The organism is Streptomyces zhaozhouensis, from assembly GCF_900230195.1.
GTDB classification, from domain to species: Bacteria; Actinomycetota; Actinomycetes; order Streptomycetales; family Streptomycetaceae; genus Streptomyces; species Streptomyces zhaozhouensis.
This window is the reverse complement of the sequence record NZ_OCNE01000001.1, coordinates 396531-453544: the sequence shown is the minus strand read 5'-3', so window position 1 is coordinate 453544 and position 57014 is coordinate 396531. Positions and strand designations below refer to the sequence as shown.

The following is a 57014-nucleotide window of genomic DNA, read 5'->3' as shown; positions in this document are numbered from 1 at the left end:
GCCGGGCGGGCGGACCGTGGAGAAGCTGCCGCCCGCGTAGACCACGCCGTCCGCCTCGGCGAGGGCGTGGACGATGCCGTTGGTCTGCCACGTGGGCAGGTCCTCGGCCGTCATCGTCACCGGCGGCGTCACCGCGCCCGCCCCGCCGGAGACCGCGCCCTGCCCCAACAGGCCGGCGCCCAGGGCCAGTACGGCCGCGAGGCCGACGGCGCGCCGGGAGCGGCGCCTGGCGTGCCGCGCCGGGCCGCCGCGCGGCCGCGTGGTCCGCGCGAACCACGCCACCCGCGAGGGCCGCGAGCGGCTGGTGAGCCGGGACCACCCTCCCCCGAGTCCCCTGAGCCTCATGGCGCCTCCCCTTCGACAGCCGTGCCCACGGCCCTGTCCATCCGACGGCCCCCATACTCCTTCACGCCACTGACACTCCGCATCCCCATCGCTGACGCACCGTGATGCTGGACCGTCGCGGCGGGGCGCACGTTGTCGGCGCACGGTGGTGGGAAGGGCGCACGGTTCCCGCCCGCGCGCCCGTCCAGGGGGGCGGTCCCGCTCATCGGTCGACCCGCACCGTGGCGCCGCTCAACTCGGCCTCCAACGCCTCGATGTCGGCCGCCACCATCAGCGCGGCCAGCTCCCGCCAGTGGGTCCTGGGCCGCCAGCCCAGCAGCCGTTCGGCCTTGGCGGGGTCCCCGACCAGGGCGTCCACCTCGCTGGGGCGCTCGTACTTGGGGTCGAACCTGACGTGGCGCTCCCACTCCAGCCCGCCGGCGGCGAACGCGGCGGCCAGGAAGTCCCGCACGGTCGCCGGCACCCCGGTGGCCACCACGAAGTCCTCGGGCACGTCGCGCTGGAGCATCAGCCACATGGCCTCGACGTACTCGGGCGCGTAGCCCCAGTCGCGGACGGCGTCCAGGTTGCCGAGGTAGAGACGGTCCTGGAGGCCCGCCCTGATGCGGGCGACGGCGCGGGTGATCTTCCGGGTCACGAAGGTCTCGCCCCGGCGCGGCGACTCGTGGTTGAAGAGGATGCCGTTGACCGCGTACATGCCGTACGCCTCGCGGTAGTTGACGGTCGACCAGTAGCCGTAGAGCTTGGCGCAGCCGTACGGGCTGCGCGGGTGGAAGGGCGTCCGCTCGTTCTGCGGCGGGGGCGTCGAGCCGAACATCTCGGAGGAGGACGCCTGGTAGATGCGGGTGTCCACGCCGCTGGCGCGGATCGCCTCCAGCAGCCGCAGGGTGCCGAGTCCCGTGGTGTCCGCGGTGTAGAGCGGGGTGTCGAACGAGACCCGCACATGGGACTGCGCGCCCAGGTTGTACACCTCGTCCGGGGCGGTCTCACGCAGCAGGTTGACGAGGGCGACGCCGTCGCTGAGGTCGGCGTGGTGCAGCACCAGGGTCCGCCCGGGGTCCTGCGGGCCCTGGTAGACGTGGTCGATCCGCTCGGTGTTGAACGAGGAGGAACGGCGCAACAGCCCGTGCACGGTGTACCCCTTGGCGAGCAGTAACTCGGCCAGATACGAGCCGTCCTGCCCGGTGATGCCGCTGATCAGCGCGGTCTTTCCGGTCTGGCTCATCGGGACTCCTTCGGCGGTGTGGCCGGGGCCCGGAGGTCGCCGGGCCCGGTGGCGGGATCGGTGGACGGTCGGTCGCTGTGGTCACGCGGAGTCGACTCCGGTGTCGCTGTCAGTCGCCCCTGGCACAATCCGGGTTCATGACGACGCTGTTGCCGCCGCACGCGCGGATCTTCGTGGCCGGCCACCGGGGGCTCGCCGGCTCCGCCCTCGCGGCGGAGCTGGCCGGGGCCGGGCACGAGGTGATCACCAGGACCAGGGAGCGGCTCGACCTGCGGGACGCGGAGGCCACGGCCGCGTTCCTGCGGGACACCCGCCCGGACGCCGTGGTGCTGGCCGCCGCCCGGGTCGGCGGGATCATGGCCAACGCGAGCGAGCCCGTGGCCTTTCTCGAGGAGAACCTCCGCATCCAGCTGAGCGTGATCGCCGGGGCGCACGCGGCGGACGTGGACCGGCTGCTCTTCCTCGGCTCCTCCTGCATCTACCCGCGCGAGGCGCCGCAGCCGATCGCGGAGGAGGCGCTGGGGACCGGCCCGCTGGAGCCGACCAACGAGCCCTACGCGCTGGCCAAGATCGCCGGGATATCCCAGGTCCGGTCGTACCGGCGGCAGTTCGGCCGGTCGTATGTCGCGGCGATGCCGACCAACCTCTACGGCCCGGGGGACAACTTCGACCCGCGGACCGCCCATGTCCTGCCGGCCCTGATCCGCAGGTTCCACGAGGCGCGCGTGGAGGGGCGCGCCGAGGTGACGCTGTGGGGGAGCGGCCGACCGCGCCGCGAGTTCCTGCACAGCGCGGACCTGGCGCGCGCCTGCCGGCTGCTGCTGGAGTCCTACGACGGGGAGTTGGCGCTCAACGTCGGCTGCGGCGAGGACCTGTCGGTGGCCGAGCTGGCCGGACGGATCGCCGGGGTCGTCGGCTTCGAGGGGCGGATCGCCTGGGACACCGCCAAGCCGGACGGCGCCCCGCGCAAGCTGCTGGACATCTCCCGGCTGCGGGCGCTCGGCTTCGCGCCCTCGGTGCCGCTGGACGAGGGCCTGGCCGCCACCTATGCCTGGTGGCGGGAGCGAGCCGGGTCCGAGGAGGCGGCCCCTGGGTGAACGTTCCGTCATGGCCGTCCCTAGTAGGCGCCCCGGCCGCTGACCACCGCGCGCACGGTCCTGGCCAGCACGTCCAGGTCGCCGGTGAGCGTCCAGTTGTCGGCGTAGGCGAGGTCGAGGGCGACCCCCTCGTCCCAGGACAGCTCGGATCGGCCGCTCACCTGCCAGAGGCCGGTCAGCCCCGGCCGCACGCGGAGCCGGCGCAGCTCCACCGGGCTGTAGCGGGCCACCTCGTCCGGCAGCGGCGGGCGCGGTCCCACCAGGGCCATCTCGCCGCGCACCACGTTGACCAGCTGGGGGAGTTCGTCGAGCGAGGTGCGGCGCAGCCAGCGGCCGAGCCGGGTGATCCTCGGGTCGTAGCGGATCTTGAACAGCGGCGTGGCGCGGTGCTCGTTGGCGCACTCCAGGGTGGGCCGGCGGCGTTCGGCGTCGGGCACCATCGTGCGGAACTTCCACAGGGTGAACGGCGCGCCCCGGTGGCCGATGCGGGTCTGCCGGTAGAGCACGGGCCCGCGCGAGTCCAGCCGGACGGCCAGGGCCAGCAGCGCGAGCAGCGGGGCGAGCGCCACCAGGGCGAGGGCGGCGAGCAGCCGGTCGGTGACGGACTTCCAGACCAGCGGGGCGCCCCGGCGCGGGGGCGGGGTGACGTGCAGGAGGTTGAGCCCGGCGACGCTGGCCACGGTGACCCGATGGCGCGCCACCTCGGTCAGTCCCGAGGCGACGCAGAGCGCCAGGCCGGAGTCCTGCACCGACCAGCACAGCCGCCGCAGCCGCTCGCCGCCCAGCCGCGCGCCCGGCACCAGGAGCACCAGGTCGGCGCTCTGCCGGCGGGCGGCGGCCAGCACGCCGGAGCCGTCGGTGCCGACGGGCACCAGGTCGGGCACCTCGGGGGAGTGGTCCCGGCGCTCCAGCGGCAGCCGGCCCAACGGCGGGACGCCGCTGGTGAGATGGCCGGGCCCCAGGAGGACGGCGCCGACCGCCACATAGGCGTGGTCGGTGCCGGCGGCCAGCCGGGCGGTGACCGTGTCCACGGCCTCCGGCTCGCCCACCACCAGCACCCGGCGCACGGCCTCCGCCCGGTGGCGGCGCCGGGTGAGGTGGTGGTGGAGCGCCATGGCGGTCGCGCCGGCCGCCAGCGGCGCGGGCGCCAGCGCGAGGGCGGCGGCCGAGACCTGCGAGCCCTCGCCGGTGACCGCCCGCAGCCCGGCCAGCAGCCCGAGCAGCAGCAGCCAGTCGTGGACGGAGGCCAGCAGCCCCCGGCTCTCGCCCAACCGCCCGCGCCGGTACCGCCGGTGCCAGGAGCGCACTGCGAGCCAGCAGACCGTCGCCACCACGGCACAGGCCAACGGGCTCGGCTGGCCGGTCAGTTGGTAGACGGCTAAGACCGGGGCGAACACCCCGGTGACGTCGGCGGCGACGGCCGTCGGCGCGTACCAGCGCGCCCCGTGCGGCGGCGGTGCCGGCCGGCGGCCGGTGACCCGCGGTCTTCGGACGCTTCCCGAACGTGAGATGTCTGGGTGACGCATGTTCCCCCCGAGTGGTGGATGCGAGTGACGCCGGAAGGACCGGCGGGCGGGCCGCACACAGGCAGAGCCGACAGGACCGAGAGCGAAGGGCGGGCCGGGGCGCCGGGCCGCCGCGGCGCGGGGCGCCGGAGACCGACACGACAGGTGGAACGGCGACGGATCGACGACGGGGGTGCGGAAGGGGACGGGACGGCGGGACCGGGGACGGTGAACAGCGGTGAACAGCGGTGAACGACAGCCAACAGCAACCAACGCGGCCCGCGACAAAGCGGAAGGCGCGTCCTCATCTCCCCGTGAGTGCGCGCCGTTGCCGCAGAAAAGGCTAGGGCATCACTCGGTCGTTTGCCCGCCGTTCGCGGTAACTTTCCGCTTCCGAACGGACGCCGCGGGTGCGGTTCACCCCCGGGCGGCCCCGCGTTCAGCCGTCGGCGCCCGCCGCCTCCCCGCGCCGGGGACGGCGCGGGACGATCAGCGGCGCCCCCGTCTCCGGGTCGGCCAGCACCCGCACCGGATGCCCGTACACCTCGCCCAACAGCCCCTCGGTGAACACCTCTTCCGGCGCGCCCACCGCCGCCAGCCGCCCCCCGCGCAGCACGGCGGCCCGGTCGGCCCAGGCGGCGGCCAGCCCCAGGTCGTGCAGGACCACCACCACGCCCCGCCCGGCCTCCGCCAACTCCCGGCAGATCCGCATCACCTGCTCCTGATGGCGCAGGTCGAGCGCCGCCGTCGGCTCGTCCAGCAGCAGCAGCCCGGTGCGCTGCGCCAGCACCCGCGCGAGGGCCACCCTGGCGCGTTCCCCGCCGGAGAGGGCGCCGAACGGGCGGTCGGCGAACCCCGCCACCTCGGTGGCCGCCATCGCCTCGGCGACCCGGACGTCGTCCTCGTCCTCCGCCGCCGTGCCGGCCCACGGCGCCCGCCCCATGGCGACGACCTCCGCGACCGTGAACGGGAAGGAGACCGTCGCGGCCTGCGGCAACACGGCGCGGCGAAAGGCGAGTTCGCGCGCCGTCCAGTCGGCCGCCGGCCGGCCGTCCACCAGCAGCCGGCCCTCGGCGGGCGCGACGTCGGCGGCCAGCGCGGCCAGCAGCGTCGACTTGCCCGCGCCGTTCGGCCCGACCAGCGTCAGCACCTCACCGGCCCGCACCGTCAGGTCGATCCCCGTCAGCACCGGCCGCCCGCCCAGCCGCACCGCCAGCCCGGCCGCCTCGGCCAGCTCCGCCCCCGCCGCGGGCGCCGAAGGCGGCTCGGCCGCCCTCGTCCGAAAGCCGATCACGCCCAACCCCCCTGCCGCCGACGGGTCCTGCGCAACAGCCAGAAGAAGAACGGGCTGCCGATCAACGCCGTCAGCACCCCCAGCGGCAGCTCCGCCGGCTGCGCCGCCGTCCGCGCCACGAGGTCGGCCGAGACCAGCACCAGCGCGCCGCCCAACGCGCTGCCCGGCAGCAGGAACCGGTGTCCGGGGCCCGCCACCATCCGCAGCAGGTGCGGCACCAGTAGCCCGACGAAGGTGATGATCCCCGCCATCGCCACGGCCGACGCCGTCAGCAGCGCCGTGACGAGGATCAGCACCACCCGCAGCCGCTCCACGTCGACGCCCAGGTGGCGGGCCGGGCGTTCGCCGAGCGCCAGCAGGTCGAGCCGGCGGGCGAACCAGGGGGCGACCAGCAGCCCGACCGCCGCGCAGGGCAGCACCGCCAGCACCTTCGGCCAGGTGGCCTGGGCCAGCGAGCCCAACTGCCAGAACGTGATGCCGGAGATCTGCGCGTTGTCGGCGAAGAAGACGCACAGCCCGATCAGGGCGCCGGCGAAGGCGTTCACCGCGATCCCCGTGAGGATCAACGTGACCACTTCCGTGCGCCCCTCCGAACGCGAGAGGACATAGACCAGCAGCACCGTGCCGAGCCCGGCCACGAAGGCGAAGACCGTGATCGTCCAGTCGCCCAGGAAGTCCAGCCCGAACGCGATCGCGGCGACGGCGCCGACCGCCGCGCCCGAGGAGATCCCGATCACCCCCGGCTCCGCCAGCGGATTGCCGAAGACGCCCTGCATCAACGCGCCGGCGCAGCCCAGCGCGGCCCCCACCAGCACCGCCAGCACCACACGCGGCAGCCGCGCGTCCCACAGCACGCTCTCGCCCACCCGGTCCAGCGGTTCGCCGCCGAGCCGCGCCCGGTGCAGCACGGAGTCGACCACGTCGCCCAGCGGGATGGCGTAGGCGCCGGTGGCGGCCGACACCAGGGCGACGGCCACCAGCGCCGCCACCAACCCCGACGTCAGCAGCGCGATCCGGCCGGAACCTGGCCCCCGCATCCCCCGTTCACGCGCGGCCGGCGGCCCGGCCGGGTCCGGCTCGGCGGCGGCCCTCCGGCCGGTCGCGGTGGGCGCCGTCATGGCGCGGACCCCTCGGCGTGGATCTGCTCCGCCAGCGAGGCCAGCACCTGGTCGGTGCGCGGGCCGTAGTTGAGCAGCACCCCGTCGTCCACGCTGGCGACCCGGCGCTCCATCCCGGCCGGCGTCTGCGCGATGCCCGGGATCTCGACCAGGCCGTCGACGCCGCCCACCGACGCGAGCCCCTTGGTCATCACCAGGATCACGTCGGGCGCCGCGGCCGCCAGCGCCTCGCTGGTGATCGGCGTGAAGTCCTTGTCCAACCCCGACTCGGAGCCCGCGTCCACCCCGCCGGCCGCCTCGATCAGCGAGACCGCGCCCGACTCCGCGCCGCCCAGCAGATAGACCGAGGCGCCGCCCCGCAGATAGAGAAAGGCGACCCGGGGCCGGTCCCCCTCGGTCGGAAGCTCGGCGCGGACCGCGTCCATCCGTTCCGCCGTGCGCTCCGCCAGCGCCGCGCCCGCCTCCGGCACGCCCAGGACCTCGGCGACGGCGGTGATCCGCCGTTCGACGTCGGCCAGTTCGTGTGCGGCGTCCACGACCACCAGCGGCACGCCGGCCGCCCGGATCTGGTCGAGCGCCTCGTCCGGCCCGGTGGTCGACTCCGCCAGCACCAGGTCGGGCCTGAGGGAGAGCACCCCCTCGGCGGAGACGTCGTGACCCCGGGTCACCACCGGGAGCTCCGCGGCCTGTTCGAAGGTGGCGGAGACGTCCCGGGCGACCACGCGGTCGCCGAGCCCGAGCCCGAAGACCAGCTCGGAGAGTGAGCCGGTCAACGGGACGACCTTCTCCACCGCCTCCACCGTCACCTCCTCGCCGTCGGCCGAGGTCACTGTCGTCGGCAACACCGGTTCCGGCGCGGGGCCCTCCAACGGCTCCACCCGGTCGACGATCCCGCCGCCCGCCGCGTCCGCGCCACCGTCGTCCGAGGAGCCGGCGCCGTCCTCCGAGGAGCCGCAGCCGCCCAACGCCAGCGCGAGCGCCAGCGCCAGCGCGGCGGTCAGTCGCGGGAACGGTCGTCCGAAACGAGAAGCCACCGCGCTTCCACCTTTCTGGCGAGGGGTACCACCCGGGTTCGAGTTAGCTTAGGTTAGCCTAACCTTGCTTAGCGATCCCCGGTGCCGTGGGAGGACCTTCATGCTGCCCAGAGTGCCGTCCGAGGGGCCCGCCGCGATGCGCCGCGGCGCCCTCTCGACACTGCTCTTCGTGCTGGCCCTGACCCTGCTCACCTGCCCGTTCGGCAGCGCGGGCACCGCGCGCGCCGCGCACCCGGAACGGCTGCCGGCCACCGAACGCCAGGTCGCCGGCGGCAGGTTGGACTGGGGCGTCAAAACTTCCTTCCAGACCTATGTCACCGGCCCGATAGCCAACGGCGGTTGGAGCCTGACGGGCGGCGCCTCCACCGTCGGGGAGAGCCAGTTCCGTTTCCACTCCGCCACCGGCGACTACGACCCGGACACCGGGACGCTGAACGCCGGCTACAGCGGCGGCGTGCACTTCGTCGGTCACCGGAAGGACGACGGCAGCCATGAACTCGACCTCGTCATCAGCAATCCCTCGCTGTCGATATCGGGCGGAACGGGCACCCTCCACGCGGACATGCGCTCCAGGGAACGCGGCACCGGCCGCGTCAGCGAGGGCAGCCAGGTGCCGCTGGCCACGGTCGACCTGAGCGGCGTCGACCTGCGCGGCGGCACCCAGATCGCCGTCACCGGCGCCCCGACCACCCTCACCGAGCGGGGCGCGACCGCGTTCGCCGGCTACTACCAGGCCGGCGACCCGCTCGACCCGCTCTCCTTCACCGCCGACAGCCAGGCTCCCGCCGACCCCGGCGACGGGCGGGAGGAGGAGCCGGAACGCGACCCGGCGGACGACCCGGAGGAGAACGAGGCCGACCGGCCCGAGGAGGCCGGCGCGCTCGTCGACGCCGCCGTCGACTGGGGCGTGCGCCGCACCTTCCGCGAGTACGTCACCGGGCCCGTCGCCGAGGGCGCCTGGGAGCTGACCGACGGCGCCCAGGACGGCGGCGCGCTCTTCCGCTTCCCGCTCGCCGAGGGCGTGCTCGACCCGGAGAACGGTACGGCCGAGGCCGAGTTCGAGGGCGCCGTCCACTTCGCCGGCAACGACCTCGATCTCACGCTGAGCGCGGTGCGCGTCGAGGTCGCCGACGGCACCGGCACCCTCCGCGCCAACGTCGACGACGGCGTGGCGGGGACGCGTGCGGAGGACCAGCCGCTGGTCACCTTCCCCGCCGGGAAACTCGCCCCCGAGGACGGGCTGCTCGTGCTGGCCGAGGTGCCGGCCGCGCTGACCGAGGAGGGCGCGAGCGCCTTCGCCGGCCTCTACCCCGAGGGAACGGAGATGGACCCGCTGACCCTCGCGCTGGCCGTCACCGGGGACGCGGAACTGCCGCCCCTGCCCGACCTGGGCGCCGAGCCCACCGCCCCCGCCGCGCCGGCGGCCGACGAGGAACCGACCGCCGACCCCGAGCCCGAGGCCGCGCCCGACGGCGGCGGCGTGGGCTTCCCCACCTCCCTGGCGATCGGCGCCGGCGCCCTGCTGGCGCTCGCCGCCGCCGCGTACCCGCTCATCCGCCGGCGCCGCGCCACCCCCACCGCGGAGCCGGCGGAACCGACAGAACCACCCGTCCCGACCGCGTCGTCGACGCCACCCGCGAACGAAGAGGAGACACCCCGCTCATGACCACCGGAACCCGCCCCGCCCGCGCCCCTCGCCGCGCCGCCCCGCTGCTCGCCGTCGCGTGCGCGACCGTGCTGAGCGTCACCGCGTTCGCCGGCCAGGCCGCCGCCGAGGACACCGCGCCCGCCCAGGTCATCGAGATCGCCGACGGGCAACTCGACTGGGGCGTCAAGGAGTCCTTCCGCCGCTACCTCACCGGCCCGATCGCCGGCGGCAGCGCCGAGGTCTCCGCCGGCGCCGAGGCCACGGAGAACGGCTACCGCTTCACCGGCGGCAGCGGCAGCTACGACCTGACCACCCACGGTGTGAGCACCGCGTTCGACGGCGCGGTGCACTTCACCGGCCACCACGGGGAGTTGGACCTCGAACTCGCCGACCTCCGGGTGGTCACCGCGGGCACCGGGGGACACATCCTGGCCGACGTCACCGTCGCCGGCGCCACCACCGAGGACGTCGCGTTCGCCACCCTCGACCTGACGGGGGTGGCGCCCGGTCAGGGCGAGGGCGGCGCGATGGTCTTCGCCGACATCCCGGCGACCCTGACGGCCGACGGCGCCACCGCGTTCGAGTACCAGGGCACCCCGATGTACGACGAGGGCACCGAGCTGGACCCGGCCACCCTCACCGTCACCCCCGCGGCCGGCGGGGAGGACCCGGACACCGAGAACCCCGGCGACACCGGGGGACCGGGCGGGACCGGCGGCTCGGAGGGAACGGGCGGGACCGGCGGCTCGGAGGGAACGGGCGGGACCGGCGGCTCCGAGGAGCCGGAACCGCTGTCCGGGGAGATCGTGGACGGGCGGCTGGACTGGGGCGTGAAGGAGTCCTTCCGCTCCTATGTCACCGGGCCCATCGCCGGCGGCGAGGTCGAACTGACCGGCGGCGCCACCGAGTCGGCCGACGGCTACCGCTTCCCCGACGCGACCGGCGCCCTGGACACCGAGGCCGCCACGCTGGACAGCGACTTCGCCGGCGGCGTCCGGTTCACCGGTCACGAGGGCCAACTCGACCTGCGCTTCAGCGCCTTCGGCGTCGAGGTGGCGGACGGCGAGGGGGCCCTGGTCGCGGACGTCTCCTCCAAGGACCGCGAGTCCGGCGAGGTCACCGAGTACACCGACCTGACCGTCGCCGAGCTCGACGTCCCCGCCGACGCGTTGAACCCGGAGGGCGACGTCCTCGCCCTCGACGGGGTGCCGGCGACCCTGACGGCCGACGGCGCCGAGGCGTTCGGCGGCTTCTACGAGGCGGGGGAGGAGCTGGACCCGGTGTCGGTCTCGCTGGCGTTCAGCGAGGACGCCCGCCTGCCCGACGGCGACGGGGGCTCGACCGGCGGCGACTCGGACGGCGCGACCGGCGGGCTCAGCCCGCAGGGGGGCGCGAGCGGGGGCGCGTTGGCCGCGACGGGAGCGGGCGGCCAGGAGGCCACGCTGCTCGGCGCGGCGGGCGTGCTCGCCCTCGGCGGCCTCGCCGCCGTCCGCTACGCGCGGGTGCGCCGCGTCGCCTGACGCCGGCGCCTCCGGGGTCCGCGCCCGGCGACCGCCCCTCGGGGCGACCGCCGGGCGCGGCCCGCGTCGCCGCGCTCACCGCGCGGCGGGCCACCGCTGCGCGGCCACCGTCTCCCGCAGCACCTCGGCGAACGCCCGCACCGGCTCCGGCGCCGGCGAGGAACCGTAGACCGCCAGCGCCACCCGCCGCATCTCGCCGGCCAACGGCGCGGCCCGCACCCGGGCGTCGCGGTGCGCCGCGAGGGCGAGCCCCGGCACCACGCTCACCCCGAGCCCGGCGGCGACCAGGGCCTGGACCGCGACATAGTCGTCCGTCTCGAACGTGATCCTGGGCGAGAAGCCGGCCCGTTCGCACACCGACACCAGATGCGCCCGGCAGCGTTCGCATCCGGCGATCCAACTGTCCCCGGCGTGCGCCGCCAGCTCCCCCGCCGAGGCGGGCGCCACCGGCGCCGCCGCCTCCGCGTCCGGCTGGTCGGCCCGGGTCACCAGGTACAGCGGTTCCTCCAGCAGCGGCGTCAGCGTCATGTTCCGCTGGTCGCCGGGCGGCGGGTCGTCGTGCGCGAAGACCAGCGCCGCGTCCACGTCCGCGTTGCGCAGCGCGGTGAGCGCCGCCGGCGGCTCCGCCTCCGTCAACGCCAGGTCGACGCCGGGGTGTTCTGCCGCCAGCCGGGCCGCGGCCGGCGGCACCAGGGTGGCCAGCGAGGAGGGGAACGCGGCCAGCCGCACCCGCCCGGTGCGCAGGCCGGCGTGCGCCGCCACCTCCGCGCGCGCCGACTCCACCCGGCCGAGGATCTCCTCGGCCCGCGCCACCAGCAGCCGGCCGGCGTCCGTCAGCAGCACCCCGCGCCCCACCCGGCGCACCAGCACCACTCCGACCTCGGACTCCAGCCGCGCCAGATGATGGCTGACCGAGGGCTGGGCGTAGTGCAGCGCCTCGGCGGCGCCGGTCACCGAGCCCTCCCTGGCGACCGCGACCAGCACTCGCAACCTGGTGAGGTTCCACATGGCCGCGCAGCGTAGACCACCGGCGTCCCGCCCGCGACCAGCATCCATAGATGTCCTCGATGAAAGCCAAGAAATCCGGCATTGGAGCTATGCGTCGGCCCGTGGGACAGTGCGCACATGCTTCAGCCGACCATCTCCGACGCGCTGGCGGCCCGCCGCGTCCTCGCCGGCCAGCTGCCGCCCACCCCGATGTGGAACTACCCGGCGCTCGACGCCACCGCCGGCGCGTCCGTGCTGGTCAAGCACGAGAACGTGCAGCCGACCGGCGCGTTCAAGGTGCGCGGCGGCCTCAACCTGCTGGCGAGCCTCGGCGCCGAGGAGCGGCGCACCGGGATCGTCGGCTACTCGACGGGCAACCACGCCCAGTCGCTGGCTTTCGCCGCCCGCAGGCACGGTGTCCCCTGTGTGATCGTGATGCCCGTCGACCCGAACCCGTGCAAGGCGGACGCGGTCCGCGCGCTGGGCGCGGAGCTGATCGAGGCCGGTGCCGACATGGGCGAGGCCGCCGAGCACGCGCGGAGGCTGGCCGAGGAACGGGGAATGCGGCTGGTCAGCGCGGCGGACGAGCCGGCGCTCGTGGCGGGCGTCGCTACGGCCTACCTGGAGATGTTCGAGCAGGCGCCCGACCTGGAGATCGTGGTCGTCCCGGTGGGCGGCGGCAGCGGCGCCGCCGCCGCGTGCCTGGTGGCCGAGGCGCTCGCCCCGCGCTGCGAGGTGATCGCCGTGCAGGCCGCGGCGTCCCCGGCCGCCCATGACTCGTGGCGCGCCGGCCGGCTGCTGACCCGCCCCAACGGCACCCGCGCCGAGGGTCTCGCGACCGGCGCCGGCTTCGCCCTGACCCAGCAGCTGATGGGGCCCAGGCTGGCGGACTTCCTGCTGGTCGACGACGACCGGATCGGCGAGGCGCAGTGGGTGCTGATGCGCGACGCGCACACCCTCGCCGAGGGCGCGGGCGCGGCCGGGCTCGCGGCGCTGCTGGCCCACCCGGAACGGTTCGCCGGGCGGCGGGTCGGCGTGGTCTGCACCGGCGCCAACGCCAGCGAGCACGAGCTCAGGAGCCGGCTGCGGCTGGCCGGCCCCGCCTGACGGGCCGCGCCTGAAGGGGCCGCGCCGGGCGCGGCGTCACAGGCGCCGCACGCGGGAGGCGAGCAGGTTGCCGACGAGCAGATAGGTCACGGCCGCCACGCCGTAGCCGCTGACCACCCGGACCCACTCCTTGTCGAACGTGAACAGGTCGTAGGACCAGAAGGCCAGCGCCCGTGACACGTCGTGGGAGACGGTGACCAGGTCGTTCCCCGGGTTGGCGTCCACGAGGTAGAGCAGTATCCACAGGGCGATGATGCCGGCGGCCACGTTGGCGACCACGGCGATACCCAGTGCCAGGGGAGCGGTTCTTACTCTTTGTGTGGCCATGACAATCGCCTGACCGTTTCCGGCCCACCCAAACGTCCGGCCCCGCCCGCCGAGCCCTCCCGGGCCCGGCGCCCTCGGGCCCGCCGCCCACCGGCCGGCCGTCTCAGCCGGACGGCGGCCGCGGCACCGGGTCGACGCCGAAGACCCAGGGCGCCAGCACGACCAGCCAGCCGTCCGGGTCGGGGAAGAGCACCGCGCCGCGCTCGGGCCAGTAGGCGCTGGAGGCGGCCACCGGCCGGTGGCCGCGCCCGGTCAGCCGCGCCGCCGCCGTGTCCCGCGCCTCGGGGCCGCGCAGATAGAGCACCAGCTGGTTCTCCGGGTGCGGCGCGGGCGGCGGGGGCGAGTGGGGATGGTGGGTGACCTCCAGGTGCACCGGGGCGCCGGGCAGGCCCAGCACCGCGCCGTCCCAGCCGTCCTTGTCACGCCACTCCGCGAGCACCGGCAGCCCCAGGTCGTCGCGGTAGAAGGTCAGCGTCTCGTCGAACCTGGCGGTCGGGCGGGCGAAACGCACCGCCCCGACGGCCAGGTGCGCGGGCCATGTCTCGCTCATCCGCCCAGACTGGCACCGGTACCCGGTCCGCACCACGTGCCCGCGACCGGTCCGCCCTCCGCCCCGCGACCTACGCCCGCCGCGGCGCCCGGGAAGGGGGCACCGGCCCGGCGCCCGGAACCCCGCGTCAGCCGCCCCGCACCCGGCGGTGCCCCACCAGCGCCACCAGGCCGCACAGCGCGGCGGCCAGTCCCATCGGCACGGCGAGCTCGGTGGCCCGCAGCAGCACCGCGCCCGCCACCGCGCCCAGGAAGATCGCCAGGATCGCGGCCGTCCCCCGGTTGGCGAACGCGCCCCGCCCGCCCCTCGGCAGCGACTCGGCCGCCCAGCCGGTCAGCGTCGAGGTGACCACCACCGTGGTCATCCCCGCCACTCCCACCCGCCGGGCGACCGCGGCCTGACACCCCATCGCGGCCGCCGTCGCCGCCGCCACGGCCGGCCGCGCCGGGCCGTCCGGCTCCCCGCCGGCCAGCGCCAACCCGACGGCGAGCGCCCCCAACACCACCGTCTGCGCCCCCAGCAGCGCCGTCACCCGCGTCCCCCAACCGCTCGGCGCGCCCCGCAGCGCCACCCCGGCGGCCAGCGCCCCGCCCGCGAAGGCCAGCAACGCCAACGCCGGCCCGAGCACCGGCAGAGCGTCGGCGCCCGCGGCGCCCATGCCGAGGATCACGATGTTCCCCGTCATGTTGCCCGTGAAGACCCGGTCCAGACCGAGGAAGCCCACCGCGTCCACCACGCCCGTGACGAAGGTGAGCACCCACGTCAACGCCAGCGCCAGCCGTTCGGCCTCCCCGGACACCCGCACGACCCGTTCCCCTCGTCCTCGCCCTCGTCGTCGTCCGCCGGTCGGGCCCCGGCCCGCCGGGGCGGCTCAGCCGCGCAGGTCCAGCACCGCGTAGCCGAAGCCGGCCGCCACGACGCCGCTCTCGTCCACCGTGACACCCTCGCCCAGAACGGGCCTGGCGGTGGCCAGATCGGGCCTCGGCAGCGGGAACTCCGCGCGTTCCCGCCGCGGGTTGACCACCACGAGAAAGCGGTCGCCCCGCAGGTAGACCAGCGGGTAGCCGGTGTGGAAGACCTCCGTCGCGCAGCGCGCGCCCAGCTCCGGATGGGAGCGCCGCAGCGCGATCAGCCGCCGCACCAGGTGCAGCAGCGAGCCCTCGTCCGCCCGTTGGGCCGCCACGGTCGGCCGCCCCGGGTCGGGGTCGATCGGCAGGTACAGCTGGTCGGCGGGCGCGGTCGAGAAGCCCGCGTTGGGAGAGCCGTCCCACTGCATCGGGGTGCGCGACCCGGCCCGGTTGTAGCGCGGGCCGAGGCGGCTGCCCTCGTGGTCCGGCAGGTCGGGCACGTAGCGCATCCCGATCTCGTCGCCGTAGTAGATCGCCGGCAGCGTCGGCCAGGTCAGCTGGAACGCGAACGCCGCCGGCAACTGCTCGGCGGTGCGGTCGCCGCAGGCCAGCCGCGAGAAGTCGTGGTTGGCGCTGGGCAGCGTGATGAACCCCTTGTCGCCGATGGCCCCGCTCACCGACTCCCAGGCCTGGACGAAGGTGCCGGCCGACGACTGCCCCGCCGCGTCGAAGTAGCAGTGCTCCTGCGTCCAGTGCTCGGCGACGGTGCCCTGCCCGTTGTTCCACAGCGAACGCAGCGGCAGCCCGTCCGAGGGTCCGCCGAACTGGAGGAAGAAGTCCGAGTGGAAGCCGGCCGGCACCGACGTCGAGGGATCGCCCCACTCCGCCAGCAGCGCGGCGTGCGGGTGCGCCTCGTCCAGCCAGCCGCGCAGCTCGCTCCAGAGCGCGCCGGTCGCCCCCATGCCGGGGTCGTCCTTGACCAGGGAGTGCGCCATGTCCACGCGGAAGCCGGCCAGTCCCAGGCCGAGCCAGTGGTCCATCACCTCGCGCAGCGCCGCCCGGTTGGCCCTCGGGCCCGGCGCGTCCACCGGAAGCCGCCAGGGCTCGTCGGGGTGCGGGCGGGCGTAGCCGAAGTTCAACGCCGGCTGGCTGTCGAAGAAGTTGGGCAGATAGCCGCCGGGCCGGCTCCCCGGCGAGGCGACGAACCCCGGCGGCAGCGCGCCGTCCGTCCGGTCCGTCCAGATGTAGCGGTCGTCGTCCGGGTCGTCGACCGCCGCCTGGAACCAGGCGTGTTGGTCGGAGGTGTGCCCGGCCACCAGGTCGAGCATGACCCGGATCGAACGCCGCGCGGCGGCCTCCACCAGCTCGGCCAGTTGGTCCTGCGTCCCGTAGCGCGGCGCGACCCGCAGGTAGTCCGAGACGTCGTAGCCGGCGTCGTTGAACGGCGAGGCGAAGCACGGGTTGAGCCACACCGTGTTCACCCCGAGCCAGGCCAGATGGTCCAGGTGCGCGGTGACCCCGGCGAAGTCGCCGATGCCGTCGCCGTCGGAGTCGGCGAAGCTCTGCGGATAGATCTGGTAGAGGACGGCGTCGGCCAGCCAGCTGGGAGCGGGACGGAAGGGCGACATGCGGGACCTTTCGTGCGGGTGGGGGCCGCGTCGCGCGGCGGTCTCGGATGCTCGACACGGTCTCAGACGTGCGACCCAATCCGGACGATCATCGCCGATCACCCCCCGCCCGGCCTAGGGTCTCCGGGCGTATCGCCCTGTGAGGTCGGGGACGCGGCTGGCGGGGGTTGGCGGCCGGGGCCCGCGTCACCGTCCACCGCCTCCCCGGGCAGAACGCCTACACGCCGTGGTGGTTCCGCGGCCCGGCGGAGGTCGCGGCCCGGCTGGCGGCCGCGGCGAGCCAGGGGCCGACGGAGCTGTCGGTGGTGAGGTCGGCGCGGTAGGCCAGCGCCGCCGCCAGGTAGCGGTGTTCGCGCGAGGTCCACCGCCATCTGTGGCTCCGGCGGACCTCGTCGGGGCAGGGGACGAGACCGCCCCCGTCGCGGGCGCCCCAGATCGTGAGGCGCCACGCCCCTCCCCCGTCGCCCAGGTGGCCGTGCGCGTCCCGGGCCGTCGCCACGTCGGGGAACGCGAAGACCTGGACGGAGACGCAGACGGGGTTCTCTGGCGTGGCGTGCGGACCCGGCTGCTCCGCGTAGACGCCGACGACCACTTCGGCGCAGCCGCGGCGCGCGAGATCCTCGGCCAGGTCGCCGGGGCCGGCCTCACGGGAGGGGCGGGTGTCCTCGGCGATCCGCGCGAACGCGACGCCCAGGTCGTTGGTGAACCGCCGGGGCAGCAGGGCGTCCGGGGTGAACGGCGTCTCGTCGGTGGAGACGCGGTCCCAGGAACCGGGAGCGGGCGGCTGAGGCGCGCGCCGCGTGACGTCGGCCATCGGGCGGGTGGCCGGGGGCACCAGCACGGTGGGAGCGTCCGCCGCCGCGCACGACGCCGCTATCGCCTGGAGCCGCCGCTGGACCAGCTGTGCCGACTGGGGGCGCCGGTCGGGGTCCCGCCGCAGCAGTTCCGCGACGAGCGCGGTCACCTCCGGCGGCAGGCCGGAGGCGACCGTGTCGAGGGACGGGGCCTCCTCGTCGAGCTTGCGCCGCACGACCGCGATGCTGTTGTGCCCGGTGAACGGCGGCCGGCCGGCGAGCATCGCGAAGAGCATTCCACCGAGCGCGTACAGGTCGGAGCGCTCGTCGCCGCGCTCCGTGAGGAACTGCTCCGGCGCGCCGAACTCCGGCGTTCCGGCCGGGACCAGCTGGGAGGAGCGCGCCACGGTGAACGCGGCCTGGACGAACCCGGCGATCCCGAAGTCGATGACCTTCACCAGCCCGTCGTCGGCGAGGATCACGTTGTGGGGCTTGATGTCGTAGTGGATGACCCGGGCCCGGTGGGCGGCCTCCAGCGCGGCGCAGACGCCGACGGCGACGGCCACGGCACGCGTCAGGGGGAAGGGGCTGGCAGCCTGGAGACGCGCCGCGAGCGTCTGGCCCTCCACCTTCTCCATGACCAGGAACAGCACGTCGTCGTGGACGCCCCGGTCGTACAGGGCGGCGACGTGGGGGTGGACGATCTGGGCGGCGGCGACCGCCTCACGGTCGAACCGCTGGCGCAGGTCGGCGTGGTCGATCCCGTCGAGATCCAGCAGCTTGAGCGCGACCTCACGGCGGAGCACGCGATCCCGCGCGGCCCACACCTCGCCCATGCCGCCCCGGCCGAGACGGCCGGTCAGCTCGTAACGGTCCGCGATCAGCTTCCCCCGCTCCACGGGGTCAGCATACGAGGCGCCCGCGCCCCCGCGAAGACGGCCGTCTCGGCGCGCGCACGGGCGGATCCCGGTGACGCCGCCGGTGAGACCCGTGCCGCCCCGCTACGACCCCGCTACGAGAAGGGCGCCCGGAGGACGCCTCGCGCACGTCCTCACGGCCGGTCGTAGACGGTGGTGGGCACCGACCTCGCGCACAGCGTCCGCCGGATGATCGGCTCGATCCGCTCCCACTTCCCGCCGGCCAGGCCGCAGCCGATCCGGGGCATGTGCACGGACGCCTCCTCGGCCAGCGCCCGCTCGGCGACGGCGGTCAGACAGCGTTCGACCGCCTCGTAACGGATCGGCGGCCCGTTGCTGCCGGTCTTCGTCCCGTGCTGACCGATCATGTTCGCCACCTGGAGATCCGGCCGCACCCGGACCAGCCGCACCGCGCCCAGCCCGAAGTCGTTCCCCGCCCGCCCCCGGTACCAGAGCCGGTAGTCACGCTCCGGCTCCGGCCACCGCCGCGACAGCGCCAGCACGAAGCCCTTGCCCCAGCCACCCCGGTCGTTGCAGACATGAGCGATGATCTTCGCCCCCTTCGCCTGCGGCTCGGTGGCGTCCCCCGCGATGATCCGCAACGTGCTCGTCATCCCCCCAGTTTCGGCCACCGGCGGAGGCGTTGGCCACGGGTTTCGACGCCTCAGCCGTGACGCCCGGCCCGCACCGTGTCGGGGAAGGCGCCTTCGCGCACGAAGGGCTGTAGGCGGAGACGAAGACGGGACCCGGGAGTTTTGCCCTCTCCCGGGTCCCTGGGGTACCGCCTGATACGCACGCCCGAGCCGTTGAAGAGGGGACGGATCAGGGTCATGCCGTCGTGTTCTACCTTTGAACTACCGCACCACGGAGAGGTGCAGGCGAGAGTCGAACTCGCATGCGACGGCGTGTCCGTCCCCGGTCGCTCCGGCGATCGGCGGCGATGCTGAATCTTGAGCGAGAGTCTGAGCTTCACAGCGGTTGACAGCCGCCTCCGTCAGTCTGAACGTTCAGTTTCAGCTTGTGCTCACGCGCTCCCGGGGTCTCAGTCCGGGGCGCGTCGACCTCCGCCGTGTCCCCACCGCGGAGGTGTCCTTGGGGCGTTCAGCCGAGGAGGTAGCCGAAGACCGCGTCCCCGACGCGACGGTCGTCGACCTCCGTCGAGTTGGCCTCCTCACGGGCGAACTTCACCGCGTTCTGCAGCTTCTCCACGCGCTCCAGCAGCTCGTTCAGCCGGCGGGCCGAGAGGCTGCCGGAGAACTTCACCGTGGACCAGTAACCGATCGGCACATCCTCGTAGTACACCTCGACCTGCGCCGGGTGCTTCTCGGTGGCCTCGGCCTTGACGTGGTTGCGCGGGACCTTGCGGGTGCGGATGGTGCGGACCGGCTCGGTCTTCCACCAGTCGGTCGACGGGTCGAGCGACCAGGTCTCCGCGGCGTCCAGCACCGGCAGCTTCCTGACGAACGCGTGCACCTCGGTCAGCTGCTTCTCCAGGAAGAGCAGGTAGCTGACCGGCACGTCCGGCACGATGGTCCGGCCGTCGACCACGACGTCCGCGCGGGCCGTGCAGTTCGCCCAGTCCTTGGTCGCGGTGACGTCGAAGAGCCGGGTCAGCGAGGCCGCCATCTCTCTGAGCACGGTCTCGGCCTTGACCTGAACGCGGGTCGACTCGGGCGGCAGTTGCTCGCCCTCCTCGTCCTTCGGCTGGTAGGTGCGCGATATGCCGGCCAGCGACGCGGGCTTCTGCACCTCGCGATGGGCCGCCGCGACGTCCTGAGCCGTCCTGCTCTTGGCGCCCTTCTCGACGGCGATGATCTGATTGAGCTTCGCCACGATCTCCCCCTTCGAACAACGGCCACGCTATCCGAGCGGTCCCGCGCCGTGCACCGGGGTTTCCGGCCCGGCGGCCCCACGCCCGTCACCCCTTGACGGCGCCCGAGGTCAGGCCCGAGACCACGGCCCGGCGGAAGACCAGCACCAGCAGCGCGATGGGCAGCACCGAGACCGTCGCGGCAGCGAAGATCGTGCCGTAGGGAACGGTGAAGGTGGAGCCGAAGAGCGCCACGCCGACCGGCATCGTCCGGTAGTCGTCGGCCGTGTTGAGCGTGAGGCCGATCAGGAACTCGGTCCAGCAGGCGGTGAACGTGAAGATCGCGGCCGTGAACATCCCGGGCAGCGCCTGCGGCAGGATCACCCGCAGCACGGTCCGCACGGGGGAGGCGCCGTCCACCCAGGCGACCTCCTCCATCTCCTTGGGGATCTGGAGGAAGAAGTTCCGCAGGATCCAGATCGCGAACGGGATGTTGAGCGCCGTGTAGACCAGGATCAGGCCCTGGTAGCTGTTGAGCCAGCCGACCTCCCGCATCAGCAGGAAGAGCGGCGCGGCCAGCGCGATCGTCGGGAAGAGCGAGATCATCAGCAGCGCCACCATGATCGGCGACTTGCCGCGCAGCGGCAGCCGCGCCAGCGCGTAGCCGGCGAACGCGCTCAGCGCCAGCACGAGGCCGGTGGCGAGCAGCGAGACGGCGGCGGAGTTCAGCAGGTAGCGGCCGAAGTTGTTGTCGGTGAACGCCTGCCGGTAGTTCTCGAAGGTCAGCGTCTCCGGCCACGCCGTCGGCGGGTTGGCGCCCACCTCCTCCAGCGGCTTGAGGGAGCTGACGGCCATCCAGTACAGCGGCGCGGCCACGAACAGCGCGACCAGCAGCGCCCACAGGTGCGCCCAGCGGAAGTGGAAGCCCACACGGGGTCGAACATTCACTGCGTCTCCTCGTCGCCCACCCGCGCCTTGAAGGCCCGCAGGAAGATCAGACAGCCCACCAGCACGAGCGCCGCGGTGCTGGCCGCCACGGCGGCTCCCGGGCCGAAGTCCAGGTTGGTGAACATCACGTGCCAGCCCAGCAGCGCCAGCGACTCCGTCGCGTCGCCCGGACCGCCGCCGGTGAGCACGAAGGGCAGGTCGAAGATGCCGAACGCCTGGAGGACCCGGAAGAGCACCGCGATCACCAACGCGGGCCGCAGCAGCGGCAGTCGCACCTTCCAGAACGCGGTCCAGGCGCCGGCGCCGTCCACGCGCGCGGCCTCCACCACGTCGCTGGGCAGCATCATCAGCCCGGCCAGCACGATGATCGCCACGAACGGCGTGGTCTTCCAGACGTCCGCCGCCGCCATCGAGAGCACCGCGGGCAGCGGGGTGCCGAGGAACTGGAACGGCGTGCCCGTCAGCCCCTCGGTCATCGCGGTCAGCACGCCGTAGACGCCGTTGTACATGTAGGCCCACAGCTGCGCCGAGACCACCGTGATCATGGCCCAGGGAAGCAGCAGCAGCGCCATCATCCAGCCGCGCCCGCCGGAGAGCTGCTCCAGCACCAGCGCGATCAGGGTGCCGAGGACCAGCTCGGCGACGACGGTGCCGATGGTGTAGAGCACGGTGAAGACCACCGCGTGGCGCCAGCGGTCCGACTGGAGCAGCAGCTTGTAGTGCTCGCCGGTGAAGCCGGACAGCTGGAAGCCGTCGGCGGAGACCGTGACGTGGCTCAGGCTCATCGCGACGGAGAAGGCGATGGGGAAGAGGGTGACGGCGAGCACCACCAGCATCGCCGGCACGGTGAAGAGCCAGCCCAGCCGCGCGAACTTCCGGTCCAGCTCCGAGCGCCCCGACTCCTGGGGCAACGCCCGCCGGGGTTCGGTCCTGGGGGACTCCGTCCGCGCTCTGCCACCGCTCATAGGGCTCGGTCCTCCAGTGCGCGTCGGATGTCGTCCTCCGCCGCCCGCAGCGCGTTCGCGGTCGGGGACGAGCCGGCCAGGGAGCCGTTGATGTTGGTGTAGATGCCGTGGCTGATCTGCGGGTAACGAGGCGTCTGGGCCGGGCGGGCGACCAGGTCGAGGTCGGCGGCGACCTCCAGGACCGGGTTCTCCTTCTGGAGCCCCTCGTCGTTGAGCACGTCCTCGTTGGCCGGCAGCACCGAGTTCTCGGCCATCAGCCGCTGGGCCTCCGGGCCGGTCATCCAGTCGATGAAGACCAGCGCCGCGCCGATCCGCTCGCTGTGCGGGTTGACCATCAGGTTCCAGCCGCCGGCGGCCGAGCGGCCCTTCTCCTCGCCGCCCTCGAAGCCGGGCATCGGCATCACGCCCACCTTGTCGACGACCTGCGAGGCGAGCGGGTCGTTGGCCATGCCCCAGCCGTGGGACCAGTTGCGGTGGAAGGCGGCCTCGCCGTCGACGAAGGTCTGGAGCGACTGCTGCTCCTGGAAGCTGGTGGTGGCCGACGGCACCACGCCGCTGTCCAGCATCTGTCGCATGAAGTCCAGCACCGCGCGGTTCTCCGGCGAGTCGATGGCCGCCTTCGAGCCGTCCTCGGAGACGCTCCGGCCGCCGGCCGCGGCCGACAGCTCGGTCCAGTTGACGGTCAGGCCCTCGTAGTTGGCCCACTGCCCGACGTAGCCGAAGTCGACCTCGCCCTCGTCCTGGAGCCGCTCGGCCGACTCGGCCAGCTCCTGCCAGGTCCTCGGCTTCTCCAGACCGTGCTTCTCCAGCAGGTCCTTGCGGTAGTAGAGGAAGCCGGAGTCGACGTAGAGCGGCGCCGCCAGATGGTTGCCGTCGTACTCGGTGAGCCGGGAGCGCTCGTCGGGGTAGCGGTCCCAGAAGTCGTCGGGGAGATGTTCGTCCAGCGGCATCGCCAGCTGCGCGTCGCCGAACTGCGCGGGCCAGACCAGGTCGCCGTTGTAGACGTCGACGGCGCTGGAGCCGCCGGTGATCTCCGTGGTCAGGGTGGCCCGCATGGTGTCGGTGTTGTTGGGGGCCGGCTGGAAGTCCACGTTGATCTCGGGGTGGGCCTTCTCGAAGGCCGCGACCAACTGCTCGGGGAAACCCTCGGGGCCGAAGTTGATGGCGTACCAGGTGATGTCACCGCTGGCCGGGCCCACCCGCTCGGGGTCGACCGATGCCGCGTCGGCACCGGCCGATCCGCAGGCGGCGGTGGCCAGCAGAGCGGACACGGCCCAGAACGCCCTTGCGCTGCTGCTGATCGACGTACTCAGGACGTGCTCCTTGAGAAGACCCGCGTTCCAAGGGCCTCAGAGTCCCGTTTCCGTCAGCGCAGACCAAGCTAAAAACGCGTTAATCGGAAATATTCACCGGAAAGGTCCCGAAGGGGCGGCCGTCGATCGCCCCCCGGGACCCGCGCCGGCCGGCCCGGCTCACTCCTCGCCGGCCGCCAGCTCGCGCAGCAGCGTGATGTTCAGCTCGAAGGCCAGGCGGCACTCCTCGACGATCCGCTCCCGCTCCGCGTGGTCCACGGCGATCGCGTCCAGCGCCGCCCGGTACTCGCGCTTGAAGGCGGCCGGGTTGGGGACCGCGTCGAAGACGTAGAACCGCACCCCGTCGCCGCGCCGCGCCAGACCCCAGGTCTTCTCGGCGACGTTCCGCACCACCTGGCCGCCGGAGAGGTCGCCCAGGTAGCGGGTGTAGTGGTGCGCGACATAGCCGCCCGGCCAGCCCTCGGCGACCTCGGCGATCCGCTCCGTGTACCGCCCGGTGGCCGGCAGCGGCGCCACCGCGGCGCGCCAGTCCGCGCCCCCGTGCAGATGGTCCAGATCGCGCTCCAGCGAGGGGACGCGGAACAGCTCGGGCCGCACGAAGGGCCCGGCCACCGGGTCCTCGGCCAGCGCGCCGGCCGGCCGCTCCAACGCCCGGTAGACGAACCACAGTTGCTCGGTGTAGCGGCGGAAGCTCCCGACCCCGAGCCGGCCTCCCAGCAGGTCGTCCATGAACGAGGAGTCGTGCGCCGCCTCGTGCTGGGCGTGCGAGGCCCGGCGGATCAGGGCGGAGAACGGGGCGGGGGTGGCGTCGAGCACGGTCACGCGTGACCTCCAGAGCCTGGGGCGGGGCGCGACAGCCCGCCGCGCCCCGCCATACTGGCTACTTAGGCTTACCTAAGTCAAGGAGTTCCCGACAGCTTGTCGGTAACACCGCGTCGGCCCGCGACGCCTTTCCCGCTCAGGGCAGCGTCAACACCTCGGCGCCGCCCTCGGTCACCACCAGCGTGTGCTCGAACTGCGCGGAACGCCGTCCGTCCCTGGTCACGACCGTCCACTCGTCGTCCCACATCTCCCATTCGTGGGTGCCCAGATTGAGCATCGGCTCGATCGTGAACGTCATCCCCGGCACCAGCACCGTGTCGGCGCCCGGGTCGTCGTAGTGCGGCACGATCAGCCCGGAGTGAAACGCCGTGTGCACACCATGACCGGTGAAGTCCCGCACCACGCCATAACCGAAACGCTTCGCGTAGGACTCGATCACCCGCCCGATCACGTTCAGCCGTCGACCGGGCCGCACCGCCCGGATCGCCCGGTCCAGCGCCTCCCTGGTCCGCTCCACCAGCAGCCGCGACTCCTCGTCCACCGACTCCGGGCCGCCCACCAGGTACGTCGCGTTGGTGTCGCCGTGCACCCCGCCGACGAACGCGGTGATGTCCAGGTTGACGATGTCGCCCTCCCGCAGCACCGTCGAGTCCGGGATGCCGTGGCAGATCACCTCGTTCACCGACGTGCACAGCGACTTCGGGAAGCCCCGGTACCCCAGCGTCGACGGGTAGGCGCCGTGGTCGCAGAGGAACGCGTGCGCCACCGCGTCCAACGCGTCGGTGGTGACGCCCGGTTCGATGTGCCGCGCGGTCTCGGCCAGCGCCTGGGCCGCGATCCGGCCCGCGACGCGCATCCGCTCGACCGTCTCCGCGTCCTGCGCGTCGGGTCCCTCGTAACGGGCGGGCGCCGGCTGCCCCACATACGCGGGCCGGACGATGGCGGAGGGCACGGAACGCCGAGGCGAGACCCTGCCGGGCTGAAGAAGTGACTGGCCAGACATGCGTCAGAGTCTACGGGCGGGCAGGATAAGGAACATGGCTCTCTTCAAGCGCAAGGCCGACACCACGGCGGACGACGACCGGTGGTACTACTGCCTGCGGCACCAGACGGTCGAACAGGGCCTCCAGTGCCCGGGAAAGGACCGGATGGGCCCCTACGCCACCCGCGAGGAGGCCGCCCAGGCGCTGGAGACCGCCCGCGACCGGGACGAGCGCTGGCGCGAGGATCCCCGGTGGAACGACGACCCCGACCGCAGGGGCCGTCCCGAGGGCGACGACCCCGGCCCCTGGTGACCGTCAGCCCGCCGTGAACAACGCGACAACCGCCCGGAAACCGCCGCTTCCGGTGGCAGGATCGGGCCCATGACCACACATGACGCCACCTCACCCCAGCGCCCCGACCCCTGGGAGCTGCCCGACGTCTCCGACCTGGTGATCGGCGTGCTCGGCGGCACCGGCGACCAGGGCCGCGGCCTCGCCTACCGGCTGGCCCGCGCCGGCCAGCGGGTCGTCGTCGGCTCCCGCGCCGCCGACCGCGCCGCCGCCGTCGCCGAGGAGATCGGCCACGGCGTCGAGGGCGCCGACAACGCCGAGTGCGCCCGCCGGAGCGACGTGGTGATCGTGGCCGTCCCCTGGGAGGGGCACGCCCGCACCCTCTCCTCGCTCACCGCCGAACTCGCCGGCAAGCTCGTCGTGGACTGCGTCAACCCGCTCGGCTTCGACAAGCGCGGCGCCTACGCCATCGTCCCCGAGGAGGGCAGCGCCGCGGAGCAGGCCCAGGCGCTCCTGCCCGACTCCCGCGTCACCGCCGCCTTCCACCATCTCTCGGCCGTCCTGCTGAAGGACCCGGAGCTCGAACGGATCGACACCGACGTGATGGTGCTCGGCGAGTCCCGCGAGGACTGCGCCACGGTCCAGGCCATCGCCCAGCTCATCCCCGGGATGCGCGGCGTCTTCGCCGGCCGGCTGCGCAACGCCCACCAGGTCGAGGCGCTGGTCGCCAACCTGATCTCCGTCAACCGCCGCTACCGCGCCCACGCGGGCATCCGGCTGACCGACATCTGAGCCGCCGGGGGACAATGGCGGTCGCGCCCGTTTCCGACCGGCGCGCGACCGCCGTTCACCAGCGCTTCCGGAAGGCCGACCGATGGCAGCCACGACCTCACCCACCCACGCGCGCCGACTCAGCCTCTACGCCCTGGCGCTCTGCCTGCTGACCGTGGTCGCGGCCGTGCTCTCGTTCGTCCAGGGCAACTGGTTCGGCATCATCTGGGTGCTGCTCGCCGGTCTCTCCTCGAACATGGCCTGGTACTACTCCCGCAAGGCGAAGTCCTAGCGGGCCGGCGGCCGGGAGTCGACAGCCCACCCGACCGCCCAGGGCCCTGGCCGTCCCGGGGAACCCGGGGGACCGCCTCAGTGGAAGCTGTGCTCCTCGGCCGGGTAGGCGCCGCCCACCACGTCGTCCGCGAAGGCCCTGGCCGCGTCGCCCAGCGCCGTCCGCAGCTGCCCGTACTGCTTGACGAAGCGCGGCAGTCGGCCGCCCGGCCACTCGGTCATGCCGGCCATGTCCGTCCAGACCAGCACCTGCGCGTCGCACTCGGGGCCCGAGCCGATCCCCACCGTCGGGATGTAGAGGCTGCGGGTCACCTCGGCCGCCAGCTCGGCCGTCACCAGTTCGAGCACCACGGCGAAGGCGCCCGCGTCCTGCACGGCCTTGGCGTCCCGCAGCAACTGCGCCGCCGCCTCCTCGCCCCTGCCCTGCACCGGGTGGCCGCCGTACGCGTGCACCGACTGCGGGGTCAGACCCACGTGCGCCATCACCGGGATGCCGGACTCGACCAGCAGCCTGATCTGGTCGGCGGAACGCTCGCCGCCCTCCAGCTTCACCGCGCCGACCCCGGCCTCCTTGACCAGGTGCGTGGCGCTGCGCAACGCCTGGCCCGGACCCTCCTGGAACGAGCCGAACGGCAGGTCGCCCACGATCAGCGCCCGGCTGGTGCCCCGCACCACGGCCGCGGACAGCATGGTCATCTGCTCCAGGGTGACCGGCACCGTGGAGTCGTAGCCGAGCGCCGTGTTCCCCATCGAGTCGCCCACCAGCATCACGGGGATGCCGGCCTCGTCGAAGACGGACGCGGTCATCGCGTCGTAGGCGGTGAGCATCGGCCACCGCTCGCCACGCCGCTTGGCCGCCGCGATGTCCCTCACCGTGATCCGGCGGTTGCTCTTGCCGCCGTAGAGCCCTGTGCGCTCGGAAGTCGCCGGCGCCTGGGCAGGAGTGTGCTGCGTCATCACGCTGCTCCTGTTCTCGTGATCTCGAAGCGCCTCAACGGCGTCCCCGGACTTCTTCCAGCATCCCACCGACCGACGCGGGCGGGAAGTGGGGTGCGGGGATCCCGGTGATATAACGGGAACCCCGCGCCACACCCCGACCGTCCTCCCCGTCGAGGTCCCGCGCGGAGTATGCGGAGTACGCGGAGTATTGGGTGCGCGAGAGCCCGGACAACGGCACGATCGGTCAGCGAGGGCGCGAATGGCACAGCTGGACACCCCGGACGCTCGGGAGGGGGCGCCGGAGGGCGGTCCGGAGGGCGGCCCCGACGCGTCGGGTGCCCCCAGGCCGCGCTGGAGCGACCGGGTCGGTCGCTGGCGGCGCGGGCTGTGGCCCGCGGGGTTCGCGCTGGCGCTGGCTCTGCTGGTCAGCCTGCACGCGCGGATGCCCAACCGCATAGGGAACGTGGGCAGCCTGCTGGAGACCTTCCTCCCCTGGTGCGCGCTGCTCTTCCCGGTGCTGGCCCTCTGCGCGGTGCTGCGCCGCTCGGTGACCGCGCTGGTCGCCCTGCTGGTGCCGGTGCTGGTGTGGACCAACCTCTTCGGCGGGCTGCTGCTGGACAAGACGGGTTCCGGCGGCGAGCTGATGGTGGTCAGCCACAACGTGGACGCGGACAACGGCGACCACGCCGGCACCGCCCGGCAGATCGCCGAGAGCGGCGCGGACGTCGTGGCGCTCCAGGAGGTGCCGGGGTCCGAGCGGGAGCTCTACGAGGCGGAGCTGGCCGAGGCGTACCCGCACCACGCGGTCGAGGGCACCGTCGGGCTGTGGAGCCGCTACCCGATGGAGGATGTCGCGCCGGTCGACACCGGGATGGGCTGGACGCGGGCGCTGCGCGGCACGGTCCAGGCGGAGCGCGGTCCCGTCGCCGTCTATGTGGCGCACCTGCCGTCCGTGCGGGTGCAGTTCAGGGCCGGCTTCACCGCCGAGCAGCGGGACAGGTCGGCCGAGCTGCTGGGGGAGGCGATCGCCGCCGAGTCGGTGGACCACGCGGTGCTGCTGGGCGACCTCAACGGCACCATGAACGACCGGGCGCTGGCGCCGCTGACCTCGCAGCTGCGCTCCACCCAGGGCGCGGCGGGGGCGGGGTTCGGCTTCAGCTGGCCGGCGGGGTTCCCGATGGCCAGAATCGACCAGATCCTGGTCCGCACCCTGGAACCGGTGTCCTCCTGGACACTCTCCGCGACCGGAAGTGATCATCTGCCGGTCGCGGCCCGGGTGGACTTCTAGGGCGGACCGCGAGGCGGACGCCCCGGGCGCTGTCGCGGGGCGGGTGATCGCTTTCGCCCGTCCTCGCCTTCTTTTCGTCGTTCTTTCTCCGATTGATTTACTTTTGAGAGAGATCCCGACGCCTGGAGGGTCCCGCATGGCACGCACCCGGTACGCCCCCGACCGCGGGCTGACCCGACGCATGGGGCTCACCATGTTTCTCATCGGGCTGCTCTACGTGGTCTTCGTCGGCGTGCTGATCGCCGCCTTCGGCAACGCCTGGCCGTTCATCGTGCTCGTGGCCGGCGGGTTCCTGTTCGCGCAGTTCTGGTTCAGCGACCGCATCGCCGCGTACAGCATGGGCGCGCGCGAGGTCACCCCGGAGCAGGCACCCGAGCTGCACGGGGCCGTGGACCGGCTGTGCGCGCTGGCCGACATGCCCAAGCCGAAGGTGGCCATCGCCGACACCGACGTGCCCAACGCGTTCGCCACCGGGCGCAGCCAGAAGAAGGCCATGGTCTGCGCCACCACCGGGCTGCTGCGCCGGCTGGAGCGCGACGAGCTGGAGGGCGTGCTGGCGCACGAGCTGTCGCACGTGGCGCACCGGGACGTGGCGGTGATGACGGTGGCCGCGTTTCTCGGGGTGCTGGCCGGGCTGATCACCCGGATCGCCCTGTGGACCGGCCTGAGCCGGGGCGGCCGGAACAACAACGCGCTGCTGTTGCTGATCCCGCTGGTCAGCGCCGTGGTCTACGTGATCAGCTTCCTGCTCACCCGGGTGCTCTCGCGCTATCGCGAGCTGTCCGCCGACCGCACCGGGGCGCTGCTGACCGGCCGGCCCTCCGCGTTGGCCTCGGCGCTCACCAAGGTCTCAGGACAGATGGGGCGCATCCCCACCAGGGACCTGCGGCAGGCGGAGCCGTTCAACGCGTTCTACTTCGCCCCGGCGCTCTCCGGGGACGGGCTCAGCCGGCTCTTCTCCTCGCATCCGACGCTGGAGCAGCGGCTGGACCGGCTCGGCAGGCTCTCCCGGGAGCTGGGCCAGCCCTGACGCCGCCGGGCGTCGGGGGAAACGTGACGGAGCGGGTGTGAGAGGAACGGGAGACATTCGGTGGGCTTTCTCGACGCGATCCTGGGGCGCCGTAAACCGGTCAAGCCGGATCTGGACCAGCTCTTCGCGGTTCCCTCGGCGGCCGTCACCCTGGCGGCGGGCGGCGGGTTCACGCCGACGGGCGCGGGCTCGGTCTGCTTCGCCAGCGTGGAGGGCGGCGCGTTCGCCCGGCTGCGGGACGAGGTGCACGAGCTGCTCGACGCCGACCTCGACCCGGGCGGCGGGGGCGGCCATCCGGTGGAGTTCTCCCGGGACGACTACGGCTACAGCTGGCTGCTCGCCCGCCATCCCGCGGCGGAGCTGACCGCGCTGGTCAACGACCTGCACGCGGTCAACACGCTGCTGCGGGACGGCGGCTTCGGTCCCCAACTGCTGTGCTCGCTGGTCGGGTTCCGGGACGCCGAGGGCCGTTCGCTGGCGCTGGTCTACCTCTACAAGCGCGGCACCTTCTACCCGTTCGCGCCGCTGCCCGGCGCGAAGGAGCGCCGGGACAACGGGCTGGAGCTGCGGGTGCGCGCCCTGCTCGCCGACGATCTGCGGGTGGAGGAGGAGCTCGGCCGCTGGTTCCCGGTCTGGGGCGCGCCCGGGTTGTGAGCGGGAGGGGCCCGGCCGTCGTCGCGTGGCCGGGCCGCCGTCCGCGCGTCAGGCGGTGTGCAGGGTGAGCCCGTAGGCGTTGAGGATCTCGTTGAGCGGCTGGTACCAGGTCTCGCCGCCGCTGGAGCAGTTGCCCCAGCCGCCGGAGGTGACGCCCTGGGCCTGGTCACCGCTGATGTAGGAGCCGCCGGAGTCGCCGCCCTCGGCGCAGACGCTGGTCTTGGTCATCTGGCGCACCTGGGTGCCGTCGCTGTAGTTGACCGTCTCGTTCTTGGCCATCACCGAGCCGCAGTGCCAGCCGGTGGTGGAGCCGGAGCGGCAGATGGAGGCGCCGATCGGGGCCTCGTTCGAGCCGCGCACCAGCTGGTCGGAGGTGGCGCCCCAGCCGAGCACGACGGGCTCGGTCCACCAGCCGCTGCCGACGCTCACCCAGGCGTAGTCGTTGCCGGGGAACGAGGAGCCCTGGAAGGTGCCGATGTGGGTGCGGTCCCAGCCGGAGACGGCCTGGCCCTGCGGCCCGCAGTGGCCCGCGGTGACGAAGCCGCCGTGCACCGAGAAGCCGATGGAACAGCGCACGTTGCCGGTGTAGTACGGGTCGCCGCCCACGGTGCCGGCGGCGAAGGTGGACGGGGCCTCGGGGATGCTGCCGACCGTGACGGGACCGGCCTCCTCGGCGGCGGCGACGAACTCCGCCACCCCGGCGGAGGACTCCTGGCCCTCGACGAGGTCGATGACCACGCTGTTGACGCGCGGGTCGACCCGCCAGCTCGCGACGCCGGCGGGCGCGCCCACCTCGTCGGCCAGCGCGTCGACGGAGGCGAGGGTGGCGTCGAGCGCGGCCTGGCCGTGCTCGACCAGGGTGGTCTCGGCGCCCGTCGCCTCGACCCGGGAGACCCGGGTGTCGTCGGTGACCGCGACGACCAGGTCGCCGCTGGCCGGGTCGAACCAGCTGCCGCCGAAGGTGGAGCCGGCAGCCTGCCGGGCGTCCGGCTCGGTCGCGATGGCCGCCTCCTCGGCGGCGAGCCGCTCGACGGCCTCGGCCTCGGTGAGGCCGAAGTCGCTCTGGAGGGCGGTGAGCAGGGCCTCGGAGGCGACGGGTTCCGAGGAGGAAGAGGACGAGGCCGAGGCACTGGCCGCGGCCGTGCCGGCGAGGGTGCCCGCGACCAGCAACGCGGACATGCCAAGACGGATGCCGGAGTTACGTCTCATGTGTGGGGTACTCCTTTGATGCTCTACCTGTGAGGGGGTGGAACAGCAAAGGGCGGGAGCGCTCTCACCTCTGCGGGAGAGAGCGTACGGTCACGGCATGTACATGTCTAGACCAAGGGAGGAACGGGCATCGGCGCCGCCCGAACGGTCACCGGGCGGGCGTCCGGGCGGTCGCGGGCGGGCGTCGAGGCCGTAGTCGAGAACGTCGCCGAAGCGGTCAACTCCCCTCGCGCCACCCGCTGGTGATGGGCAGCCTGCGGTCCTTTCCGAAACCCTTCGGCGAGATCTTGGTCCCCGGCGGATACTGCCGCCGCTTGTACTCCGCCCGGTCCACCAGCCGCAGCACCTCGGTCACCAGCTCGGGGGCGAAGCCCTCCGCCACGATCGCCGACCAGCCCTGGTCCCGGTCCACATACCGCTCCAGCACCGCGTCCAGCGTGTCGTAGTCGGGCAGCGAGTCCGTGTCCACCTGCCCCGGGCGCAGTTCGGCGCTCGGCGGCTTGGCGATCGAGTTCTCCGGGATCGGCGGGGTCTCGCCGCGGGCCGCCGCCGCCTCGTTCCGCCAGCGCGCCAGCCGGTAGACGCCCGTCTTGTACAGGTCCTTGATCGGCCCGTAGGCGCCGACCGAGTCGCCGTAGAGCGTGGAGTAACCGACCGCCAGCTCGCTCTTGTTGCCGGGAGCCAGCACGATGTGGCCCTCCTGGTTGGAGAGCGCCATCAGCAGCGTGCCACGCAGCCGGGACTGGAGGTTCTCCTCGGCCAGCCCGGTCAGCCCCACCTGCTCCTGGTAGGCGTCGAACATCCCGCCGATCGGGATCGTCCGCAGGTCGAGACCGGTCCTGCGCGCCAACTCCCTGGCGTCCTCCACCGAGTGCTCCGAGGAGTAACGCGAGGGCATCGCCACCCCGAAGACCCGCTCCGGACCCAGCGCGTCACAGGCGATCGCCGCGCAGAGCGCCGAGTCGATGCCGCCGGAGAGCCCGAGCAGCACCGAGCGGAAACCGTTCTTCTCCGTGTACGCCCGCACCCCGGTGACCAGGGCCCCGTACATCTCCTCCGCGTCGTCCAGCCGCCGCGCCTCGCCGCCGGTGAACTCCGGCGCGTACGGGGCCGACGGTTCCGCCGACAGCGTCAGACGGTCGACCCTCAGCCCGTCGTCGACCGTGCCGCCCGGCGGCTCGGCGGCGGCGGCCGGCAGCTCGACGTCCAGCAGCAGGCACTCCTCCTCGAACTGCGGCCCCCGCGCCAGCACCGTGCCGTCCCGGTCCACCACCAGCGAGTCCCCGTCGAAGACCAGCTCGTCCTGGCCGCCGACCATCGCCAGATACGCCAGCGCGCACCCCGCCTCGCCCGCCCGCCTGCGGACCAGCTCCAGCCGGGTGTCGTCCTTGGCCACCTCGTACGGCGAGGCGTTGATCGCCAGCAGCAACCCCGCGCCCGCCGCCCTGGCCGCCGGGACCCGCCCGCCGTCCTGCCACAGGTCCTCGCAGATCGCCAGCGCCACGTCCACACCGCGCACCCGCACCACGGGCAGCGTGTCGCCCGGCACGAAGTACCGGTACTCGTCGAACACCCCGTAGTTCGGCAGATGGTGCTTGGCGAAGGTCAGCGCCACCCGGCCGCCGTGCAGCACCGCCGCGGCGTTCCGCGGCGCGCCCGCCGGGCGGCCGAGGTGCGCCCGCGCCTGGTCGGTGCGGTCCAGGTAGCCGACGACCACCGGCACCTCGCCGAGGCCCTCCGCCGCCAGCCGCTCGGCCAGCGCGCCCAGCGCGTCGCGGCTGGCGCCGGCGAACGAGGCGCGCAGCGCCAGGTCCTCCACCGGGTAGCCGGTGAGCATCATCTCGGGGAACGCCACCAGATGGGCGCCGCGCTCCACGCTGTGCCGGGTCCAGCGCAGCACCGCTTCCGCGTTGCCGGTCAGGTCGCCGACGGTCGCGTCGACCTGGTTCAGGGCGAGTCGTAGCTGAGGCATGGTCGCGAGTGTAATCGTCCAACTGACGCGATGGGTGGGGGCGACCCGTCGCGTTCCGGCCGTTGTGGCTGCCCGTGGTTCCTGTGTCACCAGTGGTGATGGCCGCGCGGGCGCCTCGATCCGGCCAGCGCGCCCCAGCATGGCCGATTGCCGCCCCGACAGGCAGGGCAGAGCTTGGTAGGCGCGGCGACCAACGGAGCAGACGGGAGGCGGCCCATGCCTCAGAACGTGCGGTTCTTCCTGCCGTTCGAGAGCCGGACCAGCCCCTCCGCGGGGCGTGCGCGGGCACACCATCTCGACTGGGTGCGCGCCCACGAGCTGGTCGCCGAGGGCCCCGCGCTCGGGGCGTACGCCGACTGGCGCCTCACCGACCTGGCGGCCTACGCCTATCCGGAAGCCGTCGGCAAGGACCTGGATCTGGTCACCGACGCCGTCGGGCTCGGCTTCCCGCTGGACGACCAGTTCGACGGCGAGTTGGGCCGCCGCCCGGGAAGCGTCGCCCGGCTGACCACGGCGCTGGCCGCCGTCACCTACCGCCCGCCCGGCGCGCCCCCGACGCTCGACCTCCCGCTGACCCGCGCCTACGCCGACATGTGGCGGCGCGCGGTCGACGGCATGTCACCGGCCTGGCGGGAGCGCGCCGCCCGGAACCTCACCCGCTTCTTCCGCTCCTACGTGCGCGAGGCGCACAACCGCCTCTCGCCCGCGCCCCTCGACGAGCACTCCTATCTCGCGCTGCGCCGCGAGGCCGTCGGCACCGGCCCCTGCTTCGACCTGATCGAACGCGCCGGGCACTTCGAGGTGCCCGCCCGCGCCTACTGGAGCGCCGAGACCCAGATCCTCACGCGCTGCGCCGGTGACGTCATCTTCCTCTGCAACGACGTGCACTCCCTGGAGCGCGAGGAGGACCAGGGCGACCCGCACAACCTGGTGCTCATCCGCCGCCGCGCCCAGGGCTGTTCGCGCGAGTCCGCCGTCCGCCAGGTGGTGGAGCTGGTGCGCGGGCGCGTCGAGCTCTTCCAGCGGGTCGCCGCCCGGCTGCCGGCGCTCGCCGAGCGGCTCTCCCTCGACGCGGCCGGCCGGGAGGCCACCGAGCGCTATGTCGCCGGGCTGCGCTGCTGGATGGCGGGCAACCAGCGCTGGGCCGTGACCTCCGCCCGGTACGCCGGGGGCGCCGGGGGCCGGGACGTGGTGGGCGACCTCACCACCCCGGGGCGCCAGTCCGGCCCGCTCAGCGGCTCCGGCGCCCGCCCGTCCGCTCCACGCCGTCCGTCGGGTCCTCCGCCCGGCTCCACCGTCGCCGCAGTGTCGACCAGAACGAGGACCGCTCCGCCGTAGCGCTCTCCTCCGCGTCCGCGCCGACCCGCGGCGCCGGACGCGGGCGCCCCCGCGCCGACCTGCGGCCGGGCGCCGGCGGCACCAGCGAGACCCGCTCGGTCCGCGTCCGCGGCGTGAACTCGACGGGCAGCGCCACCAGATGGCGCGACCATGTCGACGCCGACCAGTCCAGCTCGTCAGGCTCCAACGTCAACCGCAGGTCGGGCAGCCGGGAGAGCAGCACCTCGATCCCGGTCACCGTGATCGCCCGGCCGATGTCCTGGCCCGGGCACTCGTGCGGGCCACTGGTGAACGACAGATGGGAGCGGTTGCCGTGCATCGGCGCGCCGGGCGCCGGCCGGATCGCCGGATCGGCGTTGGCCGCCGCCAGCCCCAGAAGTAAGATGTCCCCCTTGCGGATGTTCTGTCCGCCCAACTCCACGTCGTCGCTGGCGAACCCGCCCGGGCAGACGGAGATCGGCGGCTCGTCCCACAGCACCTGCTCCACCGCCGCCGGCAGCGTCATCCGGCCGCCGTGCAGGGAGCCGCGGAAGCGCGGGTGGGTGAAGACCACCCGGAGCGTGTTGACGATCAGGTTGGTCGTCGTCTCGTTCGCCGCGACCAGCACCAGCCGCAGATGGTGCAGCACCTCCTCGTCCGTCAGCTCAGCCGGGTGCGCGATCAGCCAGGACGCCAGGTCGTGCCCCGGCGTCGCGTGCTTGGTGGCCACCAGGTCGGTCAGCGCCTGCTGGATGTAGCGGTCGGCCGAGACCGCCTTCTCCGTGCCGATCAGCAGTTGCCGGCTCGCCTCCACCAGCCGGGGCCCCTCCTCCTCCGGCAGCCCCAGCACCACGGTCAGCACCAGCATCGGCAACTGCTGCGCGTACTGCGCCAGGATCTCCGCGCGCCCCTCGGCGGCGAACCGGTCGATCAGCTGGTGCCCGTAGAGCTGCACGTAGCGCCGCAGGCCGCGCCGGTCGAAGCGCTCCAGCGACTCGTTGACCGCGCCGCGCAGCCGCTGGTGGGTGCCGCCGTCCTGGTGGGTGCAGTCCGGGCCCCAGCGCAGCACGGGAGCGATGGGGGAGTCGGTGCCGATCTCGCCGCGCTGCCAGGGCGACCAGGCGCGGCCGTCCCTGCGGAAGCGCCGCGGGTTCCGGGTCACCTGGAGGATCTCGTTGTACCCGAGCACCAGCCAGGCGGGCACGTCGCCCTCCAGCAGCACCGGGGCCACCGCGCCGTGCTCGTTGCGCAGCCGCTCGTAGAGGCCCATCGGGTCGGCGGAGGCGCCGGGGCCGTAGAGCCGCTGCACCCCGTCGGGGCCGCCGGCGGCGTGCGCCGGGCAGCCGGGCGGTGCCGCGCCCAACGAGCCGAGCGCGTGGGAGGGTTCGGATGGGGTGGTCACGGTGCCTCCGAGGGGGACGGGGATGCGGTGACGGCCGGGGAGGGCGGATCGCCCTCGGTCGCTCGGGCGTACAGGTGGCGCAGCAGGGTCAGCAGCACCTCGCGGCTGGAGTCGAAGCCCCGCGCGTCGCAGGTGACCACCGGCACCCTGGCCGGCAGGTCGAGGGCGGCCCGCAGCTCGGGCACGGGGTGCAGCGGGGCGTCGGGGAAGGTGTTGACCGCCACCACGAACGGGACCCCGCACTCCTCCAGCCGGTCCATCGCCTGGAAGCTGTCCTCCAGCCGGCGGGTGTCCACCAGCACCACGGCGCCCAGCGCGCCCTCGATCACGCCGTTCCACAGGAACCAGAACCGCTGCTGGCCCGGGGTGCCGAAGAGATAGAGCACCAGCCGTTCGTCGAGGGTGATCCGGCCGAAGTCCATCGCCACGGTCGTCTCGGTCTTGCGCTCGACGCCCGCCAGGTCGTCGACGCCCGCGCCGGCCTGGGTCATGGTCTCCTCGGTGGTCAACGGCCGGATCTCGCTGACCGAGCCGACCATCGTGGTCTTACCCACCCCGAACCCGCCGACCACCACCACCTTGACGGACTGCTCGGCCGAGCTGGGCAGCAGGTCCTCCTCGCGGGGACCCCCGGCGTACGCGGCGTGCCGCCCGGCGGTGTCAGAGTCGTTGTAGGCCATCGATCAGTGCCCTCAGAGTGTCGAGATCGGGATCGGCGGCGGCCTGACGCTGCTCCACCCTGGTCTGCCTGACCTCCACCTGGGAGCTGTCCAGCAGGTCCGTGAGCAGCACGGTCGCCGCGCTGAACGGGAGCCCGAGATAGGCCGAGATCTCCGCGACCGAGATCGGGTAGCGGCACATCCGCAGCAGCGCGGTGTGCTCGGGGGACTGTCCGGAGTGCGGGTCGGCCCTGGCCACCACCAGCGTGACCAGGTCGAGCGCCATCGCGTCGGCCGACTCGCTGCGGCCCCCGGTGACCACATAGAGCGGAACGGGCTGGTCGTCGTCCGGCTTCCGGCGCGCCGGCTCGTCCTCGGCCTCCTCGGGCACGGTCACGGCACGGCCCGTTCCGGCGTCCGGGAACCGGTGGACAGATGCTCGCCGATGCGCAGCACCAGGTCCCGCATCCGCTGGCTGATCAGCCCCGGGTCCACCTCGGCGTCCGCGGTCACCGCGAGATAGGAGCGCTCGCCGGCCGACATCAGGTAGAAGAACCCGCCGGTCAGCTCCAGCAGCACCATCTTCACGTCGCCCTCGTCGCCCGGGAGCTCTGACGCGATGGACTGGGCCAGGCTCTTGATGCCGGAGGCGGCCGCCGCCAACCGGTCGCCGCTGTCCCGCTCGTCGCCGTGCTGTGCCATGCACAGCCCGTCAGCCGACAGCACCACGATGTGCCGGATACACGGGACGGAGGCGGCCAGGTCCCTGAGCATCCAGTCCATGTCCTTGAACCGACGCTGTGTCACGTGCTTCTCACCTTGTTTCCGAGTTTGTCCGAGGGGTCTGTGCGGGGGCTCGCGGGGTGGGTCGCGCGGGGCGCGCGCGGCCCGCTCAGGGGCCTGGGCGCCTGGCCTCGCCGGATCCCCCGCCGGGCGGCGGCTCCTCGGGCTCCGACCTGATCCCGGCGAAGAAGGCGTCCACCCACAGGCCCGACTCGCGGCGCTCGGGCACCGCCCGCCGCGCGGCCGCCGGCTCGGCCGCGGCGCGGGGCGCCGGCGGTTGCGCCCCGGCGGCCGTACGCCGCCTGCGGCGCTGCGGCAGGCCGTTGGCGTTGCGCTCGTACGCGGGTGTCTCCTCGTCCAGCTCGCCGATCGGCAGGTGCCACTGCGGCGTGGGGCGGATCGCCGGCACCGGGTACTTGGGCGGCGGCACGGCCGTCAGCAGGTCGTCGGGGAGGAAGACGACGGCCCGCACGCCCTCGCAGGTGGAGGGGCGCAGCGAGATCTTGACGCCGTGGTGGCTGGCGAGGATGCCCGCCACCCGCAGCCCGATCCTGGCCGTCTCGCCCAGGTCCTCCAGGTCGAGGCCGTCCACACCCTGCTGCAGCAGGAACTCCGCGCGCCTCCGCGACTCCTCCGTCAGCCCGGCGCCCTTGTCCTCGATGGAGACCTCGACGCCGGAGGCGACCTCCTCGGTGTTCATCACCACGGTGCTGCTGGGCGGGGAGTAGCGGGTCGCGTTGTCCAGCAGCTCGCCCATGATCATGATCAGCGGCTCGACGGCGTGGCCGACCACCGCCGTCTCGATGACCCGGTGCTGCTCGACCCGCAGGTACTCGTTGATCGGGCCCGAGCCGGCGCGCATCACGTCGTGCAGCGAGATGGGCCTGGCCCAGCGCCGCACCGGGGCGCCGCCGCCGACCACGGCGAGGCTGGTGGCGAAGCGGCCGGTGACGTTGATGCGGTGCTCCAGGTGCATCAGGTCGCTCAGCACCTCGGGGGTGCCGTGCCGGAACTGCATCTTGGCGATGTCGTCCTGGAGGCGGTGGATCTCGGACTGGATGCGGTGCGCGATGTTGACGATCGCGCGCTTCGCCGAGTCGCGCTGCAACTCCTTCTCGCGCAGCACGTCGAGGATGCCGAAGGCCATGCCCTCGAAGGCGGCGACGAGTTGGGGGTCGGAGGCGGTCTCCTCGGGGAGCGAGGGGATGACGTCGTCCTCCAGGTCGCCGTTCTTCATCCGGTCGAGGGCGACGGGCAGCAGGTCGTAGGCCATCAGGTCGGCGTCCGCGACCTGGCGGTGGACGCGCTCGCGCAGCAGCCGGACGACCCGCCCGCGCCGCGCCGTCTCGCCCGCCGTCAGCAGCACGGCGAGCGTGGCCAGGCCGCCGCACCAGACCACGGCGAGGCGGGCGTCGGCGGGCACCAGGAACACGGCCCCCAGCGCGCCGAGCGCCACCAGGGCGGGCGGAACGAACCACCGTCCGCTCGGCAGGACCGGTCGGCTGGTTCGCTCTAATGAACCGACGTGCACCATGGGCTTCCTCACTGGCTTGCGGCGGACGGGGGGCGTGTGACGGACGGGTGTCCGACGCGTTGACGACTGTGGACGGCGGGGTCTTGGGCGGTCGGTCGGTCCCTGGTCGGGCCGGTCTGGTCGGTCCGGTGGTCTGCTGCGGTCCTGACGGCGGGTCGGCACGGGACGGTGGCCCATGCCCCTGACATGAGCGGCCGCGACTGGGTGTAGCCGCGACAACTCGCTATGTGACACAGGAGAGTAGAGGGCCGCCGGCGGGTGCCGCAGGCACTTGCGGAAAGCTCCCCCGAACGAGGGGCCCACCGCCGGTTTCGCCTCGGCTCCGGCGGGCCAGAGCTCCCGGTGACCTGCGGGTTCGCCGATTCCGGCGCGCTGCTGGCGTTCCGTGAAGCCATGGCCAACGACTGACCGCCTCCCGGCCGCGCCCGGTGCCCCACAATGGAGCCAACGACTCCGGGGGCGTCCGGTCGCCGAACGGCAACGCGTCCGAAATCCTGTGATGGGATGCTCGGGAGTCGCGTCGCCGAGCGGCCGGGGACCAGAGCCGTCTGACCAGCGAGGATTGGGTGGAGATGGAGAAGCAGCAGGAGTTCGTGCTCCGGACGCTGGAGGAGCGGGACATCCGGTTCGTGCGGCTGTGGTTCACCGACGTGTTGGGCTTCCTGAAGTCCGTCGCCGTCGCCCCCGCCGAGCTTGAGCAGGCGTTCGAGGAGGGCATCGGCTTCGACGGCTCGGCCATCGAGGGCTTCGCCCGGGTGCACGAGTCGGACATGATCGCCAAGCCCTCGCCCGGCACCTTCCAGATCCTGCCCTGGCGGGCCGAGTCCCCCGGCACCGCGCGGATGTTCTGCGACATCCTGATGCCGGACGGCTCCCCCTCGTACGCCGACCCCCGCTACGTGCTCAAGCGGGCCCTGGCCAAGAGCTCCGACCTCGGCTTCACCTTCTACACCCACCCCGAGATCGAGTTCTTCCTGCTCAACGAGAAGCCCGTCGACGGCAGCCGCCCCACGCCCGCCGACTCCTCCGGCTACTTCGACCACACCCCGCAGAACGTGGGCATGGACTTCCGCCGCCAGGCCATCACCATGCTGGAGTCGATGGGGATCTCCGTCGAGTTCTCCCACCACGAGGGCGCCCCCGGCCAGCAGGAGATCGACCTGCGGTACGCGGACGCGCTCTCCACGGCGGACAACATCATGACGTTCCGGCTGGTGATGAAGCAGGTCGCGCTGGAGCAGGGCGTGCAGGCCACCTTCATGCCCAAGCCGTTCTCCGAGTACCCGGGCTCGGGGATGCACACCCACCTCTCGCTCTTCGAGGGGGACCGCAACGCCTTCCACGAGACCGGCGCCGAGTACCAGCTCTCCAAGGTCGGCCGCTCGTTCATCGCCGGGCTGCTGCGGCACGCCGGCGAGATCTCGGCCATCACCAACCAGTGGGTCAACTCCTACAAGCGCATCTGGGGCGGCGCCGAGCGGCCCGCCGGCGCCGGGGGAGAGGCGCCCTCGTACATCTGCTGGGGACACAACAACCGCTCGGCGCTGATCCGGGTCCCGATGTACAAGCCGGGCAAGACCGTCTCCACCCGGGTCGAGGTCCGCTCGCTGGACTCCGGCGCCAACCCCTATCTCGCGTACGCGGTGCTGCTGGCCGCCGGGCTCAAGGGGGTCGAGGAGGGGTACGAACTGCCCCCGGGCGCCGAGGACGACGTGTGGGCGCTGACCGACCGGGAGCGCAGCGCGCTGGGCATCGAGCCGCTGCCGCAGAACCTGGGGGAAGCCATTCAGCTGATGCAGCGCAGCGAACTGGTCGCGGAGACCCTCGGCGAACACGTCTTTGATTTCTTTCTCCGCAACAAGCGTCAGGAGTGGGAGGAGTACCGCTCCGAGGTGACCGCCTTCGAGTTGCGCAAGAACCTGCCCGTTCTCTAAAGGGTCGCTCTCCGGGCGGATGGTGGTGAAGGGGGGCGCGCGCGGAGCGTCGTGCGCTCCCGGGTGATCCGGTGCCCCTCATACGAGGGATGTAAGAAGGGCTCTCGGACCTCAAGACTGTGTGCTCCCCAGCGCACCTCCGAGAGGACCCCCACGTGCCCGCCCACCCGCTCGCCCGGCAGCTCGCCCGGCATCTGCGCGGCGCCGTCTTCGACCCCGGCGACGCGCGCGGCGCCGCCGCGGAACCGGCCGCCCCGCCCGCCCCGTTCAACGGGGTCGCCCGGCACGAGCCGGAGCTGACCGTCGCCGCCGCGGACCGGGACGACGTGCGCACCGCCGTCGCCCACGCCGCCGAACGGGGCCTGCCGGTCGCCGTCCGCGCGACGGGGCACGGCATCACCCGCCCCGCCGACGGCGGGCTGCTGGTCAGCACCCACCGGATGACCCGGGTCACCGTCGACCCCGAGCGCCGCACCGCGACGGTCGGCGCCGGCGTGCGGTGGGAGCAGGTGATCAGGGCCGCCTGGGCACACGGCCTCGCCCCGCTCAACGGTTCCTCCCCGCAGGTCGGCGTCGTCGGCTACACCCTCGGCGGCGGCCTCGGGCCGCTGGCCAGACGGTTCGGCTACGCCGCCGACCTGGTCACCCGGCTGGAGGTGGTCACCGCCGACGGCGACCTGCGGCGGGTCTGCCCGCGCGGCGAGCCCGACCTCTACTGGGGGCTGCGCGGCAGCAAGGACAACCTGGGCGTGGTCACCGAGATGGAGTTCGGCCTCGTGCCGGTCGACCGGTTCTACGGCGGCGGGATCTTCTTCCCCGGATGGGCGGCGGCGGAGGTCACCCACACCTGGAGGGAGTGGACGGCCACCCTGCCCGAGACCATGACCACCTCGCTGGCGCTGGTGCGCTTCCCCGACACGCCCCCGTTCCCCGAACCGCTGCGCGGCGCCCACGTGCTGCACCTGCGGGTCGCGCACACCGGCCCCGTCGCCGAGGGCGAGGCACTGCTCGCCCCGCTGCGCGCCGTCACCGCCCCGCTGCTGGACACCGTCACCGAACGCCCGTACCTGGAGATCGCCCGGGTCCACGACGACCCCGTCGAGCCGCTGGACCACCACGCCCACTCCGTGATGCTGCGCGGCCTCGACGCCGCCGCCGTCGACCAGGTGCTCACCCTGGTGGGGCCCGAGGTCTCCCAGTGCCCCGCCTACATGCTGGAGCTCCGCCACCTCGGCGGCGCCGCGGGCCGCTCCCCGGAGGCGCCCAGCGCGGTGGGGAACCGGGACGCCGTCTTCAGCCTGATGATCATCTCGCCGCCCGAGTCCACCGGCTCCTACGCGGACGCCCTGATGAAGCGCATGGTCCCCTGGTCGACCGGCCGCTCCTACGTCAACTTCCTCACCGGCCCGCTCGCGGTCGCCGCCGCCCCCGCCGTCCACGACCCGGCCGACGTTCCCCGGCTGGCCGCGCTGAAGCGGCGGTTCGACCCGGACAACATGTTCCGCTTCAACCACAACGTGACCCCCTCCGGGGCACGCGGCGTCTGAGCGCCCCGCCTGCCGGGGCATGGTTACGCTCTACCCCTACAGGACCGGCCGCGTCCGGAGAAGCGGCGGCCGGTCGCCAGGTCAGGGACCGAGAGGGGACGACCACGGTGCCGGTGGGAGGGCGACGGGACAGCCGTTTCGGACAGTTGCTGCGCAGGGGGTTCACCGACCCGTCCGCCGCCGGCGCGCTGCTGGACACCCCGGCGCTGCGCCCCGTCGCGCAGCAGCCGACCCTGCTGGACGCGCTCGGCGCGGTCGCCGACCCGGACCAGGCGCTGCGCGCCCTCGGCCGGCTCGTCGAGGCGCAGCCGGAGTCCGAACGGGCCAGGCTGCTGGACACCCTGCTGGCCGCCAAGCCGCTGCGCGACCGGCTGCTGGCCGTGCTCGGCGCCTCCGAGGGCCTCGCCGACGAGCTGGTCCGCCACCCCGCGACCTGGCAGGCGCTCGTCGCGTTCGACACCAGCGACCTCCACCCCGGTACCGAGGAGTTCACGGCCGCGCTCGCCGACGCCCACGACCGGGACGCGCTGCGCGTCCACTACCACCGGGCGCTGCTCACCATCGCCGCCCGCGACCTCACCGGCAGCAGCGACCTCGCCCAGACCGCGGCCGAACTCGCCGACCTCGCCACCGCCACGCTCCGCGCCGCCCTGCGGATCGCCGAGGCCGGCGCGCCCGACGACGCGGCCCGGTGCCGGCTGGCCGTCGTCGGCATGGGCAAGTGCGGGGGGCAGGAGCTGAACTACGTCTCCGACGTCGACGTCATCTTCGTCGCGGAGCCGGTCGAGGGCGTCCCCGAGGAGACGGCGCTGCGCGCCGCGACCCGGCTGGCCGCCGCCATGATGCGGATCTGCTCCGAGCGCACCGCCGAGGGCACCATCTGGCCCGTCGACGCCAACCTCCGCCCCGAGGGCCGCAACGGCCCGCTGGTCCGCACCCTCAGCAGCCATCTCGCCTACTACCAGCGCTGGGCCAAGACCTGGGAGTTCCAGGCGCTGCTCAAGGCCAGGCCCATCGCCGGCGACGTCCCCCTCGGCGAGGAGTACCGGGCGGCCGTCGCGCCCCTGGTGTGGCGCGCCGCCGAACGGGAGAACTTCGTGCCCGACGTGCAGCGGATGCGCCGCCGCGTCGAACGTTCCGTCCCCGCCGCGCAGCTGGACCGCGAGCTGAAGCTCGGCCCCGGGGGGCTGCGGGACGTCGAGTTCGCCGTCCAGCTGCTCCAGCTGGTGCACGGCAGGACGGACCCCGAGCTGCGGCGCGCGCCGACCCTCGACGCGCTGGCCGCGCTCGCCGACGGCGGGTACGTCGGCCGCGCCGACGCCGCCGAGCTGGACCGCTCCTACCGCTTTCTGCGCACCGTCGAGCACCGCATACAGCTCCACCGGCTGCGCCGCACCCATCTGATGCCGACCGAGGAGTCCGAGCTGCGCCGGCTCGGCCGCTCGCTCGGCTTCACCGTCGACCCGGTCCGCGAGCTGACCGCGGCCTGGCGCCGCCACACCTCGGGGGTGCGCCGGCTGCACGAGAAGCTCTTCTACCGGCCGCTGCTGGACGCGGTCGCCCGGCTGGAGGCGGGCCAGGTCAGGCTGGGCGAGGGCGCGGCGAAGGAGCGCCTGGAGGCGCTTGGCTACACCGACCCGGCCGCCGCGCTGCGCCATCTGACCGCGCTGGCCTCGGGCGTCAGCCGCAAGGCGGCGATCCAACGCACGCTGCTGCCCGTGCTGTTGGACAGGTTCGCCGACTCGGCCGACCCGGACGCGGGGCTGCTCGGCTTCCGCAAGGTCTCCGACGCGCTGGGCACCACCCCCTGGTATCTGCGGCTGCTGCGCGACGAGGGCGCCGCCGCCGAGAACCTGGCCCGGGTGCTGTCCGCCGGCCGGCTCGCCCCCGACCTGCTGCTGCGCGCCCCCGAGGCGGTGGCGCTGCTCGGGGACCCCGCCGGGCTGCGCCCGCGCGGCCGGGCCGCCCTCACCCAGGAGACGCGCGCCGCCGTCGGCCGCGCCGGCGGCCCGGAGGCCGCGGCGACGGCGGCGCGGGGCGTGCGCCGGCGTGAGCTGTTCCGCACGGCGGCCGCCGACATCATCGGCGCCTACGCCCCCGAGGACAGCCCGGACGCCACCACCGACCAGGGGGCGGCCCTGGACCTGGTCGGCAGCGCGCTCACCGACATCAACGCGGCCACCCTCGTCGGCGCGCTGGAGGCCGCCCGCGCGGCCAGGGGCGGGGAGCCGCTGACCCGGCTCGCGGTCATCGCGATGGGGCGCTTCGGCGGGCGGGAGCTGAGCTACGGCTCGGACGCGGACGTGGTGCTGGTCCACGAGCCGCTGCCGGGCGCTGACGAGTCGGCCGCGGCTGACCAGGCCAGGGCGTGGGCCAACGAGATGATCCGGCTGCTCCAACTGCCCAGTGTCGACCCGCCGCTGCCGGTCGACACCGACCTGCGGCCCGAGGGGCGCAACGGGCCGCTGGTCCGTTCGCTCGCCAGCTACGCGGCGTACTACCGCCGCTGGTCGTTGGTGTGGGAGAGCCAGGCGCTGCTGCGCGCCGAGCCGGTCGCCGGGGACGAGGAGGTGGGGCGGCGCTTCGTCGAGCTGATCGACCCGCTGCGCTACCCGGCCGAGGGGCTGCCGGAACGGTCGGTGCTGGAGATCCGCAAGCTGAAGGCGCGGATGGAGGCCGAGCGGCTGCCGCGCGGCGCCGACCCGACCACCCACACCAAGCTGGGCCGGGGCGGCCTGTCCGACATCGAGTGGACCGTCCAGCTCCTCCAGTTGCGCCACGGCGCCGAGCTTCCCGCGCTGCGCACCACCGGCACCCGCCCGGCGCTGGCGGCGGCGGCGGCGGCCGGGCTGCTGACCGAGGAGGACGCGGCGGTGCTCGACGAGGCGTGGGTGCTGGCCTCCCGGGTGCGGAACGCGGTGATGCTGGTGCGCGGCCGGCCGTTGGACAGCTTCCCCACCGACACCCGGGAGACGGCGGCCGTGGCGCGTTACCTGGGGTACGAACCGGGCACCGCCGGCATGATGCTGGACGACTACCGACGCGTGACCCGGCGGGCGCGCGGCGTGGTGGAGCGGGTCTTCTACGAGGGCTGACCCGGGGGCGGCCCGGCGTCGGCCGGGGGGCCCTTCGAGGACGTGGACGCGGTGGAGGCCGTGGACGTGCCGCCGGAGACCGCCGTCGCCGAGGTGGGGGGCGGCGCGGTGGCGGGCGCGGAGCCGGCCGGCTCCGCCTTGCCGAGCCGGACGGCCGTCGCCGTCGACGGGCTCGAGGGGCCCGCCACCTCGCGGGGCAGCCGGTAGCAGACCCTGCCGTACCAGAGGTGGGCGACCAGGAAGCCCACGGCGAGGCAGATCATCCCGCCGACCGCGTCCAGCCAGAAGTGGTTGGCGGTGGCCACGATCACCAGCAGCGTGACCGCCGGGTAGAGGGCGCCGAGGATCTTGGCCCACAGCGGCTTGGCCAGCACGGCTATCGTCAGCCCGCACCACAGGGACCAGCCGATGTGCATCGAGGGCATGGCCGCGTACTGGTTGGAGACCGAGGCCATCGCGCTGTCCTCGGTGGACAGCGAACCCCAGGTGTGGTGGACGCGGGCCGTGTCGATGAAGTCCATGCCCTCCATCAGCCTCGGCGGCGCCAGCGGGAAGAAGTAGTAGCCGACGAGGGCGACGCCGGTGGTGACGAAGAGCACCAGCCGCGTCGGCCCGTACCGCCCGGGGTGGCTGCGGAAGAGCCAGACCAGCACGCCGATGGTGACCACGAAGTGCAGCGTCGCGTAGTAGTAGTTCATCGACACGACCAGCCAGGTCACGCCCTCGACGCCGTGGTTGACCGAGCGCTCGAAGGCCAGGCCCATCTTGTCCTGGAGGTCCCAGATCCAGCGGGCGTGCCGCTGCGCGTCCTCCACACGGGCGGGCGCGGCGTTGCGGATCGCGGAGTAGACCGCGTAGCTGACGGCGATCAGCAGCAGCTCGAACCAGAGCTTCGGACGGCTCGGGAGACGCAGGCGGGCGAAGGGTCTGTGGGGGGCCGGCGCGGTGGTGTCTTGTCGGTCGGTCACGGACACGGCCGCTTCCACTCGTTCCTCACTCGGACTGACGCTGGTTGCCCCCATGGGCGACTAGTCTGCCAGAGCGCTGGCGTCCGCCCGATCATCCTCCGGTCTGGTCTTCGGCCCGGTGCGCCTCCGTCGTTCGGGGGATGGCGCCCCCGAGGGGCACCCCGGGAGAACCCGGAGGGGCTGGTGGGAAGGGGCGCGCGCGGGGCGCTCAGCCGCGCGCGGGGGCGGCGGCCGTGGAGCCGCGCACCACCAGCTCCGGCAGGAAGACGAACTCGCTCGGCGGCGCCGGCGTGCCGCCCAGCTCCTCCAGCAGCGCCCGCACGGCGGCCTGTCCCATCGCCGGCACCGGCTGGCGGATGGTGGTCAACGGCGGGTCGGTGAAGGCGATCAGCGGCGAGTCGTCGAAGCCGATCACCGAGCAGTCCGCCGGGACGGCCAGGCCGCGCTGGCGGGCCGCGCGGATCGCGCCGAGCGCCATCATGTCGCTGGCGCAGATGACCGCCGTGCAGCCCCGGTCCAGCAGGGCGGAGGCCGCCGCCTGCCCGCCCTCCAGGGTGAAGAGCGAGTGCTCGATCAGCTCCTCGGCCCGCCCGGCGGCGATGCCCAGCTCGGCGGTCATCCCCTCGACGAAGCCGGTCATCTTCCGCTGGACCGGGACGAACCTGGTCGGCCCCAGCGCCAAGCCGATCTCCCGGTGGCCGAGCGAGGCCAGATGCGTCACCGCGAGCCGCATCGCCGCCCGGTCGTCCGGCGAGACGAAGGGGGCGCGCACGCTCGGCGCGTAGCCGTTGATCAGCACGAAGGGGACGCCGCTGGCGCGGAGCCGGTCGTAGCGCTCCATGTCGGCCGAGGTGTCGGCGTGCAGTCCGGAGACGAAGATGATCCCGGAGACCCCGCGCTCCACCAGCATCCCCGTCAGCTCGTCCTCGGTGGAGCCTCCCGGGGTCTGGGTGGCCAGCACCGGGGTGTACCCCTGACGGGTGAGCGCCTGGCAGATGACCTGCGCGAAGGCGGGGAAGATCGGGTTCTCCAGCTCGGGGGTGATCAGCCCGACGAGGCCCGCGCTGCGCTTGGCCAGCCGGGCGGGGCGTTCGTACCCGAGCAGGTCGAGAGCGGCAAGGACGGACTCGCGGGTGGCCGAGGCGACGCCCGGCTTGCCGTTCAACACCCGGCTGACGGTCGCCTCACTGACCCCCGCCTGGGCTGCGATGTCGGCTAGCCGCGCGGTCACAGTTCGCGACCCTACCCCCCGCCGCTGACAGCGCCTACTCGCGCCCCGGCGACCCCCGCCGTTCCGGCCGGAAAACGGCGGGGCGTTGCGGGAGCGCTCTCCGCCGCCCGGCGGTCGCGTGTGCGCTCCGTGGTGGGAAAAGACCTGTCCAGCGCACTTTTGCAGAAAGTTGCGGCAAGGTCTTTCCAAAGTCTTGCGCCACTGTTACGTTCCTGCTCGGCCCGGCGCCGCAGTGGCGCGGCGCATAGGGTGGTCATACCGCCCCATATCGGGCGAACGGTTGAAGGAGTTCACATGCGGCGCAGCATAGGGACCACGGCCGTGCTGGCAGCACTGGCTGTTGCGGCAACAGCTTGCGGCGGGGACGACGGCGGGGACGGCGGCGGGGGAGCGGACGGCGAGCTGTCCGGCACCGTCACCTACTGGGACACCTCCAACGAGACCGAGGCCGCGGTCTTCGAGGCCGTCGCCAAGGAGTTCGAGGACCTGCACCCGGGCGTCACCGTCGACTACGTCAACGTCGGCTTCGACGACGCGCAGAACCGCTTCAAGAACGCCGCCGGCGCCAACGAGGCCCCCGACGTGATGCGCACCGAGGTGGCCTGGGTCGCGGACTTCGCGAGCCTCGGCTACCTCTACCCGCTGGACGACACCGCCGCCCTGGAGGACCAGGAGGACTTCCTCGCCGAGCCCTGGGCGAGCACCCAGTACGACGGCCAGACCTACGCCGTTCCCCAGGTCACCGACACCCTCGCGCTCTTCTACAACAAGGCGCTGCTGGAGGAGGCCGGCGTCGAGGTGCCCGAGACCCTCGACCAGATCCGCGAGGACGCCGACGCCTTGGAGGAGACCGGCGCCACCCCGCTCTACGTGCGCGGCGACGACCCGTACTGGTTCCTGCCCTTCCTCTACGGCGAGGGCGGCGACCTGGTGGACGCCGGGGACCAGCGGGTCACCATCGACGACGAGGCCGGCGTGGCCGCCTTCGAGCAGATGAACGACCTGGTCGAGTCCGGTGTCGCGATCACCGACACCAGCGACGGCTGGGAGAACATGATGTCGGGCTTCGCCGACGGCTCCCTCGCCATGATGATCAACGGCCCCTGGGCCATCGCCGACGCGCGGAACGCCCTCGGCGACGACCTGGGCGTGGCCCCCGTCCCCGGCGGCGGCGCCCAGCAGGGCTCCCCGCTCGGCGGCTGGAACTACGGCGTCTACGCCGGCACCCCCGACGCCGACGCCTCCTTCGAGTTCGTCAAGTACATGAGCTCGGCCGAGACCCAGGCGCGCATCACCGAGGAGCTCAGCCTCCTGCCCACCCGCGAGTCCGTCTACGCGGAGCCGGCGGTCGAGGGCAACGAGATGGTGCAGTTCTTCAAGCCCGCCGTGGATGTCGCCCACGAGCGCCCCTGGATCCCGCAGGCGCAGTCGCTCTTCGACCCGCTGCGCACCTCCATCGAGGCCATGCTCACCGGCTCCGCCTCCCCGGAGCAGGCCGCGCGGGACACCGGCGACGCCTACCGTGACCTGCTCGAAGACTGGCAGTGAGCACGGGCCCCACGGGACGGAGGGCACGAGACATGGCTGACGCGGCTCACCCCATCGACACCACCCCCGGCGGCGGGACCGCCACCGCGCCCCCGACCCCGGCCGACGCCGGGGCCGGGAGGCCGGGGCCCCGCCGCACCGGCCGCTCCCTGCGGCAGCGGCTCGCCGCCTACTGGTACGCCTGGGCGATGATCACGCCCGTGGTCGCGGTCATCACCGTGATCATCGGCTACCCCCTGGTCCGCGGCGTCTACCTGTCGCTGACCGACGCCGACGAGGCCAACGTCGAGCGCACCATCGGCGTCAACACCATCGAGGCCACCTACGACTTCGTCGGCCTGGAGAACTACACCGACGTCCTCACCGACGACGTCTTCTGGGACCGGCTCGGCTGGACCGTGCTGTGGACGGTGGCCTGCGTCGGCATCACCTTCCTCGTCGGCCTCGGCCTGGCCAACATGCTCAACCGCGTCTTCCGGGGCCGCACCCTCTACCGGATGGCGCTGATCCTGCCGTGGGCCATCCCGGCCTTCGTGTCGATCTTCGCCTGGCGGATGCTCTTCAACGAGCGCAACGGCATCCTCAACGGCGTCCTCGACTCCGGCGGCGTCGAGGGGATCGCCTGGCTCTCCGACCCGACCTGGGCCAAGATCTCCGTGATCGCGGTCAACGTCTGGCTGGGCGTCCCGTTCATGCTGATCGCCATGCTGGGCGCGCTCCAGTCCATCCCCGCCGAGCAGTACGAGGCGGCCGAGATGGACGGCGCCAACGCGTGGCAGCGCTTCGTCAACATCACGCTGCCCGGGGTGCGTTCGGTCAGCATGACGGTGGTGCTGCTCTCCACCATCTGGACGTTCAACATGTTCCCGGTGATCTTCCTGCTGACCAGGGGAGGCCCGGCCGGCTCCACCGACATCCTGGTCACCGAGGCGTTCCGGCTGGCCTTCGTCAACAGCCCCCGCGACTTCGCCGGCTCGGCGACCTGGGGCGTGCTGATCCTGCTGCTGCTCGTGCTGTTCGCCATCGCCTACCGCAGGGCGCTGCGCCGACAGGGAGAGGTGTGGTGACCATGGCGACCGATACCACCCGCGTCGACGGGACCGAGCCGCTGCCGGTCCCCGGCCCCGCGCGCCCCGGCGCGCCGACCCCCCGCCGGCGGGTGCGGCGGCGCGGCGAGCGCGGACCGCTGGCCTCCTTCGGCCTCCATCTCACGCTGCTCGCGGCCGCGTTCATCGCGCTCTTCCCGCCGCTGTGGCTGCTGGTGACCTCGTTCAAGCCGAAGAGCGAGACCTTCTCGCTCTCGCTGGTCGCCGACTTCACGCTCGACAACTACGACCACGTCGTCAACGACACCGCGTTCCTGACCTGGTTCGGGAACTCCGTGCTGATCGTGCTGGTCACCACCGTGATCGGGGTGCTGATCTCCTCGACGACCGGCTACGCCCTCAGCCGCTTCCGGTTCCCCGGGATGCGCCCGCTGATGTGGACGCTGCTGATCACCCAGATGTTCCCCATGGCGGTGCTGATCGTGCCGCTGTACAACCTGATGTCGCGCTACGGCCTGCTCAACCAGCCGGTCGCGCTGATCGTCACCTATCTCACCATCGCGGTGCCGTTCTGCGCCTGGATGATGAAGGGCTTCTTCGACACCATCCCCGTCTCCATCGACGAGTCGGGGCGGGTCGACGGGCTCAACCCGTTCGGCACCTTCTGGCGGCTCATCATGCCGCTCGCCAAGCCGGGGCTGGCCGTCACCGGCTTCTACACCTTCGTCACGGCCTGGGCCGAGGTGGCCTACGCGACCGCCTTCATGACCGGCGAGGACAACCTCACCCTCGCCGGCGGCCTCCAGACCTTCGTCAACCAGCACACCCAGGACTGGCACCTGATGACCGCCGCCGCCGTGCTGATCGCCGTGCCGGCGACGCTGGTCTTCGGCTACGCCCAGCGACATCTCCAGTCCGGACTGACCGCCGGCGCCACCAAGTCCTGAAGCAACGGGACCCACACGCCCCACCCCCCACGCCGCCCCTCCCGCCCGAAAACCAGGGATGTCATGACCCAGCACCTCGCTGACCGCACCCGGCCGACCAGCGAAGCCGGCGCCCCCCGCCCCGAAGCCGCGCCCTCGGCGGCCCCCCGCCCGCCGGAGTGGTGGCGGGACGCGGTGATCTACCAGGTGTACCCGCGCTCCTTCGCCGACGGAAACGGCGACGGCATGGGCGACCTGGCCGGCATCCGGGCCCGGCTGCCGTATCTGGCGCAGCTCGGCGTCGACGCCGTCTGGCTGAGCCCGTTCTACGCCTCGCCCCAGGCAGACGCCGGCTACGACGTCGCCGACTACCGGGCGATCGACCCGATGTTCGGCGACCTGCACGACGCCGACGCGCTGATCCGCGACGCCCACGACCTGGGCCTGCGGATCATCGTCGACCTGGTGCCCAACCACTCGTCCGACCGCCACGAGTGGTTCCGCCGCGCGCTGCGCGAGGGCCCGGGATCGCCGCTGCGGGACCGCTACCACTTCCGCCCCGGGCGCGGCACGGACGGCGAACTCCCCCCCAACGACTGGGAGTCCATCTTCGGCGGCCCCGCCTGGACCCGGCTGCCAGAGCCGGACGGCGAGTGGTATCTGCACCTCTTCGCGCCCGAGCAACCCGACTTCAACTGGGAGAACCAGGCCGTGCGGGACGAGTTCCGCTCCGTGCTGCGGTTCTGGCTCGACATGGGGGTGGACGGCTTCCGCATCGACGTGGCCCACGGCCTGGTGAAGGCCGCCGGGCTGCCCGACATGGGCCACGCCGGCCAGCTGCGGATGCTCGGCACCCAGGTGCTGCCCTTCTTCGACCAGGACGGGGTCCACGAGATCTACCGTGCCTGGCGCCAGATCCTCGACGAGTACCCGGGCCACCGGATCGGCGTGGCCGAGGCGTGGACGCCGCACGAGAGCAGGACCGCGCTGTACGTGCGTCCCGACGAGCTGCACCAGGCGTTCAACTTCCACTACCTCAACACCCCGTGGAACGCCGCCGAGCTGCGGCGGGTCATCGACTCCTCGCTGGACTCGATGCGCCCGGTCGGCGCGCCGACGACCTGGGTCCTGTCCAACCACGACGTGGTCCGCCACCGCACCCGGCTCGGCGGCGGGCTGGCGCGGGCGCGGGCGGCGACGCTGCTGATGCTGGGCCTGCCGGGCTCCGCCTACGTCTACCAGGGCGAGGAGCTGGGCCTGCCGGAGGTCACCGACCTGCCGGACGAGGTGCGCCAGGACCCGGCGTTCTTCCGGCGCGGCAGCGGCGGCGACGGGCAGGAAGGACAGGACGGGCTGCGCGACGGCTGCCGGGTGCCGCTGCCGTGGACCAGGGACGGGGAGTCGTTCGGCTTCGGCGGCGCGGCCGGCTGGCTGCCGCAGCCGGCCGGCTGGGGCGAGCTGTCCGTGGCCGCGCAGAGCGGCGACCCCGACTCCACGCTGGAGCTGTACCGTGCGGCGCTCGCGGTGCGTCGGGAGCAGCCGGCGCTGGGCGCGGGCGACGGCGTGGAGTGGCTGCCGGCCGGCGAGGGCGTGCTGGCGTTCCGCCGCGTCGACGCCGAGGGCCGCGCGGTGCTGGTGGTGGCCAACACCACCGACGCGCCGGTCGCGTTGCCCGAGGCGTGCGCCGGCGCGCGGCTGCTGCTCGCGAGCGGGCCCTGCCGGGCGGACGGGCCGCTGCCGGCGGACACCACCGCCTGGTGGCGGGAGTGAGCCAGCCGGGAGGAGCCCTTCCCCAGCCGGCCAGGCTGGCCGACATCGCGCAGCAGGCACGGGTCAGCGAGGCCACCGTCAGTCGGGTGCTCAACGGCAAGTCCGGCGTGGCGGCGGCCACCAGGCAGCGGGTGCTGGCCGCGCTGGACATCCTCGGCTACGAGCGTCCGGTGCGGCTGCGGCAACGCAGCGCCGGGCTGGTCGGGTTGGTCATACCGGAGCTGACCAACCCGATCTTCCCCGCCTTCGCGCAGGTGATCGAGCAGGCGCTGGCCGGCTACGGCTACACGCCGGTGCTGTGCACCCAGACGCCGGGCGGCGCCACCGAGGACGAGCTGGTCGAGCAGCTGGTCGAGCGCGGCGTCACCGGCATCGTCTTCATGTCCGGGCTGCACGCCGACACCTCGGCCGACCCCGCCCGCTACACCAGGCTGGCGGGCAGGGGCGTGCCGTTCGTGCTGATCAACGGCTTCAACGAGCGGATCGGCGCGGCCTTCGTCTCGCCCGACGACGCGGCGGCCAGCCGGATGGCGGTGGCGCACCTGCGCCAGCTGGGACACCGCAGGATCGGTCTGGCCGTCGGCCCGGACCGGTTCGTCCCGGTGCGGCGCAAGGTCAGCGGGTTCGAGGCCGCGCTCGCCGAGGACGGCGCGCGGCCGGTGGAGGGCGTGGTGCGCCACACCCTCTTCAGCGTGGAGGGCGGGCAGGCCGCCACCGCCTCGCTGCTGGACGCCGGCTGCACGGGGCTGGTCTGCGGCAGCGACATGATGGCGCTGGGCGCGGTCCGCGCGGTGCGGCAGCGCGGGCTGACCGTGCCGGGCGACGTGTCGGTGATCGGCTTCGACGACTCGCAGCTGATCGCGTTCACCGACCCGCCGCTGACCACGGTGCGCCAGCCCGTCACCGCCATGGCCAGCGCCGCCGTCCACGCGCTGCTGGAGGAGATCAACGGAAACCCGGTGCAGCACACCGAGTTCGTCTTCCAGCCCGAGCTGGTGGTGCGCGGCTCGACCGCGGCGGCGCCGGGCTGACGACCCGGCACCGCCCGCCGGCTCAGACGGCGGCCAGCGCGTCGATCTCCACCAGCATCTCCGGGTGCGGCAGCTCGACGAAGACGGTGGTGCGGCAGGGCAGCACCCCGCTGGGGCAGTGCTCGCGGACGAACGCGCCGTACGCCTCGTTCATCGCGGCGAAGTCCTCCCGCCGGGTGAGGTAGACGCGGAACATCAGCACGTCCTCCACGCCCGCGCCGCCCGCCGTCAGGACCGCCCGCACGTTCTCCAGCGTGCGGGCGGTCTGGGCGCGGACGTCGCCCGCGTGCACATAGACGCCGGTCGCCGGGTCCTGCGGCCCCTGCCCCGAGACCTGGAGCAGCGGGCCCTTGCGCAGCCCCTGCGAGAAGTTCCACGCCGGCGCCGGCGCGGCCTCGGTGCGCACCGCCGTCTTCGCCGTGCCGGGCTCGGGGTTCCGCGCGGGGATCTCGGACATCGGGCCGCCTTTCGCCGGGGTGGGTGCCGGCGGCAGGGTAGACCACGCGGACCCGTCGGCGGAACGGCGGGCGGCGCGAGGGACGGAGCGGACGATGGCCGAGCTGCTGATCAGGGGCGCGCTGGTGGTGGACGGCAGCGGCCGGCCCCCGGAGCGCGCCGACGTCGCGGTGGACGGCGGCCGGATCGCGGCGGTCGGCGGCGCCGGGCTGACCGGCCGGCGGGTGCTGGACGCCGACGGGTTGGCGCTCGCCCCCGGTTTCGTCGACATGCACGCGCACTCGGACCTGAGCCTGCTGACCGAGCCGGCGCACACCGCCAAGGTCGCGCAGGGAGTCACCTGCGAGGTGCTGGGCCAGGACGGCCTGTCGTACGCGCCGGTCGACGACACCACGCTGCCGCAGGTGCGGCAGGCCATCGCCGGCTGGAACGGCGACCCGCCGGGACTCGACTTCGACTGGCGCGACGTGGCCGGCTACCTGGACCGGCTGGACCGGGGCGTCGCGGTCAACGCCTGCTATCTCGTGCCGCACGGCTCCGTGCGGATGATGGCCATGGGCTGGGCGGCCAGGCCGGCGGACGAGGCCGAGCTGGACGCCCAACGCGCCCTGGTCGCCGAGGGTTTGCGGCAGGGCGCCGTGGGCCTGTCGGCGGGGCTGACCTACCCGCCTGGGATGTACGCCCCGACGGACGAGCTGGTCGCGCTCTGCCGGGTGGTGGCGGAGCACGGCGGGTTCTTCGCCCCGCACCACCGCTCCTACGGCGCCGGCGCGCTGGACGCCTACGCCGAGATGGTCGAGGTGGCGCGCCGCGCGGGCTGCCCGCTGCACCTGGCGCACGCCACCCTCAACTTCTCCGTCAACCGGGGGCGCGCGGGCGAGCTGCTGGCGCTGCTGGCGGCGGCCGAGCGGGACGGCGTCGACCTGACACTGGACAGCTACCCCTATCTGCCGGGCTCCACGACGCTGGCCGCGCTGCTGCCGAGCTGGGCGGCCGAAGGCGGCCCGGCCGCGACGCTCGCGCGGCTGCGCGACCCGGCGGCCCTGGCCCGGGTCCGCCACGACCTGGAGGTGGCCGGCTCCGACGGCTGCCACGGGGTGCCCGTGGAGTGGGAGACGATCCGGATCGCCGGCTCCCGGGACCGCGCCGCGCTCGGCGCCACGGTCGCGGAACTGGCCGCGCGGGACGGGCGGGAGCCGTTCGAGGTGTGCGTCGGGCTGCTGCTCGGCGACGCGCTCTCCACCGCGATCCTGCAACTGGTCGGCGACGAGGAGAACGTCCGCGCGCTGATGCGCCACCCGGCGCACACCGGCGGCAGCGACGGGCTGCTGGCGACGGCCCGGCCGCACCCGCGCGGCCACGGCACCTTCCCGCGCTATCTGGGGCGCTATGTGCGGGAGTTGGGCGTGCTGGGGCTGGCCGAGTGCGTGGCGCACCTGGCCGGCACCCCCGCGCGGCGGCTGGGGCTGGCCGACCGGGGCCTGGTGCGCGCCGGCTACCGCGCCGACCTGGTGCTCTTCGACCCGGAGACGGTCGCCGACAACGCCACCTTCGACGAGCCCAGGCTGCCGCCGAGCGGTATCCCGTTCGTCCTGGTCGGCGGCGTCCCGGTGATCGACGACGGCCGCCCCACCGGCGCCCTCCCGGGCCGCGCCCTGCGCCGCCGCCCGGACGGCACCGTCGGCTGACCGACGGCGCCGCCCGGCGCGGGGCACCGGCTCCTACGGGGCGAGCGCCGGCAGCACCCGCCAGCTCACGTCGGCCGCGTAGGACTCGGGCCGGTCGTAGGCGTGCGGACCGCCGTTGACCGCGACCCACACCTCCTCGGCGAAGTGCCTGACGTTGGCGTCGAGTTCGTTGACCGAGGCGAGCCGCACGCCGTCGCCCCCCGCGCCCGGCTGGGCGCAGAAGGTGGCGTCACGGTCGAAGAGCTCGCTGCCGTCGTCGGCGTCCAGGCGCACCCGGAACGAGGAGTGGCGCAGATAGCTGCCGGGCTCGTTCGCCGCCTCCAACGAGTAGCAGGAGGAGTCGGCCAGGCCGCGGCGCACCACGAAGGTGGCGTCCTCGCGGTCGGGCGTTCCGCTGCCGCCGTCGATCACGTCGGTCCTGGCCAGCGACTCCCGGTGCCGCAGCACCCGGTCGGTGTAGCCGTCCGTGGTGACGCCGAGCGAGATCCGTTCGCCCACGGGCAGCTCGGCGCCGCTGCGCCACAGCGGGATGGTGACGGCCCAGGTGGCGTCGGCGGCGAACGACTCGGGGGTGTCCCACGGCCGGTCGCCGCCCTCCCGCGCCAGGTGGACGCCCTCCGCGAAGTGGCGCAGGAACGAGCCGGGCGTGTCGAGGGACTCCAGCGAGCTGCCGCCGCCCCCGAGCCCGGCGGTGGCGCAGAACGTGGCGTCCGCCGCCGCCTCGCCCTCGCTCTCCGCGCCCAGCAGCACCCGGCCTTCCCCGTCGTGGCGCAGGTAGTGCCCCGGCCGGTTGCTCGCCTCGAACGAGACGCAGGCGTCGTCGGCGAGCCCGGGGCGGCTGAGGAGGAC

At 73.6% G+C, this 57014-nt stretch carries 50 protein-coding genes and 2 pseudogenes (2 of these 52 cut by a window edge); 20 read left to right on the top strand and 32 right to left on the bottom strand.

Annotated features, from left to right (window positions below; genetic code table 11):
- Together CRP51_RS02075 and gmd are read right to left on the bottom strand one after the other, a co-directional pair.
- A protein-coding gene (locus CRP51_RS02075) for a CBM96 family carbohydrate-binding protein (RefSeq protein ID WP_097229166.1) crosses the window boundary here: on the bottom strand, nt 1-345 show its 5' end (the start). The gene continues 2514 nt to the left of window position 1, outside the view; 345 of the gene's 2859 nt are visible here — the first part of the coding sequence; it begins with the start codon at nt 343-345; its stop codon lies beyond the left edge, outside the window.
- Nucleotides 346-547: 202 nt separating this feature from the next.
- Nucleotides 548-1570: a GDP-mannose 4,6-dehydratase gene (gene gmd, locus CRP51_RS02070; RefSeq protein ID WP_097229165.1), complete on the bottom strand. Its 1023-nt coding sequence runs from the start codon at nt 1568-1570 to the stop codon at nt 548-550.
- A gap of 137 nt (nt 1571-1707) precedes the next feature.
- Between gmd and CRP51_RS02065 the strand changes: the two genes are divergently transcribed.
- The gene (locus tag CRP51_RS02065; protein ID WP_097229164.1) at nt 1708-2667 is read left to right on the top strand and encodes a GDP-L-fucose synthase family protein; all 960 of its coding nucleotides are present in this window, start codon (nt 1708-1710) and stop codon (nt 2665-2667) included.
- Between the two features lie 20 nt (nt 2668-2687).
- Here the strand turns inward: CRP51_RS02065 and CRP51_RS02060 are convergent, their stop codons facing one another.
- From CRP51_RS02060 to CRP51_RS02045, 4 genes are all read right to left on the bottom strand, one after another.
- On the bottom strand, nt 2688-4193 hold the full coding sequence (locus CRP51_RS02060; protein ID WP_097229163.1) for an exopolysaccharide biosynthesis polyprenyl glycosylphosphotransferase: 1506 nt from the start codon (nt 4191-4193) through the stop codon (nt 2688-2690).
- Nucleotides 4194-4611: 418 nt separating this feature from the next.
- On the bottom strand, nt 4612-5466 hold the full coding sequence (locus CRP51_RS02055; protein WP_245880305.1) for a heme ABC transporter ATP-binding protein: 855 nt from the start codon (nt 5464-5466) through the stop codon (nt 4612-4614).
- Nucleotides 5463-6584, bottom strand: a complete 1122-nt coding sequence (locus CRP51_RS02050) for a FecCD family ABC transporter permease (protein ID WP_097229161.1) — start codon at nt 6582-6584, stop codon at nt 5463-5465. Before CRP51_RS02050 ends, CRP51_RS02055 begins: the two co-directional genes overlap by 4 nt.
- Nucleotides 6581-7618 carry a heme/hemin ABC transporter substrate-binding protein gene (locus CRP51_RS02045; RefSeq protein ID WP_245880304.1) on the bottom strand — a complete coding sequence of 346 codons (1038 nt, stop codon included), beginning with the start codon at nt 7616-7618 and terminating at the stop codon, nt 6581-6583. Before CRP51_RS02045 ends, CRP51_RS02050 begins: the two co-directional genes overlap by 4 nt.
- A 136-nt stretch (nt 7619-7754) precedes the next feature.
- Here CRP51_RS02045 and CRP51_RS02040 point away from each other — a divergent pair, with 136 nt between their 5' ends.
- Together CRP51_RS02040 and CRP51_RS02035 are read left to right on the top strand one after the other, a co-directional pair.
- On the top strand, nt 7755-9284 hold the full coding sequence (locus CRP51_RS02040) for an HtaA domain-containing protein (RefSeq protein ID WP_097229422.1): 1530 nt from the start codon (nt 7755-7757) through the stop codon (nt 9282-9284).
- Complete coding sequence (locus CRP51_RS02035; RefSeq protein WP_097229160.1) at nt 9281-10786, top strand: HtaA domain-containing protein; 1506 nt, start codon at nt 9281-9283, stop codon at nt 10784-10786. Before CRP51_RS02040 ends, CRP51_RS02035 begins: the two co-directional genes overlap by 4 nt.
- A gap of 75 nt (nt 10787-10861) precedes the next feature.
- Here the strand turns inward: CRP51_RS02035 and CRP51_RS02030 are convergent, their stop codons facing one another.
- Complete coding sequence (locus CRP51_RS02030) at nt 10862-11794, bottom strand: LysR family transcriptional regulator (protein WP_097229159.1); 933 nt, start codon at nt 11792-11794, stop codon at nt 10862-10864.
- A gap of 117 nt (nt 11795-11911) precedes the next feature.
- Here CRP51_RS02030 and CRP51_RS02025 point away from each other — a divergent pair, with 117 nt between their 5' ends.
- Nucleotides 11912-12880 carry a threonine ammonia-lyase gene (locus CRP51_RS02025; RefSeq protein ID WP_097229158.1) on the top strand — a complete coding sequence of 323 codons (969 nt, stop codon included), beginning with the start codon at nt 11912-11914 and terminating at the stop codon, nt 12878-12880.
- A gap of 36 nt (nt 12881-12916) precedes the next feature.
- On the opposite strand, the gene CRP51_RS02020 is transcribed toward CRP51_RS02025, so the two are convergent.
- From CRP51_RS02020 to map, 12 genes are all read right to left on the bottom strand, one after another.
- Complete coding sequence (locus CRP51_RS02020; RefSeq protein WP_097229157.1) at nt 12917-13207, bottom strand: hypothetical protein; 291 nt, start codon at nt 13205-13207, stop codon at nt 12917-12919.
- 103 nt (nt 13208-13310) lie between these two features.
- The gene (locus tag CRP51_RS02015; RefSeq protein WP_097229156.1) at nt 13311-13757 is read right to left on the bottom strand and encodes a VOC family protein; all 447 of its coding nucleotides are present in this window, start codon (nt 13755-13757) and stop codon (nt 13311-13313) included.
- Between the two features lie 127 nt (nt 13758-13884).
- On the bottom strand, nt 13885-14562 hold the full coding sequence (locus CRP51_RS02010; RefSeq protein ID WP_097229155.1) for a YoaK family protein: 678 nt from the start codon (nt 14560-14562) through the stop codon (nt 13885-13887).
- Between the two features lie 66 nt (nt 14563-14628).
- Nucleotides 14629-16233 (bottom strand): alpha-amylase family glycosyl hydrolase, encoded by a 1605-nt coding sequence (locus CRP51_RS02005; protein ID WP_097229154.1) that lies wholly within the window; start codon nt 16231-16233, stop codon nt 14629-14631.
- Nucleotides 16234-16450: 217 nt separating this feature from the next.
- Nucleotides 16451-17926 (bottom strand): serine/threonine-protein kinase, encoded by a 1476-nt coding sequence (locus tag CRP51_RS02000; protein ID WP_097229153.1) that lies wholly within the window; start codon nt 17924-17926, stop codon nt 16451-16453.
- 152 nt (nt 17927-18078) lie between these two features.
- Complete coding sequence (locus CRP51_RS01995; protein ID WP_097229152.1) at nt 18079-18558, bottom strand: macro domain-containing protein; 480 nt, start codon at nt 18556-18558, stop codon at nt 18079-18081.
- 487 nt (nt 18559-19045) lie between these two features.
- Nucleotides 19046-19777, bottom strand: a complete 732-nt coding sequence (locus CRP51_RS01990) for a DUF7873 family protein (protein WP_097229151.1) — start codon at nt 19775-19777, stop codon at nt 19046-19048.
- An 85-nt stretch (nt 19778-19862) separates the two neighbouring features.
- Nucleotides 19863-20702, bottom strand: coding sequence for a carbohydrate ABC transporter permease (locus CRP51_RS01985; RefSeq protein ID WP_245880302.1), 840 nt, complete (start codon nt 20700-20702; stop codon nt 19863-19865).
- A complete protein-coding gene (locus CRP51_RS01980; RefSeq protein ID WP_097229150.1) occupies nt 20699-21667 on the bottom strand; it encodes a carbohydrate ABC transporter permease in 969 nt (322 codons plus the stop codon). The genes CRP51_RS01985 and CRP51_RS01980 overlap by 4 nt, the downstream gene beginning before the upstream one ends.
- Nucleotides 21664-22938, bottom strand: a complete 1275-nt coding sequence (locus CRP51_RS01975; RefSeq protein ID WP_170970399.1) for an ABC transporter substrate-binding protein — start codon at nt 22936-22938, stop codon at nt 21664-21666. Before CRP51_RS01975 ends, CRP51_RS01980 begins: the two co-directional genes overlap by 4 nt.
- Before the next feature lie 201 nt (nt 22939-23139).
- Nucleotides 23140-23802: a biliverdin-producing heme oxygenase gene (locus tag CRP51_RS01970; RefSeq protein WP_245880301.1), complete on the bottom strand. Its 663-nt coding sequence runs from the start codon at nt 23800-23802 to the stop codon at nt 23140-23142.
- 136 nt (nt 23803-23938) lie between these two features.
- A complete protein-coding gene (map, locus tag CRP51_RS01965) occupies nt 23939-24805 on the bottom strand; it encodes a type I methionyl aminopeptidase (protein ID WP_097229148.1) in 867 nt (288 codons plus the stop codon).
- 34 nt (nt 24806-24839) lie between these two features.
- Between map and CRP51_RS01960 the strand changes: the two genes are divergently transcribed.
- The 3 genes from CRP51_RS01960 to CRP51_RS01950 all read left to right on the top strand — a co-directional run bounded on the left by CRP51_RS01960 (nt 24840) and on the right by CRP51_RS01950 (nt 26139).
- On the top strand, nt 24840-25097 hold the full coding sequence (locus tag CRP51_RS01960; RefSeq protein WP_097229147.1) for a hypothetical protein: 258 nt from the start codon (nt 24840-24842) through the stop codon (nt 25095-25097).
- A 69-nt stretch (nt 25098-25166) separates the two neighbouring features.
- Nucleotides 25167-25868 carry an NADPH-dependent F420 reductase gene (gene npdG, locus CRP51_RS01955; RefSeq protein ID WP_097229146.1) on the top strand — a complete coding sequence of 234 codons (702 nt, stop codon included), beginning with the start codon at nt 25167-25169 and terminating at the stop codon, nt 25866-25868.
- Between the two features lie 82 nt (nt 25869-25950).
- Nucleotides 25951-26139, top strand: coding sequence for a hypothetical protein (locus CRP51_RS01950; protein ID WP_097229145.1), 189 nt, complete (start codon nt 25951-25953; stop codon nt 26137-26139).
- A gap of 77 nt (nt 26140-26216) precedes the next feature.
- On the opposite strand, the gene panB is transcribed toward CRP51_RS01950, so the two are convergent.
- Entirely contained in the window at nt 26217-27095 is an 879-nt protein-coding gene (gene panB, locus CRP51_RS01945) for a 3-methyl-2-oxobutanoate hydroxymethyltransferase (protein ID WP_097229144.1), read from the bottom strand.
- Nucleotides 27096-27336: 241 nt separating this feature from the next.
- Here panB and CRP51_RS01940 point away from each other — a divergent pair, with 241 nt between their 5' ends.
- The 3 genes from CRP51_RS01940 (at nt 27337) to pspAB (ending at nt 30049) form a co-directional block, all read left to right on the top strand.
- The gene (locus CRP51_RS01940; protein WP_097229143.1) at nt 27337-28365 is read left to right on the top strand and encodes an endonuclease/exonuclease/phosphatase family protein; all 1029 of its coding nucleotides are present in this window, start codon (nt 27337-27339) and stop codon (nt 28363-28365) included.
- Between the two features lie 136 nt (nt 28366-28501).
- Nucleotides 28502-29395 (top strand): zinc metalloprotease HtpX, encoded by an 894-nt coding sequence (htpX, locus tag CRP51_RS01935; RefSeq protein WP_097229142.1) that lies wholly within the window; start codon nt 28502-28504, stop codon nt 29393-29395.
- A gap of 60 nt (nt 29396-29455) precedes the next feature.
- A complete protein-coding gene (pspAB, locus tag CRP51_RS01930) occupies nt 29456-30049 on the top strand; it encodes a PspA-associated protein PspAB (RefSeq protein WP_097229141.1) in 594 nt (197 codons plus the stop codon).
- Between the two features lie 48 nt (nt 30050-30097).
- Here the strand turns inward: pspAB and CRP51_RS01925 are convergent, their stop codons facing one another.
- Nucleotides 30098-31258, bottom strand: coding sequence for a S1 family peptidase (locus CRP51_RS01925; RefSeq protein WP_097229140.1), 1161 nt, complete (start codon nt 31256-31258; stop codon nt 30098-30100).
- A 217-nt stretch (nt 31259-31475) separates the two neighbouring features.
- Nucleotides 31476-33230, bottom strand: a complete 1755-nt coding sequence (locus CRP51_RS01920) for an NAD+ synthase (protein WP_097229139.1) — start codon at nt 33228-33230, stop codon at nt 31476-31478.
- Between the two features lie 216 nt (nt 33231-33446).
- Between CRP51_RS01920 and CRP51_RS01915 the strand changes: the two genes are divergently transcribed.
- The gene (locus tag CRP51_RS01915; protein ID WP_097229138.1) at nt 33447-34568 is read left to right on the top strand and encodes a terpene synthase family protein; all 1122 of its coding nucleotides are present in this window, start codon (nt 33447-33449) and stop codon (nt 34566-34568) included.
- Here the strand turns inward: CRP51_RS01915 and CRP51_RS01910 are convergent.
- From CRP51_RS01910 to CRP51_RS01890, 5 genes are all read right to left on the bottom strand, one after another.
- Complete coding sequence (locus CRP51_RS01910) at nt 34462-35949, bottom strand: cytochrome P450 (protein ID WP_212615804.1); 1488 nt, start codon at nt 35947-35949, stop codon at nt 34462-34464. The two genes, CRP51_RS01915 and CRP51_RS01910, sit on opposite strands and share 107 nt — an antisense overlap.
- Nucleotides 35946-36629: a GTP-binding protein gene (locus tag CRP51_RS01905; RefSeq protein WP_097229137.1), complete on the bottom strand. Its 684-nt coding sequence runs from the start codon at nt 36627-36629 to the stop codon at nt 35946-35948. Before CRP51_RS01905 ends, CRP51_RS01910 begins: the two co-directional genes overlap by 4 nt.
- Nucleotides 36610-37005, bottom strand: coding sequence for a DUF742 domain-containing protein (locus CRP51_RS01900; protein WP_245880300.1), 396 nt, complete (start codon nt 37003-37005; stop codon nt 36610-36612). The genes CRP51_RS01905 and CRP51_RS01900 overlap by 20 nt, the downstream gene beginning before the upstream one ends.
- Nucleotides 37002-37391, bottom strand: a complete 390-nt coding sequence (locus CRP51_RS01895; protein WP_097229136.1) for a roadblock/LC7 domain-containing protein — start codon at nt 37389-37391, stop codon at nt 37002-37004. The genes CRP51_RS01900 and CRP51_RS01895 overlap by 4 nt, the downstream gene beginning before the upstream one ends.
- 109 nt (nt 37392-37500) lie before the next feature.
- On the bottom strand, nt 37501-38925 hold the full coding sequence (locus tag CRP51_RS01890; RefSeq protein WP_141514526.1) for an ATP-binding protein: 1425 nt from the start codon (nt 38923-38925) through the stop codon (nt 37501-37503).
- 572 nt (nt 38926-39497) lie between these two features.
- Between CRP51_RS01890 and glnA2 the strand changes: the two genes are divergently transcribed.
- The 3 genes from glnA2 to CRP51_RS01875 all read left to right on the top strand — a co-directional run bounded on the left by glnA2 (nt 39498) and on the right by CRP51_RS01875 (nt 45501).
- Nucleotides 39498-40859: a gamma-glutamylpolyamine synthetase GlnA2 gene (gene glnA2, locus CRP51_RS01885; RefSeq protein ID WP_097229134.1), complete on the top strand. Its 1362-nt coding sequence runs from the start codon at nt 39498-39500 to the stop codon at nt 40857-40859.
- 155 nt (nt 40860-41014) lie between these two features.
- The gene (locus tag CRP51_RS01880; protein ID WP_097229133.1) at nt 41015-42406 is read left to right on the top strand and encodes an FAD-binding oxidoreductase; all 1392 of its coding nucleotides are present in this window, start codon (nt 41015-41017) and stop codon (nt 42404-42406) included.
- A 107-nt stretch (nt 42407-42513) separates the two neighbouring features.
- Entirely contained in the window at nt 42514-45501 is a 2988-nt protein-coding gene (locus CRP51_RS01875; RefSeq protein WP_097229132.1) for a bifunctional [glutamine synthetase] adenylyltransferase/[glutamine synthetase]-adenylyl-L-tyrosine phosphorylase, read from the top strand.
- Here CRP51_RS01875 and CRP51_RS01870 read toward each other — a convergent pair.
- Together CRP51_RS01870 and CRP51_RS01865 are read right to left on the bottom strand one after the other, a co-directional pair.
- Nucleotides 45489-46469: a phosphatase PAP2 family protein gene (locus CRP51_RS01870; protein ID WP_439333104.1), complete on the bottom strand. Its 981-nt coding sequence runs from the start codon at nt 46467-46469 to the stop codon at nt 45489-45491. The genes CRP51_RS01875 and CRP51_RS01870 overlap by 13 nt on opposite strands.
- Nucleotides 46470-46677: 208 nt before the next feature.
- Nucleotides 46678-47700, bottom strand: coding sequence for a LacI family DNA-binding transcriptional regulator (locus CRP51_RS01865; protein WP_097229130.1), 1023 nt, complete (start codon nt 47698-47700; stop codon nt 46678-46680).
- A 294-nt stretch (nt 47701-47994) separates the two neighbouring features.
- Here CRP51_RS01865 and CRP51_RS01860 point away from each other — a divergent pair, with 294 nt between their 5' ends.
- The 5 genes from CRP51_RS01860 to CRP51_RS01840 all read left to right on the top strand — a co-directional run bounded on the left by CRP51_RS01860 (nt 47995) and on the right by CRP51_RS01840 (nt 54021).
- Nucleotides 47995-49248: an extracellular solute-binding protein gene (locus tag CRP51_RS01860; RefSeq protein WP_097229129.1), complete on the top strand. Its 1254-nt coding sequence runs from the start codon at nt 47995-47997 to the stop codon at nt 49246-49248.
- A 32-nt stretch (nt 49249-49280) separates the two neighbouring features.
- Nucleotides 49281-50315 carry a carbohydrate ABC transporter permease gene (locus CRP51_RS01855; protein ID WP_097229128.1) on the top strand — a complete coding sequence of 345 codons (1035 nt, stop codon included), beginning with the start codon at nt 49281-49283 and terminating at the stop codon, nt 50313-50315.
- A gap of 2 nt (nt 50316-50317) precedes the next feature.
- Nucleotides 50318-51241, top strand: coding sequence for a sugar ABC transporter permease (locus CRP51_RS01850; RefSeq protein ID WP_097229127.1), 924 nt, complete (start codon nt 50318-50320; stop codon nt 51239-51241).
- Nucleotides 51242-51304: 63 nt separating this feature from the next.
- Entirely contained in the window at nt 51305-52990 is a 1686-nt protein-coding gene (locus CRP51_RS01845; protein ID WP_097229126.1) for a glycoside hydrolase family 13 protein, read from the top strand.
- Nucleotides 52987-54021, top strand: coding sequence for a LacI family DNA-binding transcriptional regulator (locus CRP51_RS01840; protein WP_245880299.1), 1035 nt, complete (start codon nt 52987-52989; stop codon nt 54019-54021). Before CRP51_RS01845 ends, CRP51_RS01840 begins: the two co-directional genes overlap by 4 nt.
- 22 nt (nt 54022-54043) lie before the next feature.
- Here the strand turns inward: CRP51_RS01840 and CRP51_RS01835 are convergent, their stop codons facing one another.
- Entirely contained in the window at nt 54044-54478 is a 435-nt protein-coding gene (locus CRP51_RS01835) for a RidA family protein (protein ID WP_097229125.1), read from the bottom strand.
- Nucleotides 54479-54572: 94 nt separating this feature from the next.
- On the opposite strand from CRP51_RS01835, the gene CRP51_RS01830 reads away from it, so the two are divergent.
- On the top strand, nt 54573-56165 hold the full coding sequence (locus tag CRP51_RS01830) for an N-acyl-D-amino-acid deacylase family protein (RefSeq protein WP_097229124.1): 1593 nt from the start codon (nt 54573-54575) through the stop codon (nt 56163-56165).
- Nucleotides 56166-56198: 33 nt separating this feature from the next.
- On the opposite strand, the pseudogene CRP51_RS30215 reads toward CRP51_RS01830, so the two are convergent.
- Nucleotides 56199-56627 (bottom strand): annotated as a pseudogene (locus CRP51_RS30215) (AbfB domain-containing protein); the annotation flags it as partial.
- Nucleotides 56628-56690: 63 nt separating this feature from the next.
- Nucleotides 56691-57014, bottom strand: a pseudogene (locus CRP51_RS01825) (AbfB domain-containing protein) (its annotated part continues 1986 nt past the right edge of the window); the annotation flags it as partial.

Coding starts and splice junctions, on each gene's coding strand:
- gmd (WP_097229165.1), bottom strand. CDS start 1,570: ATGAGCCAGACCGGAAAGACCGCGCTGATCAGCGGCATCACCGGGCAG.
- CRP51_RS02065 (WP_097229164.1), top strand. CDS start 1,708: ATGACGACGCTGTTGCCGCCGCACGCGCGGATCTTCGTGGCCGGCCAC.
- CRP51_RS02060 (WP_097229163.1), bottom strand. CDS start 4,193: ATGCGTCACCCAGACATCTCACGTTCGGGAAGCGTCCGAAGACCGCGG.
- CRP51_RS02050 (WP_097229161.1), bottom strand. CDS start 6,584: ATGACGGCGCCCACCGCGACCGGCCGGAGGGCCGCCGCCGAGCCGGAC.
- CRP51_RS02040 (WP_097229422.1), top strand. CDS start 7,755: ATGCGCCGCGGCGCCCTCTCGACACTGCTCTTCGTGCTGGCCCTGACC.
- CRP51_RS02035 (WP_097229160.1), top strand. CDS start 9,281: ATGACCACCGGAACCCGCCCCGCCCGCGCCCCTCGCCGCGCCGCCCCG.
- CRP51_RS02030 (WP_097229159.1), bottom strand. CDS start 11,794: ATGTGGAACCTCACCAGGTTGCGAGTGCTGGTCGCGGTCGCCAGGGAG.
- CRP51_RS02025 (WP_097229158.1), top strand. CDS start 11,912: ATGCTTCAGCCGACCATCTCCGACGCGCTGGCGGCCCGCCGCGTCCTC.
- CRP51_RS02020 (WP_097229157.1), bottom strand. CDS start 13,207: ATGGCCACACAAAGAGTAAGAACCGCTCCCCTGGCACTGGGTATCGCC.
- CRP51_RS02015 (WP_097229156.1), bottom strand. CDS start 13,757: ATGAGCGAGACATGGCCCGCGCACCTGGCCGTCGGGGCGGTGCGTTTC.
- CRP51_RS02005 (WP_097229154.1), bottom strand. CDS start 16,233: ATGTCGCCCTTCCGTCCCGCTCCCAGCTGGCTGGCCGACGCCGTCCTC.
- CRP51_RS01995 (WP_097229152.1), bottom strand. CDS start 18,558: ATGACGAGCACGTTGCGGATCATCGCGGGGGACGCCACCGAGCCGCAG.
- CRP51_RS01980 (WP_097229150.1), bottom strand. CDS start 21,667: ATGAGCGGTGGCAGAGCGCGGACGGAGTCCCCCAGGACCGAACCCCGG.
- map (WP_097229148.1), bottom strand. CDS start 24,805: ATGTCTGGCCAGTCACTTCTTCAGCCCGGCAGGGTCTCGCCTCGGCGT.
- CRP51_RS01960 (WP_097229147.1), top strand. CDS start 24,840: ATGGCTCTCTTCAAGCGCAAGGCCGACACCACGGCGGACGACGACCGG.
- npdG (WP_097229146.1), top strand. CDS start 25,167: ATGACCACACATGACGCCACCTCACCCCAGCGCCCCGACCCCTGGGAG.
- CRP51_RS01950 (WP_097229145.1), top strand. CDS start 25,951: ATGGCAGCCACGACCTCACCCACCCACGCGCGCCGACTCAGCCTCTAC.
- panB (WP_097229144.1), bottom strand. CDS start 27,095: ATGACGCAGCACACTCCTGCCCAGGCGCCGGCGACTTCCGAGCGCACA.
- CRP51_RS01940 (WP_097229143.1), top strand. CDS start 27,337: ATGGCACAGCTGGACACCCCGGACGCTCGGGAGGGGGCGCCGGAGGGC.
- htpX (WP_097229142.1), top strand. CDS start 28,502: ATGGCACGCACCCGGTACGCCCCCGACCGCGGGCTGACCCGACGCATG.
- CRP51_RS01925 (WP_097229140.1), bottom strand. CDS start 31,258: ATGAGACGTAACTCCGGCATCCGTCTTGGCATGTCCGCGTTGCTGGTC.
- CRP51_RS01920 (WP_097229139.1), bottom strand. CDS start 33,230: ATGCCTCAGCTACGACTCGCCCTGAACCAGGTCGACGCGACCGTCGGC.
- CRP51_RS01915 (WP_097229138.1), top strand. CDS start 33,447: ATGCCTCAGAACGTGCGGTTCTTCCTGCCGTTCGAGAGCCGGACCAGC.
- CRP51_RS01905 (WP_097229137.1), bottom strand. CDS start 36,629: ATGGCCTACAACGACTCTGACACCGCCGGGCGGCACGCCGCGTACGCC.
- CRP51_RS01895 (WP_097229136.1), bottom strand. CDS start 37,391: ATGGACTGGATGCTCAGGGACCTGGCCGCCTCCGTCCCGTGTATCCGG.
- CRP51_RS01890 (WP_141514526.1), bottom strand. CDS start 38,925: ATGGTGCACGTCGGTTCATTAGAGCGAACCAGCCGACCGGTCCTGCCG.
- glnA2 (WP_097229134.1), top strand. CDS start 39,498: ATGGAGAAGCAGCAGGAGTTCGTGCTCCGGACGCTGGAGGAGCGGGAC.
- CRP51_RS01860 (WP_097229129.1), top strand. CDS start 47,995: ATGCGGCGCAGCATAGGGACCACGGCCGTGCTGGCAGCACTGGCTGTT.
- CRP51_RS01855 (WP_097229128.1), top strand. CDS start 49,281: ATGGCTGACGCGGCTCACCCCATCGACACCACCCCCGGCGGCGGGACC.
- CRP51_RS01850 (WP_097229127.1), top strand. CDS start 50,318: ATGGCGACCGATACCACCCGCGTCGACGGGACCGAGCCGCTGCCGGTC.
- CRP51_RS01845 (WP_097229126.1), top strand. CDS start 51,305: ATGACCCAGCACCTCGCTGACCGCACCCGGCCGACCAGCGAAGCCGGC.
- CRP51_RS01835 (WP_097229125.1), bottom strand. CDS start 54,478: ATGTCCGAGATCCCCGCGCGGAACCCCGAGCCCGGCACGGCGAAGACG.
- CRP51_RS01830 (WP_097229124.1), top strand. CDS start 54,573: ATGGCCGAGCTGCTGATCAGGGGCGCGCTGGTGGTGGACGGCAGCGGC.